This is a genomic window from Micromonospora sp. NBC_01655 (assembly GCF_026339755.1).
GTDB lineage: Bacteria > Actinomycetota > Actinomycetes > Mycobacteriales > Micromonosporaceae > Micromonospora.
In genome coordinates this window covers 2,072,672-2,128,795 of sequence record NZ_JAPEQF010000001.1, presented here as the reverse complement: position 1 = coordinate 2,128,795, position 56,124 = coordinate 2,072,672, and the positions used below count along the sequence as shown (strand labels likewise).

Annotated in this window: 58 protein-coding genes and 1 riboswitch (1 of these 59 running past the window's edge); of the genes, 18 read left to right on the top strand and 40 right to left on the bottom strand. The window is 74.3% G+C overall.

The genetic code is table 11. The features are described 5' to 3' along the window. Nucleotides 1-29: 29 nt before the first annotated feature. The 13 genes from OOK41_RS10200 to OOK41_RS10140 form a co-directional block, all read right to left on the bottom strand. Nucleotides 30-1,163, bottom strand: a complete 1,134-nt coding sequence (locus OOK41_RS10200) for an ABC transporter permease (protein WP_117671514.1) — start codon at nt 1,161-1,163, stop codon at nt 30-32. Beyond that, a complete protein-coding gene (locus OOK41_RS10195) occupies nt 1,160-2,758 on the bottom strand; it encodes a sugar ABC transporter ATP-binding protein (RefSeq protein WP_266264166.1) in 1,599 nt (532 codons plus the stop codon). The genes OOK41_RS10200 and OOK41_RS10195 overlap by 4 nt, the downstream gene beginning before the upstream one ends. Beyond that, nucleotides 2,755-3,933 carry an ROK family protein gene (locus OOK41_RS10190; protein WP_117671542.1) on the bottom strand — a complete coding sequence of 393 codons (1,179 nt, stop codon included), beginning with the start codon at nt 3,931-3,933 and terminating at the stop codon, nt 2,755-2,757. Before OOK41_RS10190 ends, OOK41_RS10195 begins: the two co-directional genes overlap by 4 nt. 255 nt (nt 3,934-4,188) lie before the next feature. Next, nucleotides 4,189-5,331, bottom strand: coding sequence for a YihY/virulence factor BrkB family protein (locus OOK41_RS10185; RefSeq protein ID WP_266264164.1), 1,143 nt, complete (start codon nt 5,329-5,331; stop codon nt 4,189-4,191). 62 nt (nt 5,332-5,393) lie between these two features. Further along, nucleotides 5,394-6,203, bottom strand: a complete 810-nt coding sequence (locus OOK41_RS10180) for an ABC transporter permease (protein ID WP_266264162.1) — start codon at nt 6,201-6,203, stop codon at nt 5,394-5,396. Between the two features lie 11 nt (nt 6,204-6,214). After that, complete coding sequence (locus OOK41_RS10175) at nt 6,215-7,024, bottom strand: ABC transporter permease (RefSeq protein ID WP_266267771.1); 810 nt, start codon at nt 7,022-7,024, stop codon at nt 6,215-6,217. Nucleotides 7,025-7,090: 66 nt separating this feature from the next. Next, nucleotides 7,091-7,678, bottom strand: a complete 588-nt coding sequence (locus OOK41_RS10170; protein WP_266264160.1) for a hypothetical protein — start codon at nt 7,676-7,678, stop codon at nt 7,091-7,093. Between the two features lie 24 nt (nt 7,679-7,702). Then, complete coding sequence (locus OOK41_RS10165) at nt 7,703-8,635, bottom strand: ABC transporter ATP-binding protein (RefSeq protein WP_117671524.1); 933 nt, start codon at nt 8,633-8,635, stop codon at nt 7,703-7,705. 255 nt (nt 8,636-8,890) lie between these two features. Then, entirely contained in the window at nt 8,891-9,427 is a 537-nt protein-coding gene (locus tag OOK41_RS10160) for a hypothetical protein (protein WP_117671526.1), read from the bottom strand. Further along, on the bottom strand, nt 9,427-11,298 hold the full coding sequence (dnaG, locus tag OOK41_RS10155) for a DNA primase (protein WP_266264158.1): 1,872 nt from the start codon (nt 11,296-11,298) through the stop codon (nt 9,427-9,429). Before dnaG ends, OOK41_RS10160 begins: the two co-directional genes overlap by 1 nt. Nucleotides 11,299-11,546: 248 nt before the next feature. Further along, the gene (locus OOK41_RS10150; RefSeq protein WP_117671530.1) at nt 11,547-12,380 is read right to left on the bottom strand and encodes a siderophore-interacting protein; all 834 of its coding nucleotides are present in this window, start codon (nt 12,378-12,380) and stop codon (nt 11,547-11,549) included. 168 nt (nt 12,381-12,548) lie between these two features. Continuing rightward, nucleotides 12,549-13,808: a deoxyguanosinetriphosphate triphosphohydrolase gene (locus tag OOK41_RS10145; RefSeq protein WP_266264156.1), complete on the bottom strand. Its 1,260-nt coding sequence runs from the start codon at nt 13,806-13,808 to the stop codon at nt 12,549-12,551. Between the two features lie 9 nt (nt 13,809-13,817). Continuing rightward, nucleotides 13,818-14,168, bottom strand: coding sequence for a VOC family protein (locus OOK41_RS10140; protein WP_266264154.1), 351 nt, complete (start codon nt 14,166-14,168; stop codon nt 13,818-13,820). Nucleotides 14,169-14,431: 263 nt separating this feature from the next. On the opposite strand from OOK41_RS10140, the gene OOK41_RS10135 reads away from it, so the two are divergent. Beyond that, nucleotides 14,432-14,938: a roadblock/LC7 domain-containing protein gene (locus OOK41_RS10135; protein ID WP_165878222.1), complete on the top strand. Its 507-nt coding sequence runs from the start codon at nt 14,432-14,434 to the stop codon at nt 14,936-14,938. 86 nt (nt 14,939-15,024) lie between these two features. Here OOK41_RS10135 and ppdK read toward each other — a convergent pair whose 3' ends face one another. After that, nucleotides 15,025-17,760, bottom strand: coding sequence for a pyruvate, phosphate dikinase (ppdK, locus tag OOK41_RS10130; protein WP_117671538.1), 2,736 nt, complete (start codon nt 17,758-17,760; stop codon nt 15,025-15,027). Nucleotides 17,761-18,117: 357 nt separating this feature from the next. Between ppdK and OOK41_RS10125 the strand changes: the two genes are divergently transcribed. Next, a complete protein-coding gene (locus tag OOK41_RS10125; protein ID WP_266267770.1) occupies nt 18,118-19,977 on the top strand; it encodes a family 20 glycosylhydrolase in 1,860 nt (619 codons plus the stop codon). A 379-nt stretch (nt 19,978-20,356) separates the two neighbouring features. After that, entirely contained in the window at nt 20,357-21,019 is a 663-nt protein-coding gene (locus OOK41_RS10120; protein ID WP_266264152.1) for a C39 family peptidase, read from the top strand. Between the two features lie 57 nt (nt 21,020-21,076). Here the strand turns inward: OOK41_RS10120 and dusB are convergent, their stop codons facing one another. The 4 genes from dusB to OOK41_RS10100 form a co-directional block, all read right to left on the bottom strand. Next, on the bottom strand, nt 21,077-22,249 hold the full coding sequence (dusB, locus tag OOK41_RS10115) for a tRNA dihydrouridine synthase DusB (RefSeq protein WP_117672481.1): 1,173 nt from the start codon (nt 22,247-22,249) through the stop codon (nt 21,077-21,079). 64 nt (nt 22,250-22,313) lie between these two features. Beyond that, complete coding sequence (locus tag OOK41_RS10110; RefSeq protein WP_266264151.1) at nt 22,314-23,693, bottom strand: glycine--tRNA ligase; 1,380 nt, start codon at nt 23,691-23,693, stop codon at nt 22,314-22,316. Between the two features lie 159 nt (nt 23,694-23,852). Further along, a complete protein-coding gene (locus OOK41_RS10105; RefSeq protein ID WP_117672507.1) occupies nt 23,853-24,326 on the bottom strand; it encodes a hypothetical protein in 474 nt (157 codons plus the stop codon). Nucleotides 24,327-24,434: 108 nt separating this feature from the next. Further along, nucleotides 24,435-24,776: an antibiotic biosynthesis monooxygenase gene (locus OOK41_RS10100; protein WP_266264149.1), complete on the bottom strand. Its 342-nt coding sequence runs from the start codon at nt 24,774-24,776 to the stop codon at nt 24,435-24,437. Nucleotides 24,777-24,802: 26 nt separating this feature from the next. Here OOK41_RS10100 and OOK41_RS10095 point away from each other — a divergent pair, with 26 nt between their 5' ends. The 8 genes from OOK41_RS10095 (at nt 24,803) to OOK41_RS10060 (ending at nt 29,355) form a co-directional block, all read left to right on the top strand. Further along, a complete protein-coding gene (locus OOK41_RS10095) occupies nt 24,803-25,060 on the top strand; it encodes a hypothetical protein (RefSeq protein WP_117672475.1) in 258 nt (85 codons plus the stop codon). 106 nt (nt 25,061-25,166) lie between these two features. Next, nucleotides 25,167-26,132 (top strand): metal ABC transporter substrate-binding protein, encoded by a 966-nt coding sequence (locus tag OOK41_RS10090; RefSeq protein ID WP_266264147.1) that lies wholly within the window; start codon nt 25,167-25,169, stop codon nt 26,130-26,132. Further along, a complete protein-coding gene (locus tag OOK41_RS10085) occupies nt 26,129-26,890 on the top strand; it encodes a metal ABC transporter ATP-binding protein (RefSeq protein WP_117672471.1) in 762 nt (253 codons plus the stop codon). The genes OOK41_RS10090 and OOK41_RS10085 overlap by 4 nt, the downstream gene beginning before the upstream one ends. A gap of 2 nt (nt 26,891-26,892) precedes the next feature. Continuing rightward, nucleotides 26,893-27,759: a metal ABC transporter permease gene (locus OOK41_RS10080; protein WP_266264144.1), complete on the top strand. Its 867-nt coding sequence runs from the start codon at nt 26,893-26,895 to the stop codon at nt 27,757-27,759. 43 nt (nt 27,760-27,802) lie between these two features. Continuing rightward, the gene (locus OOK41_RS10075) at nt 27,803-28,102 is read left to right on the top strand and encodes a helix-turn-helix transcriptional regulator (RefSeq protein ID WP_117672466.1); all 300 of its coding nucleotides are present in this window, start codon (nt 27,803-27,805) and stop codon (nt 28,100-28,102) included. After that, the gene (locus OOK41_RS10070; RefSeq protein WP_117672505.1) at nt 28,096-28,494 is read left to right on the top strand and encodes a Fur family transcriptional regulator; all 399 of its coding nucleotides are present in this window, start codon (nt 28,096-28,098) and stop codon (nt 28,492-28,494) included. The genes OOK41_RS10075 and OOK41_RS10070 overlap by 7 nt, the downstream gene beginning before the upstream one ends. A 78-nt stretch (nt 28,495-28,572) precedes the next feature. After that, nucleotides 28,573-29,178, top strand: coding sequence for a hypothetical protein (locus OOK41_RS10065; RefSeq protein WP_117672503.1), 606 nt, complete (start codon nt 28,573-28,575; stop codon nt 29,176-29,178). Nucleotides 29,179-29,187: 9 nt separating this feature from the next. After that, on the top strand, nt 29,188-29,355 hold the full coding sequence (locus tag OOK41_RS10060; protein WP_165878256.1) for a hypothetical protein: 168 nt from the start codon (nt 29,188-29,190) through the stop codon (nt 29,353-29,355). A gap of 66 nt (nt 29,356-29,421) precedes the next feature. On the opposite strand, the gene OOK41_RS10055 is transcribed toward OOK41_RS10060, so the two are convergent. From OOK41_RS10055 to OOK41_RS10025, 7 genes are all read right to left on the bottom strand, one after another. After that, complete coding sequence (locus OOK41_RS10055; RefSeq protein WP_266267769.1) at nt 29,422-31,344, bottom strand: acyl-CoA dehydrogenase family protein; 1,923 nt, start codon at nt 31,342-31,344, stop codon at nt 29,422-29,424. 347 nt (nt 31,345-31,691) lie between these two features. Further along, nucleotides 31,692-32,195, bottom strand: a complete 504-nt coding sequence (locus OOK41_RS10050; protein WP_117672464.1) for a DUF6328 family protein — start codon at nt 32,193-32,195, stop codon at nt 31,692-31,694. Nucleotides 32,196-32,309: 114 nt separating this feature from the next. Beyond that, on the bottom strand, nt 32,310-33,059 hold the full coding sequence (locus OOK41_RS10045; protein WP_117672462.1) for a sugar isomerase domain-containing protein: 750 nt from the start codon (nt 33,057-33,059) through the stop codon (nt 32,310-32,312). Next, nucleotides 33,056-33,937, bottom strand: a complete 882-nt coding sequence (locus OOK41_RS10040; RefSeq protein WP_266264140.1) for an aminoglycoside N(3)-acetyltransferase — start codon at nt 33,935-33,937, stop codon at nt 33,056-33,058. The genes OOK41_RS10045 and OOK41_RS10040 overlap by 4 nt, the downstream gene beginning before the upstream one ends. Then, on the bottom strand, nt 33,934-34,764 hold the full coding sequence (locus tag OOK41_RS10035; RefSeq protein WP_266264138.1) for an alpha/beta fold hydrolase: 831 nt from the start codon (nt 34,762-34,764) through the stop codon (nt 33,934-33,936). Before OOK41_RS10035 ends, OOK41_RS10040 begins: the two co-directional genes overlap by 4 nt. 29 nt (nt 34,765-34,793) lie before the next feature. Then, nucleotides 34,794-35,546: a TIGR03943 family protein gene (locus OOK41_RS10030; protein ID WP_266264136.1), complete on the bottom strand. Its 753-nt coding sequence runs from the start codon at nt 35,544-35,546 to the stop codon at nt 34,794-34,796. Next, nucleotides 35,543-36,469, bottom strand: coding sequence for a permease (locus OOK41_RS10025; RefSeq protein ID WP_266267768.1), 927 nt, complete (start codon nt 36,467-36,469; stop codon nt 35,543-35,545). Before OOK41_RS10025 ends, OOK41_RS10030 begins: the two co-directional genes overlap by 4 nt. A 310-nt stretch (nt 36,470-36,779) precedes the next feature. Continuing rightward, nucleotides 36,780-36,885: riboswitch (TPP riboswitch) on the top strand. An 80-nt stretch (nt 36,886-36,965) separates the two neighbouring features. Here OOK41_RS10025 and OOK41_RS10020 point away from each other — a divergent pair. The 3 genes from OOK41_RS10020 to OOK41_RS10010 all read left to right on the top strand — a co-directional run bounded on the left by OOK41_RS10020 (nt 36,966) and on the right by OOK41_RS10010 (nt 40,003). Continuing rightward, nucleotides 36,966-37,559 carry an ECF transporter S component gene (locus OOK41_RS10020; protein WP_266264134.1) on the top strand — a complete coding sequence of 198 codons (594 nt, stop codon included), beginning with the start codon at nt 36,966-36,968 and terminating at the stop codon, nt 37,557-37,559. Nucleotides 37,560-37,674: 115 nt separating this feature from the next. Then, nucleotides 37,675-39,105, top strand: a complete 1,431-nt coding sequence (locus OOK41_RS10015; protein ID WP_266264133.1) for an ABC transporter ATP-binding protein — start codon at nt 37,675-37,677, stop codon at nt 39,103-39,105. A gap of 97 nt (nt 39,106-39,202) precedes the next feature. Next, a complete protein-coding gene (locus OOK41_RS10010) occupies nt 39,203-40,003 on the top strand; it encodes an energy-coupling factor transporter transmembrane protein EcfT (RefSeq protein WP_266264132.1) in 801 nt (266 codons plus the stop codon). A gap of 201 nt (nt 40,004-40,204) precedes the next feature. On the opposite strand, the gene OOK41_RS10005 is transcribed toward OOK41_RS10010, so the two are convergent. After that, nucleotides 40,205-40,585: a hypothetical protein gene (locus tag OOK41_RS10005; protein WP_165878255.1), complete on the bottom strand. Its 381-nt coding sequence runs from the start codon at nt 40,583-40,585 to the stop codon at nt 40,205-40,207. Nucleotides 40,586-40,960: 375 nt separating this feature from the next. Between OOK41_RS10005 and OOK41_RS10000 the strand changes: the two genes are divergently transcribed. Then, nucleotides 40,961-41,257, top strand: a complete 297-nt coding sequence (locus tag OOK41_RS10000; protein ID WP_266264130.1) for an MTH1187 family thiamine-binding protein — start codon at nt 40,961-40,963, stop codon at nt 41,255-41,257. A gap of 132 nt (nt 41,258-41,389) precedes the next feature. Further along, entirely contained in the window at nt 41,390-42,832 is a 1,443-nt protein-coding gene (gndA, locus tag OOK41_RS09995; RefSeq protein WP_266264129.1) for an NADP-dependent phosphogluconate dehydrogenase, read from the top strand. 120 nt (nt 42,833-42,952) lie between these two features. Here the strand turns inward: gndA and OOK41_RS09990 are convergent, their stop codons facing one another. The 4 genes from OOK41_RS09990 to recO all read right to left on the bottom strand — a co-directional run bounded on the left by OOK41_RS09990 (nt 42,953) and on the right by recO (nt 45,230). Then, nucleotides 42,953-43,180 (bottom strand): thioredoxin reductase, encoded by a 228-nt coding sequence (locus tag OOK41_RS09990; protein WP_117672444.1) that lies wholly within the window; start codon nt 43,178-43,180, stop codon nt 42,953-42,955. A gap of 170 nt (nt 43,181-43,350) precedes the next feature. Beyond that, complete coding sequence (locus OOK41_RS09985) at nt 43,351-43,536, bottom strand: hypothetical protein (protein WP_266264127.1); 186 nt, start codon at nt 43,534-43,536, stop codon at nt 43,351-43,353. Nucleotides 43,537-43,605: 69 nt separating this feature from the next. Continuing rightward, the gene (locus OOK41_RS09980) at nt 43,606-44,406 is read right to left on the bottom strand and encodes an isoprenyl transferase (RefSeq protein ID WP_266267767.1); all 801 of its coding nucleotides are present in this window, start codon (nt 44,404-44,406) and stop codon (nt 43,606-43,608) included. 8 nt (nt 44,407-44,414) lie between these two features. Then, nucleotides 44,415-45,230, bottom strand: coding sequence for a DNA repair protein RecO (gene recO, locus OOK41_RS09975; RefSeq protein ID WP_117672438.1), 816 nt, complete (start codon nt 45,228-45,230; stop codon nt 44,415-44,417). Nucleotides 45,231-45,329: 99 nt separating this feature from the next. On the opposite strand from recO, the gene OOK41_RS09970 reads away from it, so the two are divergent. Next, nucleotides 45,330-46,172, top strand: coding sequence for a DUF4097 family beta strand repeat-containing protein (locus OOK41_RS09970; RefSeq protein WP_266264125.1), 843 nt, complete (start codon nt 45,330-45,332; stop codon nt 46,170-46,172). Here OOK41_RS09970 and OOK41_RS09965 read toward each other — a convergent pair. The 8 genes from OOK41_RS09965 to OOK41_RS09930 form a co-directional block, all read right to left on the bottom strand. Further along, nucleotides 46,159-47,319, bottom strand: coding sequence for an acyltransferase (locus OOK41_RS09965; protein ID WP_266264123.1), 1,161 nt, complete (start codon nt 47,317-47,319; stop codon nt 46,159-46,161). The two genes, OOK41_RS09970 and OOK41_RS09965, sit on opposite strands and share 14 nt — an antisense overlap. A 289-nt stretch (nt 47,320-47,608) precedes the next feature. Then, complete coding sequence (era, locus tag OOK41_RS09960; protein ID WP_256371563.1) at nt 47,609-48,598, bottom strand: GTPase Era; 990 nt, start codon at nt 48,596-48,598, stop codon at nt 47,609-47,611. Then, entirely contained in the window at nt 48,595-48,981 is a 387-nt protein-coding gene (locus OOK41_RS09955; protein WP_117672432.1) for a cytidine deaminase, read from the bottom strand. The genes era and OOK41_RS09955 overlap by 4 nt, the downstream gene beginning before the upstream one ends. Continuing rightward, nucleotides 48,974-50,368 (bottom strand): hemolysin family protein, encoded by a 1,395-nt coding sequence (locus OOK41_RS09950; RefSeq protein ID WP_117672430.1) that lies wholly within the window; start codon nt 50,366-50,368, stop codon nt 48,974-48,976. The genes OOK41_RS09955 and OOK41_RS09950 overlap by 8 nt, the downstream gene beginning before the upstream one ends. Beyond that, nucleotides 50,368-50,841 carry an rRNA maturation RNase YbeY gene (gene ybeY / locus OOK41_RS09945; RefSeq protein WP_117672428.1) on the bottom strand — a complete coding sequence of 158 codons (474 nt, stop codon included), beginning with the start codon at nt 50,839-50,841 and terminating at the stop codon, nt 50,368-50,370. Before ybeY ends, OOK41_RS09950 begins: the two co-directional genes overlap by 1 nt. A gap of 9 nt (nt 50,842-50,850) precedes the next feature. Next, complete coding sequence (locus OOK41_RS09940; protein ID WP_117672424.1) at nt 50,851-51,915, bottom strand: PhoH family protein; 1,065 nt, start codon at nt 51,913-51,915, stop codon at nt 50,851-50,853. Nucleotides 51,916-52,163: 248 nt separating this feature from the next. Then, the gene (locus OOK41_RS09935; protein WP_266264117.1) at nt 52,164-53,537 is read right to left on the bottom strand and encodes a serine hydrolase; all 1,374 of its coding nucleotides are present in this window, start codon (nt 53,535-53,537) and stop codon (nt 52,164-52,166) included. Nucleotides 53,538-53,547: 10 nt separating this feature from the next. After that, nucleotides 53,548-53,898, bottom strand: a complete 351-nt coding sequence (locus tag OOK41_RS09930; protein ID WP_117672420.1) for a histidine triad nucleotide-binding protein — start codon at nt 53,896-53,898, stop codon at nt 53,548-53,550. Between the two features lie 45 nt (nt 53,899-53,943). Here OOK41_RS09930 and OOK41_RS09925 point away from each other — a divergent pair, with 45 nt between their 5' ends. After that, a complete protein-coding gene (locus OOK41_RS09925) occupies nt 53,944-54,705 on the top strand; it encodes an SDR family oxidoreductase (RefSeq protein ID WP_323136158.1) in 762 nt (253 codons plus the stop codon). Between the two features lie 39 nt (nt 54,706-54,744). Here the strand turns inward: OOK41_RS09925 and OOK41_RS09920 are convergent, their stop codons facing one another. Beyond that, on the bottom strand, nt 54,745-55,479 hold the full coding sequence (locus tag OOK41_RS09920) for a 16S rRNA (uracil(1498)-N(3))-methyltransferase (protein WP_117672416.1): 735 nt from the start codon (nt 55,477-55,479) through the stop codon (nt 54,745-54,747). Nucleotides 55,480-55,536: 57 nt separating this feature from the next. Continuing rightward, on the bottom strand, nt 55,537-56,124 hold the 3' portion of the coding sequence (dnaJ, locus tag OOK41_RS09915; protein WP_207892900.1) for a molecular chaperone DnaJ. The gene runs 555 nt beyond the window's last position; the window shows 588 of its 1,143 coding nt (coding positions 556-1,143); its start codon lies beyond the right edge, outside the window; it ends in the stop codon at nt 55,537-55,539.

Sequence of the window (56,124 nt, the reverse complement as noted above, 5' to 3'; positions counted from 1 at the left end):
GCGGGGTGGAATCCGGTGGTGCCCGTGGATCAGCCGGTGGTGAGCCGGTTGCGGCCCAGGAACTGGGTGAAGCTGCGGAACTGGAACTGCTGGACCAGGACGGCGGCGACGATGATGCCGCCCTTGACCATGTTCTGGGCCTCGGTGGAGAGGCCGTTGATGGCGAACAGGTTGGTGATGGTGGAGAAGATGATCACGCCGAGCAGGGAGCCGACGATCGTGCCCCGCCCGCCGCTGAGCAGCGTCCCGCCGATGATCGCGGCGGCGATCGCGTCCAGTTCGTAGAGGTTCGCCATCGCCGCCTGGGCGGAGGTGGCCTGCGCGGTCAGCATGATCGCGGCGATCCCGCAGCAGAGGCCGGAGAGCGCGTAGAGCAGCACGGTGTGCCGCCGGACGTTGATGCCGGCCAGCCGGGCGGCCTCGGGGTTGCCGCCGACGGCGACGGTGCGCCGGCCGAAGGTGGTCCGGTTGAGCAGCACCCACCCGGCGGCGACCACGGCGGCCAGGATGTAGACCAGCAGCGGGATGCCGAGCAGGCTGGTGCTGGCGATCCCGTTGATGGCGGCGTTGTCCGAGACCTGGGTCTGCTTGCCGGAGATCTGGGCGGCCAGGCCCCGGGCGGCCACCATCATGGCCAGGGTGGCGATGAACGGCACCAGCTTCCCGTACGAGACGAGCAGGCCGTTGACCAGGCCGACGCACATGCCGACGACGAGCGCGGTGAAGATCATGCCGCCCGCGCCGTAGCTCTGGGTGGCGAGGGTGGTGCACCAGACCCCGGCGAGCGCCACGATCGCGCCGACCGACAGGTCGATGCCGCCGCCGATGATCACGAAGGTCATGCCCACGGTGACCACGCCGACCACCGAGGCGAGCTTGAGGATGGTGAGGATGTTGTTCCACACCCAGCTGGAGTCGCCGTACAGGTCGGGTCGGGTGGCGATGCCGATCAGGATCAGCACCACCAGGACCCCGATCAGGCCCAGGTTGCGCCGGGTGCCCTCGCCGCCGTCGCCGCGCCACCAGGAGAGCTGGCCGGTTCCGCCGGAACCGTGGGCGGGGCCCTTGCCGACCGCCCCGGCCACGGCCGGGTCCACCGGCGAGGACTGGGGCGGCAGCGCCTCCGGCCGGTCCGGTGTGGCGGTGGGTGTGCTGTCGCTCATGCGGGTGCGCCTTCCATCAGTGACCCCGCCATGACGAGGTCGAGCACCGTGTTCTCGTCCAGTTCGCCGGCAGGCGCCTCGCGCACCATCCGGCCCTCCCGCATCACCAGCACCCGATCGGCCAGGCCCAGCACCTCGGGCACCTCGCTGGAGACCAGCAGGACCCCGACGCCCCGGGCGGCCAGCGCACGGATCACCTGGTACAGCTCGGCACGGGCGCCGACGTCCACCCCGCGGGTGGGCTCGTCGAGCAGCAGCAGCCGGGTGTCGCCGAGCAGCCAGCGCCCGACCACCACCTTCTGCTGGTTGCCCCCGGACAGGGTGCGCACCGGCCGCCGCACGTCGCGGGGGCGCAGCTCCAGGGAGTCCGCGATCCGGTCCGCCTCGGCCCGCTCCCGCCCGGCGTCGGTGAAGCCGAGGCGGGCGTACCGGCCGAAGGTGGCCAGGGTGACGTTGCGGTAGATCGGCTCGCCGAGCAGCAGCGCCTGGCTCTTGCGCTCCTCGGGGGCCATTCCCATGCCGGCCCGTACCGCCGCGCCGACGCTGCCCGGGCGCAGCGCGCGCCCGCCCATCCGGATCGTCCCGGCGTGCGCGCGGCGCGCCCCGTAGATGGTCTCCAGCAGCTCGGACCGGCCGGAGCCGACCAGCCCGGCGATGCCGACGATCTCACCGGCCCGCACGCCGAGCGAGACGTCGGCGAACTCGCCGGACCGGGTCAGGCCGTCGACCCGGAGCAGCTCCGCGCCGGTGCCGGAGTCGGCCGGGCGGTCCGGGAAGACGTACTCGATGGTGCGGCCGGTCATCCGGGCGACCAGGTCGCGGGTCGGGGTGTCGCGCGCCGGCAGGTTCGCCGCCGTGGTCCGGCCGTCCTTGAGTACGGTGACCCGGTCGCCGATCTCCCGGATCTCCTCCATCCGGTGGGAGATGTAGATGACCGCGATGCCCTGCGCGGTCAGCTCCCGGATGATCCGGAACAGGTTGCCCACCTCGTCGTGGGCCAGCACCGCGCTCGGCTCGTCCATGATGATCAGTCGGGCCTCGTGGGACAGCGCGCGGGCCATGCTGACGATCTGCTTGCCGGCCGCCGGCAGCGCCCGGACCATCCGCCCCGGCGGGATCTCGCCGTGGCCGAGCCGGCCGAGGATCTGCCGGGTCCGGCGGGCCATCTGGCCGCGGCGGACGAAACCCGCCCGGCGCGGTTCGTGGCCGAGGAAGGCGTTCTCCGCGACCGACAGGTCCTCGACCAGGTCGAGCTCCTGGTAGATGGTGGCGATGCCGGCGCGCATGGCGGCCTGCGGGTTGGCGAACTCGGCGGGCTGCCCGCGCCACTCGACCTGGCCGGAGTCGGGGCGGTGCACCCCGGCGAGGACCTTGATCAGGGTGGACTTGCCGGCCCCGTTCTGCCCGAGCAGGCAGTGCACCTCGCCGGCCCGCACCTCCAGCTGCACCCCGTCCAGCGCCCGTACGCCGGGGAAGGTCTTCACCACGTCGGTGAGGCGCAGCACCACCTCGCCGGGGACGGCGTCGGCAGGCGCCTCGACCAGCGGACCGGTGGCGGTGTGCGCCGGGTCGGCGGCGGCCTCGTGCGTGGTCATGACGCCTCCCCGAAGGCCACGTCGCTGGCGAGCACGGCCGCGCCGGCCACCCCGGCTCGCGGGCCCAGCTCGGACAGGACGACCGGCAGGTTGCCGGTCGCCAGCGGCAGCGAACGGCGGTACACCACGCTGCGGATCTCGGCGAGCAGGATGTGGCCGAGCTGGGCCAGCCCTCCACCGATCACGATCATCGACGGGTTGGCGAAGCTGACCAGGCCGGCCAGCACGCCGCCGACCCGCCGGCCGCCGTCGCGGATGAGCTGGATACAGGTCACGTCCCCCTCGACGGCGCCCTCGGCGACGTCCCGGGCGGTGACCACGCCCCGGTTGGCGAGCCGGTCGGCCAGGGCCGGGGACGATCCGCTGCGGGCGGCGGCGTTGGCCTCCCGGGCCAGCGCGGCACCGCTGAACAGCGCCTCCAGGCAGCCGGCGTTGCCGCAGGAGCACATCGGACCGTGTGGGTCGACCTGGATGTGCCCGATGTCGCCGGCGCAGCCGTCGGTGCCCCGGTAGACGTCGCCGCCGAGGAAGATCCCGCACCCTATGCCGGTGCCGATCTTGACGAACAGGAAGTCGTCCACCGAGTGGGCGACCCCGCCGTGCCGCTCGCCGATCGCCATGATGTTGACGTCGTTGTCGACCACCGCCGGGCAGCCGTGCTCGCGGGTCAGCAGCTCGCGGACCGGGAACCGGTCCCAGCCGGGCATGATCGGCGGCGAGACCGGCACCCCGTCGCGGAAGCTCACCGGCCCGGGCACCCCGATGCCGACCGCGTGCAACCGGTCGTAGGCCCCGTCGACCCGCGCCTTGTGCAGCAGCTCGTTGACCCGTTGCAGGGTCACCTTCGGGCCGTTGCGGATGTCCGCCGGTTCCGCGTACGCGGCGACGGTCTCCAGCCGGCCGTTGACCACCTCGAGATCGATCGAGCTGGCCCCGAGGTCGACCGCCGCGAAGCGCAGTTGCGGGTTCAGCTCCACCAGCGTGGACCGGCGCCCGCCCCGGGACGCCGCGAGACCGGCCTCGGCGACGTAGCCGAGGGCGACCAGCCGCTCCAGCTCGGCGAGCAACCGGGGGCGCGGCATCTGCAACCGGTCCCCGAGCTCCGCCCGGGACACCGCCCCCTCGTCGCGGAGCAACCGCAACAGCCGCAGGTGCAGGGGATCCACCGTTCGCACCGGCACTCACCTCCGCCTCGGAGTCATTCACACCAACGAAACGTCGATGTGTTGTGTCCGACACAGTAGGAGGCTTCCGTGTCATCTGTCCAGAGCTTCGGCCAATCCGACGCTAACTTTTGTACGTTCGAACAAAAGCTGATAGTTGATCTAGGAAAGTCGGCAGGTCGACAGCCGCGCCCCGCCGCACGGGGGCGAGACGCGGCTGCGGAGCGTCCAACAGCCGGGCCCGGGGCTCCGACGGGCGGCCCGAGGTCAGCGGCCGGCGGCGGAGTTGCGCCTCTTCCTCAGCTTGCGGTCGTCGCGCAGCTCGACGTACGGCTCGACCTCGGCCGGGTGCCCCGCGGAGATCGCCCGGCTGCGCTCCAGCTCCGCGTCGAACTCCGCGCCCAGCAGGATCGCGATGTTGCTCAGCCACAGCCAGACCAGGAAGATGACCACCCCGGCCAGCGCCCCGTACGTCTTGTTGTACGAACCGAAGTTGCCGACGTAGAGGGCGAACAGCCCGGAGACCAGCAGCCAGATCAGCACGGCCAGCAGGCCGCCGGGGCTGACCCAGCGGAACCCGCCGTGCCGGGCGTTCGGCGACGCCCAGTAGAGGATCGCGATCATCAGGCTGACCAGCACCAGCAGCACCGGCCACTTGGCGACGTTCCACACCGTCACCGCGGTGGAGCCGATCCCGATGGCGCTGCCCGCCTCCTCGGCGAGCCGTCCGGTGAAGACCACGATCACCGCGCTGGCCAGCAGGAGGACGCCGATCACGGCGGTCACCCCGGCCCGGATCGGCAGGGTCTTCCAGATCGGCCGCCCCTCCGGCACGTCGTAGATGCTGTTGGAGGCCCGCATGAACGCGGCGACGTACCCGGAGGCGGACCAGAACGCGGCGAGCAGACCGAGGACGGCGGCGACGCTGGCCAGCCCGCCCGCGTTGGCCGCCTGGTCGATCGCGGCCGAGATGATCTGCCGGATGTTGCCCTCCGGCACCGCCTGGTTGACCGTGTCCCTGACCCCCTCGGTGGCGCTCGGTCCGAGCAGGCCGAGGAGGGAGATGAGCACCAGCACGCCGGGGAAGATCGACAGCACCCCGTAATAGGTCAACGCCGCCGCCCAGTCGGTCAGGCTGTCGTCCTGGAACTCCCGGATTGTCCGCTTCAGCGTCGCCAGCCAGCCGGCGCCCGACAGCTCCGTCGGGCGCTCCGGCCCCTCGCCCGGGCCGACCGGCCGATCCCGAGCCGGGCCACGCCGGTCCCGGTCCGCGTCCCGCCGGTCCCGGTTCCGGCCGGACCCCGGACGATCGGCGTCGATCCTGCTCTCGGCGCCCGGCCGGGCCGCGCCCGCGGTGCGGGCGTCGTCCCCGTCGTGTCCGGCCCGGGCGGAAGTCTCGTCGGAGGCCATCGCCCCTCCTCGTGGTCGCGGTGTCCACTCGGACATGCCCCGGGAGGGTGACCGCTAACCCGCTACCGGTAGAGCAGGCGTTCCATCCGGCGGGCCGCCACCAGCAGCCCCAGCCCGGTCGCCACCAGCAGGTACGCCACGTCGAGCAGCCAGGACCACCCGCCGTCGGCCAGCGCGACGCCCCGGACCAGGTGCACCGAGCGGTAGAGCGGGGTCACCTCCACCAGCCAGCGCAGCGCCGCCGGGTACGTCGTGGCCGGCACGAACGTGCCGGAGAACAGGAAGAGGGCGAACTGCACCGAGGCGAGCAGGTCGAAATCCTGCCAGCTCCGCAGGAACGTGGCCAGCGCCATGCCCAGCGCGCCGAAGGCGAAGCCGACCAGCACCGCCGCCGGGAAGGCGACCAACGCCCGGACCGGGCCGGTCAGGCCCATCGCCACCATCACCAGCAGGAACGCCGCCGAATAGGCGCCGCCCCGAACCATCGCCCAGCCCAGCTCGCCGAGGGCGATCTCGAACGGCCGCACCGGGGTGGCGATCACCCCGTCGTACAGCCGCATGTACTTCATCTTGCCGAAGAGGTTGAAGGAGGTCTCCGCCAGCGCGCCGGTCATCGCCGACGAGGCGAGCATCGCCGGGGCGACGAAGGCCGCGTACGTGACGACCTGGCCGCCGGGGAGGGTGAGGTCGCCGACCAGTGCGCCCACCCCGACGCCGATGGAGAACAGGTAGAGCAGCGGCTCGACGAAGCCGGAGGCGAGCAGCAGCCAGTAGACCGGCTTCAGCGCCGCCACGTTGCGCTCGGTCACCGAGGCCGCGCGGCGGGACGCGGCGGGGACGCCGACCAGCCGGGGCAGGACGAGAGTGAGCACTTCACCCCCTGCTAGACGACGAGCCGACGACGGAACGCGCGGTGCGCCAGCAGCCAGCCGACGACCGCCCAGGCGGCCAGGTAGAGCAGGTGGCCGGCGACCGACCACTGCGGGGCGACGCCCAGGGTGGCCGCCCGGCACAGGTCCACCCCGTGCCAGAGCGGGGTGGCGTAGGCCAGCCAGCGCAGCGCCCCCGGCAGCGACTCGACCGGAAAGAACACCCCGGCGAACAGGGTCATCGGGATCACCGCGAAGCGGAACAGCATGGCCAGCCAACTGTCGCTGTCCACCGCCGCCGCGTACCCGAACAGCGGGGCTGCGACGGCCAGGCCGACCAGCGCGGCCACCGGCGGCACGGCCAGCGCCCACGGCGACCGCAACGCCCCGAACAGCGCGGTCACCAGCAGGAACACCACGGTCGAGGTGACCACCCGGAACAGCACGTACAGCAGGTTGCCGGCCAGGATGTCGCCCACCCGCAGCGGTGTGGCGGCCTGTGCGAAGTAGACCTTGGTCCACTGGAAGCTGCTGTAGACCGGCCAGGTCGAGTCGCCGACCGCCACCTGGAGGGCGGTGGAGGCGATCAGCCCGGGCACGATCCAGTCCAGGTAGCGCACCCCGCCGACGCCCTGGTCGATGTACGCCCCCACGCCGAGGCCGAAGCCGACCATCGTCAGCACCGGCAGCAGGAACGAGGAGAACATCCCGGCCCGCCAGGTGCGCCGGTAGCCCACCAGGAAGTAGCCCAGCGCCGCCAGGGCGGGCGCTCCCGGCAACGGTCGCGCCGCCCGGCCGGGCAGTTCCTGCCGCGCCACGCCCATCCCGTCACCCCCGCCCTCCACGTCCTCGGCCTTCCTACCCCGGGGGTACGACAGGCCGCGGCCACCCTACGACCCACTGCCCGGGGGAGTCGCCCGGTTTCCGCGCTCGCCACCCGCCGGCCCGGCCGGCCGGGGCGCGGTGACCAGCGTCCACACCGCGTACGCCCAGAGCAGCAGCCCGGCGCCGACGCCGACCACCAGGCCCGGCGCCACGGCCGAGGCGAGCCCGGTGACCAGGCCCGCGAGCGCGACCAGGCACATCGCGCCGGCGAGCAGCCACAGCCGGGGGTCGCGCAACAGCGGGGTGAGCGGAAGGAAGTGCCCGCCGACGACAGCGCAGACCAGCACCGGGGCGTACGCCGAACACCCGAGCGCCGCCAGCAGCGCCGCGCCGAGCCCCGCCGCGGCGAACTCGGCCACCACGATGAGCAGGTACCGGCGGTCCGCCGCCCGGTCCCGGACGGCCCCCGCCTCGGGGTGGCTGCGCGCCGCGACCACGGCACCGGCCACCGCCGTGACCAGCGCGGCGACGCTGGCGACCACCAGCAGCGTCCGTAGTGCCGGGCCGGCCGCCGGCACGCTGAACCAGATCGTCGCGAAGACGCCGAGATAGAGGACGGTGAGTCCGGCCTGGCGCCGGGGGACGGTGAGCACGAGGGAATTCGCTCCCGGTAGGGGTCAGTCGACGAGGGTGCGGCCGGTGAGCTGGAGGAAGACGTCCTCCAGGCTGCTGCGCCGCACCAGCACGGTGGCCGGGGTGAGGCCGAGCGCGGCCACCTCGGCGACCGCCGCGTCGCCGTCGGCGACGTAGAGCAGCACGCGGTCGGGCAGCACCTCCACCCGCTCCCCCAGCCCGGCGAGCTTGCCGGCGAACGCCTCCTGCGACTCGGCCGCGAAACGCAGCTCCACCACCTCGCGGGTCGAGTGCCGCTCGATGAGCTCCCGGGGCGAGCCCTCGGCCACGATCCGGCCGCCGTCCATCACCACCAGCCGGTCGCAGAGCTGCTCGGCCTCGTCCATGTAGTGGGTGGTGAGCACCAGCGTCACGCCCTGCTGCTTGAGCCGGAACAGCCGCTCCCAGACCAGGTGCCGAGCCTGCGGGTCGAGCCCGGTGGTGGGCTCGTCGAGCAGCACGATGTCGGGCTCGTTGACCAGCGCCCGGGCGATGGTGAGCCGGCGCTTCATGCCGCCGGAGAGCGGGTCGACCCGGCTGTCGGCCCGCTCGCCGAGCTGGACGAAGTCGAGCAGCTCGGCGGCGCGCTCGCGGGCCACCCGGCGCGGGATGCCGAAGTAGCGGGCGTAGGTGGTCAGGTTCTCCCGGACGGTCAGCTCGGGGTCGAGGTTGTCGAGCTGCGGGCAGACGCCCAGCCGGGCCCGGATCGCCGGCCCGTCGCGGACCGGGTCCATCCCGAGGATGCGCAGCTCACCCCCACTGGGCGGGGAGATGCAGCCGACCATCCGCATGGTCGACGACTTGCCCGCGCCGTTGGGGCCGAGAAACCCGAACGCCTCCCCCGCGCGCACCTCGACGTCGATGCCGTCGACGGCGGTGAAGTCGCCGAACCGCTTCACCAGCCCCCGCGCCCGGATCAGTGGCTCCCCCGTCATCACCGCCCGACCCTACCCACCCCCACCGACACCCCCACCGCCGACTTTCCCACCCACCCCGCCCCGCCCTTGCCTCACCCGCCCCGCCGCGCGGCGCCCCTCCATGATCGTCTGCTGGAAACGGACACGACACGCCGGGCCGGCTCTCCCTGAACGACAGACGATCATGGGGCGGCGCGGCAGCGCGGCGCGGGCACCGCGCCGGGCACGACGCGGGGTGGGGTGGGGTGGGGTGGGGTGGAACGGCGCGGGGCCGGGTTAGAGGTTGGCGGGGGCGGTGGCGGCGCGGGCGGCGGCGACGAGGCGGTCGGTCTCGGCGACCACCGGCTCGTCGTCGGCCGGGGTGCCGGGGTCGTAGCGGACCGTCCAGGCCAGGCCGTCCACGCCGGGCACCCGGCGCGCCGCGACCCGGCCGGCGCCGCCGGGCACCGGGTGCTGCTGGGTGTACGCGACCGAACGGGTCACCCGCGCGCGAACCTGGTGCGGCAGCTCCCCCGGGTCGAGCAGCAGGTACGTCTCGGTCGGGCAGTCGGCCACCACCAGGTAGCCGTCCCGCTCGGCGACCCGCTCGGCGGGCGTGACGGTCAGCTCCCGGCCCGACCAGACGGCCTTGAGGATGTCGTGCCAGCCCAGCCGGTGGCCCCGCCCCGGCAGCCAGAGCCCGAGGTTGCTGGCGACCACCACGCCGTCGCCCTCGCCGTTGCCGACCGCGGCCCAGGCGAGCACCCGCTCGTCGTCGGCCAGCGGCGGGCGGGCCGCCGGGGGCAGCTTCGGCCTGCGGTTGAACAGTCCCATCACAGCCCTCCCGCGGCCTGCTCGCGCAGCGCCCGCGCGTGCTGCTCCAGCGACAGCAGTTCCCCGAACAGCGCGAAGTACTCGTCCTTGTTGCTGACCGGGTTGACCCGCTGGATCTTGGACTTCAGGTCCCTGATCCGGCCGGTCACCGAGCCCCACTGCAACCGCGCGATGGTCACCGAGACGTACCGCGGGTCGGGCTCGCCGTCGATCCGCAGCGGCTCGACGGCCAGCTCGCCGACCAGGGCCTGCGCGGCCAGGTCGGCGCACGCGTCGCGGGCGGCCTCGACCCAGACGGCCCCACCGGTGGCGGTGGCGGCCCCACCGGCCGCCGCGATCGCCTCCCGCACGGCCACGTGCACCGGGTGGCGGTACTCCGACGCCTCGACCGCGTCGAACATCGGGCCGGCCAGCACCGGCTCCTGGAGGGCGAGCTTCAGCGCCTCCCGCTCGACCAGCGACTGCGGGTTGTCCCCGGCGGGCGCGCCTCGGGCGGCGCGGGCCGGGCCGGGGGACGGCTGCCCGGCGGGCTGCCCCGAGGCGGCGGCGAGCACCGCCCGCTGCACCGGCTCGATCTCCATGCCGAGGTCGCCGGCGAGCTTGCGGACGTACTCGGGGCGCTTCTCCCGGTCCTTGAGCTTCGCCACCAGCGGGGCGGCCCGGCGCATCGCCTCGACCCGGCCGTCGACGGTGTCCAGGTCGTACCGGTTGATCACGTGGCGGAGCGCGAAGTCGACCAGCGGCTCGCGGCGGGCCACCAGGTCGCGGACCGCCAGGTCGCCCTTGGCCAGGCGCAGCTCACACGGGTCCATGTTGTCGGGGCTGACCGCGATGAAGGTACGCCCGACGAAGCGCTGGTCGTCCTCGAAGGCGCGCAGCGCGGCCTTCTGGCCGGCGGCGTCCCCGTCGAAGGTGAAGATGACCTCGCCGGCCACGTCGTCGGTGTCCAGCAGCAGCCGGCGCAGCACTCCGATGTGGTCGGAGCCGAACGCGGTCCCGCAGGTGGCCACGGCCGTCGGCACTCCGGCGAGGTGACAGGCCATCACGTCGGTGTAGCCCTCGACGACGACCACCTTGCCCTGCTTGGCGATCTCCCGCTTGGCCTGGTCGATGCCGTAGAGGACGTGCGACTTCTTGTAGATCGGCGTCTCGGGGGTGTTCAGGTACTTCGGGCCGTCGTCGTCGTCGAACAGCTTGCGGGCCCCGAAGCCGAGCACGTCGCCGGTGATCTCCCGGATCGGCCACATCAGCCGGCGGCGGAACCGGTCGATGAGCGTGCCGGAGCGCGACGGCCGGGACAGCCCGGCGCTGACCAGCTCGTCGTGGCTGAAGCCCTGCTGGCGCAGGTGCTTGGTGAGCAGGTCCCAGGCGTCCGGGGCGAAGCCGCAGCCGTACCGCTCGGCGGCGGCCCGGTCGAAGCCGCGCTGCGCCAGGAACTCCCGGGCCGGGCGGGCGCCGGCCGTGCCGAGCTGGGCCCGGTAGAAGTCGACGGCTGCGGCGTGGGCGGCCACCAGGCGCTGCCGCTGCCCCTGCTGGGGGCGGGCGCGCGGGGCGGCCTGGTCGTTCTCGACGTACCGGAGCTGGAGGCCGGCGCGGGCGGCGAGCCGCTCGACGGACTCGACGAAGCTGAGGTGCTCGGCGTCCATCAGGAACTTGATCGCGTCGCCGCCGGCCCCACAGCCGAAGCAGTACCAGACGTTGCGGGCGGGCGAGACGTTGAACGAGGGGCTCTTCTCGTCGTGGAACGGGCAGAGCCCCTTGAGGTTGCCGCCGCCGGCCGACCTGAGGGTCACCGTGTCCGAGATGACCTCCGCGATCGAGGTGCGCTCCCGGACCAGCGCGATGTCCTCGTCCCGGATCCGCCCAGCCATTCGCCACCCCCCTCGGCCCTACATCCTGCCCTGCCGGGGGCGGCGATCCGGCGTCGGGGGGACGGCGTGTGGCGCGTGCCGCCGCCGGCCAGGGACCGGAGGGGGTCGGCCGCCATCGGCCAGGGACCGGAGTGCGTCGGCCGCCATCGGCCATCGGCCGGCGGGGGGCCGCCGCCGGCCCGGGCCGTCCCGCCGGTCCCGCCGCACCCGCCGGGCGGCCGGGTCGGCGGGGCGGCAGCGCGTCCCGCTCAGGCGGCGGCGGTGACCTCCTCCGCCTCCACCTGGCGGTTCCAGTCGGCCTTCGCCGAGCGCCAACCCTCGTCGTCCATCCCGCGCCGCCAGTAGCCGGAGATCGACAGCCGTTCCCGGGGCACGGCGCGCTCGACGCGCAGCAGCCGGCGCAGCTCGCGGACGAACGTCGCCTCGCCGTGCACGAAGGCGTGCACGTCGCCGGGCGGGAAGTCCAGCGCCGTCACGGCCGCCACCAGCGCCTCGCCGACCGGCCGGCCGCCCCGGTGCAGCCAGGTCAGCTCCACCGCGCCCGGGCTGGGCAGCGGCTGCTCGTCGGCGGCGTCGGCGACCTCGACGAAGACCTTCGCCGGGGCGTCGAGCGGCAGCCGCTCCAGGGCGGCGGCGATCGCCGGCAGGGCGCTCTCGTCGCCCACCAGCAGGTGCCAGTCGGCGTCCGGGCTCGGCGCGTACGCCCCGCCGGGGCCGACGAACAGCACCGGGTCGCCGGGGCGCAGCCGGGCCGCCCACGGGCCACCCACCCCCACGTCGCCGTGGTGCACGATGTCGATGGTCAGCTCGCCGGCCACGGGGTCCCAGGCCCGCAGCGTGTATGCCCGCAGCCGGGGCCACTGCTCCGGGGGCAGGTTCCGGCGGATCGCGGCGAGGTCGACCGGCTCCGGGTAGGTCACCCCGGGCGGCGGGAAGACCAGCTTGACGTAGTGGTCGGTGTACTCGCCCACCGGCAGGCCGGTCAGCTCCTCGCCGCCGAGCACCAGCCGGACCAGGTGCGGGGTGGGCCGCTCGGTCCGCAGGACCCGGGCGGTGGTGACCATGTTCGGGCGCTCCGTCATGCTGCTTAGGCTAACCTAAGTACGCCGGACATTCCCACCGCCCGCTCGGGCCCGCCGGCCACCCGGTCGGCCGGTTGCCGCTCGGCCGCCTCGGCAGCTCCGCCGTGCCGCGTCACGTCGGGAGCGCGCCGGGCCGTTCGGCGGGCGGGCGGCAGCGTCCCGGGCGGCTCAGCCGGCGAGCAGCCGCTCGTGCCAGGCCAGCGCGGCCGGGTCGGTGAGCGAGGCGACCTGGTCGATCACCACGCGCAGCCGCGCGGCGTCGTCCGGGGCGGCCCGCCACAGCGGGGCGAAGACCTCGTCGAGCGCCGCCGGCGCCCGGTGGGTCAGGACGGCGACCAGCTCCGCGAGGATCTGCCGCTGCCGCTCGTACCGGCACCGGGACCCGGGCCGGCGCATCACGTAGCGCAGCGCGATCCCCTTGAGCAGCGCGCACTGCGCCCGGACCCGGCGCGGCACCACCAGGTCGGCGGCGTACCGGCGCAGCGGACCGGGGCCGCGGCGCTCCCCGGTGGCGGCCACCACGGTCGAGACGAAGCGGCCGGTCAGCACGCTGGTGGTGGCCTTCAGCGCGGCCTGGGCGCGGTGGCTGCCGTCGTACCCGGCGAGCGGGGCGAGCACCGGGTCGGCGAGCAGTTCGACCAGCACCTCGCCCAGGTCGGCCGGGGACTCCCCCGAGTAGGCGGCGGCCACGTCGGCGCAGAGCGCGGCCCGCTCGTCGGGGTCGGCCAGCAGCGGGCGCAGGGCGACGTACCCGCCGTGGATGCCGTCCTCGACGTCGTGCACCGAGTACGCCACGTCGTCGGCCCAGTCCATCACCTGCGCCTCCAGACAGCGCCGCCCGCCGGCCGGGGCGCCGGCGCGCAGCCAGTCGAAGACCGGCCGGTCGTCGGCGTACACCCCGAACTTGCGCTCGCCCGACCGGCGCGGCCAGGGGTACTTGCCCGTGGCGTCGAGCGACGCCCGGGTCAGGTTGAGCCCGACGGAGCGGCCGTCGGGGCCGAGCACCTTGGCCTCCAGCCGGGTGAGCACCCGCAGCGTCTGCGCGTTGCCCTCGAAGCCGCCGCAGGCCGCGGCGAGCCGGTCCAGTTCCGCCTCCCCGTTGTGCCCGAACGGCGGATGCCCGAGGTCGTGGGCCAGCCCGGCGGTGTCCACCACGTCGGGGTCGCAGCCCAGCCGGGCACCCATCTCCCGGGCGATCTGCGCCACCTCGAGCGAGTGGGTCAGCCGGGTACGCAGGAAGTCGTCGGTGCCGGCGGCGTGCACCTGGGTCTTCGCGGCGAGCCGCCGGAACGCCGCCGAGTGCAGCACCCGGGCCCGGTCCCGCTCGTACGGCGAGCGGCCGTGGCCGGCGTCCTTGGGCGGCTCGGCGACCCAGCGCGCGGCGGCGGCCGGCTCGCCGCCGGGGTCGTTCCGGTGCCGGTCGCTCACCCCGCCCCGCTATCCGCGCTGCCGCAGCACGCAGAACTCGTTGCCCTCCGGGTCGGCCAGCACCGTCCAGTCGACGTCGCCCTGGCCGACGTCGACGTGCCGGGCGCCCATGTCGACCAGCCGCTCGACCTCGGCCTCCTGGTCGGCCGGGCGCAGGTCGATGTGCAGCCGGTTCTTCACCTGCCGGTCGTCGGGGACCGACACGAAGACGAGGCCGGGAAGCCGGTCGGCGGACTGTCGGATCTCCACCTCGTCGGGCTGGTCGGCGACCACCTGGTAGCCCAGGACCTCGGCCCACCAGCGGGCGAGCCGGGCCGGGTCCCGCGCGTCCACGGTCAGACTTTCCCAGGCGCTGGCCATGCGGTCCACCCTCCACCGGCGATACGACACACTCGCGCGCGACACGACGCACCCGCGCGCCCAGGTTACGCCGCAGCGGCCCGCTCGGCTCGCCGGCGACTGCCGGGGGATGAGGCTTCCGCAACAGCCGATCAGTCGAGAGTTGTCGACCGATTGCCGACCGTCACGGGGGTCGCGGCCCGCCATGGCTCCGGGTAGCGTTTCCGGAGCAGAACGTTACCGAAGATCCGCACATCTGAATCGCACGACGGGAAGTGACGCTCGTGGACGCTGACGCGGTGCTGGGAACGGAGTTGCGGGGGCTGCGCCGACGCCGGCCGGAGGTCGCCGGCACGGTGCTCGCCGGCACCGACGGCCTGCTCATCTCCAGCGACCTGCCGACGACCGACGCCACCCACCTGGCGGCCCTGGCCGCGGCCAGCTTCGGCCTCGGCAACCGGGTCGCCGACACGGTGCGGCACGGTGAGTTCCGGGAGTCGGTGGTGCGCACCGCCCGGGGCTGCGTGGTGATCTACCCGGCCGGCCGGCACGCCCTGCTCACCCTGGTCGCCGCGGCCGGCACCGACCTGGACACGCTGCACGCGGAGGCCCGGGAGGTGGCCGGCCGGGCGGGTTCCGTCTTCGACCGGCAGCGCACAGCGGTCGCCCCCGGCCCGGTCCCGACGCCGGATCCGAACGCGCCGCTGGCCATGCGGACCCCGATGGCGACGCTGCCCGGCCGGGCCCCCAACGCGTCCCGCGTCACCGGCTGGCGGCGCCCGCCGATCTGAGCCCGCCGGCCCCGGTGGGGGTGCGTGCGGCTCACCCACCGGGGCCGGCGCCGGCCCGCGTCGCCGACCGGTCGGCGACGCGGTCGTCAGCGGCTGTCGGAGCCGTCGGTCTCCACCACCGCGCGACCGGCCTCCAGCCGGGCCACCGGCACGCGGAACGGCGAGCACGAGACGTAGTCCAGCCCCACCTCGTGGAAGAAGTGGACGGACTCCGGATCGCCGCCGTGCTCGCCGCAGACGCCGAGCTTCAGCTCCGGCCGGGCGGCCCGGCCCTCCTCGGCGGCGATCCGCACCAGCCGGCCCACGCCGTCGCGGTCGATCGACTCGAACGGCGAGATGCCGAAGATGCCCAGTTCCAGGTAGCGCCAGAAGAACGCGCCCTCGACGTCGTCGCGGGAGAAGCCCCAGCCCATCTGGGTCAGGTCGTTGGTGCCGAAGGAGAAGAACTGCGCCGCCTCGGCGATCTGCCCGGCGGTCAGCGCCGCCCGGGGCACCTCGATCATCGTGCCGATCAGCACCTCGACCCCGCTGTCCCCGACCACCTCGGCGATGATCTTCTCGGCCTCGGCGCGTACCGTCTCCAGCTCCTGGACGGCGCCGACCAGCGGGACCATGATCTCCGGACGGGCCGTCCCGCCCTCGCGGGTGACCCGGACCGCGGCCTCCGCGATCGCCCGCACCTGCATGGCGAACAGGCCCGGGATGACCAGGCCGAGCCGAACCCCGCGCAGCCCCAGCATCGGGTTCTCCTCGTGCATCCGCCGGACGGCGGCGAGCAGCGCCTCCTCCTTGGCCACGTCCTCGCCGCGCTCCTGGGCGACGGCCACGTTGACCGCGAGCTGCTCCAGCGGGGGCAGGAACTCGTGCAGCGGCGGGTCGATCAGCCGGACGGTGACCGGCAGCCCGTCCATCTCGCGGAAGATCTCCACGAAGTCGTCGCGCTGCAACGGCAGCAGGGCGGCCAGCGCCTCCTGCCGCTCGGCGTCGGCGCGGGCCAGGATCAGCCGCTCGACCAGCTCCCGCCGGTCGCCGAGGAACATGTGCTCGGTGCGGCACAGCCCGATGCCCTGCGCGCCGAAGCGCCGGGCCCGGGCGGCGTCCGCGCCGGTGTCGGCGTTCGTCCGCACCGCCAGCCGCCGCCGGGCGTCGGCGTGCGTCATGATCCGGTGTACGGCCCGGACCAGCGCGTTGTCGATGTGTTCCGGGTCGAGGCTGCCCTCGAAGTACTGCACCACCTCGGACGGCATGACCGGCACCTCGCCGAGGTACACCTTGCCGGTGGTGCCGTCAATGGAGACGACGTCGCCCTCGGTCACGGTGTGCCCGCCCACGGTGAACCTCTTCGCCGGCACATTGACGTCCAGCTCGTCGGCGCCGGAGACGCAGGTCTTGCCCATCCCCCGGGCCACCACGGCGGCGTGGCTGGTCTTGCCGCCGCGCGAGGTGAGGATGCCCCGGGAGGCGATCATGCCGTTCAGGTCGTCGGGGTTGGTCTCCCGGCGGACCAGGATCACCGCCTCCCCCTCGCCGGCCAGCTCGACCGCCCGGGCGGAGGTGAAGACCACCTTGCCGGACGCCGCGCCCGGTGACGCGCCGATGCCCTTGGCCACCGGCTCGAAGTCGTGGTCGAGCTGGAACCGGGGGAACATGAGCTGGGCGAGCTGCGCGCCGTTGACCCGGTGCAGCGCCTCGTCCAGGTCGATCAGCCCCTCGTCGACGAGCTGCCCGGCGATGACGAACGCCGCGGCGGCGGTGCGCTTGCCGACCCGGGTCTGGAGCATCCACAGCTTGCCGCGCTCGACGGTGAACTCGATGTCGCACAGGTCCCGGTAGTGCCCCTCCAGCCGGGCCATGATGCCGAGCAGCTCGTCGTAGGACTTCTTGTCCAGCCGCTCCAGCTCCTGCAACGGCACCGTGTTGCGGATGCCGGCGACCACGTCCTCGCCCTGGGCGTTGGCCAGGTAGTCGCCGTAGATGCCCTGCGCCCCGCTGGCCGGGTCGCGGGTGAACGCGACGCCGGTGCCGGAGTCCGGGCCGAGGTTGCCGAAGACCATGGCCACCACGTTGACCGCGGTGCCGAGGTCGGCCGGGATGCGCTCCTGGCGGCGGTAGAGCACGGCGCGCTCGGCGTTCCACGACTCGAAGACCGCGCGGATGGCCAGGTCGAGCTGCTCGCGCGGCTCCTGCGGGAACTCCCGCCCGGTGTGCTTGGCGAAGATCTTCTTGTACGCGTCGACCAGCCCGCGCAGGTCGTCCGCGTCCAGGTCGAGGTCGCTGGTCGTGCCCCTGGCGCGCTTGGCGTCGTCGAGGGCACGCTCGAACTCCTCGCCCGGCACCTCGCACACGGTCTTGCCGAACATCTGGATCAGCCGGCGATAGGAGTCCCAGGCGAACCTGTCCGCGCCACCGGAGGCGGCCCGGTCGGCGGAGCCGCCGGCCTGCCGGGCGAGCCCGACGACGCTGCGGTCGTTGAGGCCGACGTTGAGGACGGTCTCCATCATGCCCGGCATGGAGAACTTGGCGCCGGAGCGGACGGAGACCAGCAGCGGGTCGTCGGGGTCGCCGAGCCGCCGGCCCATCCCGCGCTCCAGCGACTCCAGGTGCGCCTCGATCTGACCGGCGAGCCCGTCCGGCTCCCGGCCGGTCGCGAGGTACGCCTTGCACGCCTCGGTGGTGATCGTGAAGCCGGGGGGTACGGGCAGGCCGAGGTTCGTCATCTCGGCCAGGTTGGCCCCCTTGCCGCCGAGAAGTTCCTTGAGGTCCTTGTTGCCCTCGGAGAAGTCGTAGACGTACTTGCGGTCGACCGTCTCTTGCGCTGCCACCAGAGCCTCCCACGCGCGTCGGAATTGACACTTAACGAAGGTTCAGTTCCTCCATACCCCGGGGCCGACCTCCGGTAATCCGGCGTCGCCGCCGATCGGTGGGCGAAGGTTAAGCGAACATCGTGGGGCCTGGGACCGTTCGGTGACAATCGGCACAGTCATCACGACTATCCGTGTCCGTACCGGTTTTTGGGAACGCTTCCACGAGCACGATCACGCAATTTCCCGGACCCCTCGTACTCTTGACGGCGCTGGTTCTGTCGAACCTCACCTTTGCCATATTCCTCGCAAATACACCCGGGAGTCGACGCCGTGCCGCCCATCCCGCCCCGCACCCCCGAGACCGGCCGCGACCCGCTGGCCCCGGCCGATCTCCCCGGTCGCCAGCCGGCCGCCGGCGAGCTGGCCCGGGCCGCCGCCCGGGCCGCCGGCGACCGGCTCGCGCCGCCGGCCCCGGTCCGGCTGGGCGACGTGGTGCCCGCGCCGGAACGGGTCGAGCCCGACCCGGCGGCCGACTTCACGCTCCCGGCCGACGTGGTCGTGCGGGTCCACCCGGACCCGGCCGCCCGGGACGTCGCCGAGCAGCTCGCCACACTGCTCCGCCCCGCCACCGGCTACCCGGTCCCGGTCACCGACACCCTCGCGGACCCGGCCGGCGGCCTGACCCTCACGCTGGCCGGGACCGGGCCCGACATCGCCGGACCTGCCGCCGGGCCCGACATCGCCGGGCCGGGCGCCAGGGCCGACGGAACCGGGCCGGGTACCGGAACCGACGGCGCCGGGCCGGGCGCCAGGGCCGACAGCTCCGGGCCGGGCGTCGCCCCGGCTCCGGTGGCGGACCCGGACCCCGGGCCGGCCGGGACCGAGCCCCTCGGCGCGGAGGGGTACCGGCTCGACGTCCGGTCCGACGGGGTACGACTCACCGCCGCCACCCCGGCCGGCCTGTTCCACGGCGTGCAGACCCTGCGCCAGCTCCTGCCGGCCGCGATCGAGAGCCCCGCCCCGGTGGCCGAGCGCTGGACGCTGCCCGGCGGGACGATCGTCGACCGGCCCCGGTTCCCGTACCGGGGCGCGATGCTCGACGTGGCGCGGCACTTCTTCGCCGTCGCCGACGTGCTGCGCGTGGTCGACCACCTCGCCCGGTACAAGCTGAACCACCTACACCTGCACCTCACCGACGACCAGGGCTGGCGGATCGCCGTCGACGCCCGGCCCCGGCTGGCCACCGTCGGCGGGGCGACCGAGGTCGGCGGCGGCCCCGGCGGCTGCTACACCGCGGCCGACTACCGGCGCGTCGTCCGGTACGCCGCTCGCCAACACGTCACCGTCGTCCCGGAGATCGACCTGCCCGGCCACACCAACGCGGCGCTGACCGCGTACCCGGAGCTGGCGCCCGAGAGGCTCGCTCCGCCGCCGTACACCGGCACCGAGGTCGGCTTCAGCTACCTCGACCCGGCCGACGAGCGTACGTACGCCTTCGTCGCCGACGTGCTCGGCGAGGTCGCCGCCCGCACCCCCGGGCCGTACCTGCACATCGGCGGCGACGAGGTGTTCAAGGTTCCGGCCGACGTGTACGCCCGCTTCGTGGAGCGGGTGCAGGGCATCGTCGCCAGCACCGGCAAGATCGTGGTCGGCTGGCACCAGATCGCCCCGGCCGGGCACGCCGAGGGGCGGATCCTCCAGTGGTGGGGCACGCAGGGCGACGACCCGGTGGCCGCCGAGGCCGTCCGGCGCGGCGCCCGGCTGATCCTCTCCCCCGCCAACCACGCCTACCTCGACATGAAGTACGCCCCGGACACCCCGATCGGACACGACTGGGCCGGACTGATCGACGTGGCCCGCGCGTACGACTGGGACCCGGGGACGCATCTGGACGGCGTGCCGGCCGAGGCGGTGCTGGGCGTGGAGGCCCCGCTCTGGACCGAGTCGGTCACCTCGCTTGCCGAGATCGAGTTCATGCTGTTGCCCCGGCTGCCCGCCGTGGCAGAGCTGGGCTGGTCGCCCCGGCGTACGCACGACTGGCCCGCCTTCCGCGACCGCCTCGCCGGCCACGGGCCGCGCTGGAGCGGCGCGGGCATCGCCTTCCACCGCGCCCCGGAGATCCCCTGGCCGGCGGAACCCCAGGACGCACCTCCCATCCCCACCCAGCCCCACCCGGACACCACGGCCGGAGCCGCCCAGACCGGCACGGACCACGCCCCGACCCCACCGCGTTGATCAAGAGGTTTGCGTCAGGATTCGCCGCCCCCTTGACGTAAACCTCTTGATCACCGGGGCTGGGGGGTCGGTGCTGGGTGGTTTGGGTGGTGTGGGGGGTTTGGTCCTGTGGGCGGGGTCACCGTGGGGGTGGAATCCGGGCCGGGGCGGGGGTGTTGTACATGGTTCACCCGGGCGGATCCCGGCCCGGGCAGGCCCCGGCTCTTCGGCCTTCGTGCCGGTGGAATGCGGGGCCCGGCGGGATCGTTGCATCCCCCTGGACGACCCGAGCAGGCCCCCCGGCCGCCGGGTTGGTCCCCCGAATCTCTTTCTCTCGCGGCAGTCGCCCCTCTTCGGGGTTGTGTTGTCGTGTGTCCCCCGAGCAGAGGAGCACGCCATCATGGGTACCGATCTGATCCGTAGGACCGCGCTGACCGCTGGTGTTCTCGCCGCCGCCGCTGGTGGTATCGCCGCCCCCGCCGTCGCCGCGCACGCGGCCCCGGCGGTGAAGGCTCCCGCCGTGCAGGTGCAGGCCGATGGTAAGGCTGGCGGGGAGCGGCAGCTCGACGTGCGTTACGAGGCGCAGCCCAACTTCTTCTACTGCGGTCCCGCCGCCGCCCGTAACGCCCTGTCGGTGCAGGGCAAGGCCATCAGCGTCGACGCCATGGCCAGGGAGATGGGCACCACCGAGAACGGCACCGACTCCATCAACGACATCACTCCCGTCCTGAACAAGGAGACCGGCAAGAACGACGCCTACCGCAGCGTCGAACTGCCCACCGGCAAGGCCGACACCAAGCAGACCGACACCCTGCGCGCCGACGTCGTGCGCACCGTCGACCAGGGCCGCGCCGTCGTGGCGAACATCGCCGGCACCACCAGCGACACCACCGGCACCACCCACTCCTTCGAGGGCGGCCACTACATCAGCGTCGTCGGCTACCACGACAACGGCAGGATCGTCACCATCGCCGACTCCGCCAACCCCGACCAGGCCAGCTACCAGATCACCATCGACAACCTCGCCGACTGGATCGCCACCCGCGGCTACGCCACCTCCTGACCCCACACACGACAAAGGGCCGGCCCCACCGGGGCCGGCCCTTTGCGGCGGCGTGGGTCAGCCGCCGGAGTCGGCCAGCTCCGCGCCCTCGGGCACGGTGTCGTCGTCCCGGCTGGCCAGCCAGCCCTCCGGGAGGTGGACCTTGCCCGGGGAGTTCGTCCGGCCGCGCGGCTGGCCGAGCGTCGCCACCGGGAACGGCTCCGCCGGGTCGAGCTTGCCGAGCAGGTCGTCGAGCTGGGCCAGGCTGTCGATCATGGCGAGGGAGCGGCGCAGCTCGCTGCCGACCGGGAAGCCCTTGAGGTACCAGGCGACGTGCTTGCGGAAGTCGGTGCAGCCGTCCCGCTCGCCCCTGGCCGGGTTCCGCGCCCCCGCCACGAACTGGTCGACCAGCAGCTCGGCATGCCGGCGCATGGTCGCCGCCACCTCGCCCAGGGTGGGCAGCCGCCGCTCCGGCCGCCCGTCGAACGCGGCCTCCAGGTCGGCGAAGAGCCACGGCCGGCCCAGGCAGCCACGCCCGATCACCACCCCGTCGACCCCGGTGTGGGCGACCATCCGCAACGCGTCCTCGGCCTCCCAGATGTCGCCGTTGCCGAGCACCGGCACGTCGAGGGCCTGCTTGAGGGTGGCGATCGCGTCCCAGTCGGCGGTGCCCGAGTAGCGCTGCGCGGCCGTGCGCCCGTGCAGGGCGACCGCCGCGACACCGGCGTCCTGGGCGGCGAGCCCCGCCTCGACGTACGTCAGGTGGTCGTCGTCGATGCCCTTGCGCATCTTCACGGTGACCGGCACCCCGGCGGGCGACGCGGCGTCCACCGCGGCCCGCACCAGCCGGGCGAAGAGCCGGCGCCGCCACGGCAGGGCCGACCCGCCGCCCCTGCGGGTGACCTTGGGGACCGGGCAGCCGAAGTTCAGGTCGATGTGATCGGCGAGGTTCTTCTCCACCACGATCCGCACGGCGGCGGCGGTGATCTCCGGATCGGTGCCGTAGAGCTGGAGGCTGCGCGGCTGCTCGTCGTCGCCGAAGGCGATCATGCGCAGGGTCTTCGGGTTCCGCTCGACCAGCGCGACGGTGGTGATCATCTCGCAGACGTAGATGCCGCCGCCCTGCTCCCGGCAGAGCCGGCGGAACCCGACGTTGGTGATCCCGGCCATCGGCGCGAGCACCACCGGCGGCCACACCTGGTACCGCCCGAGGGTCAACGGACGCGGCGCGGGCACGGTCGGGGCGGTCACCGGACAAGTGTACGGGGCCCCGACCGGCACGTTCCCGCACCGGCCGGGGCCCCGTCGACGGCGCTCAGCAGCCGGGGAGGCGGTCGATCAGGTAGCGCTCGACCTGGTCCAGCGAGATCCGCTCCTGGGCCATGGTGTCCCGGTTGCGCACGGTCACCGCGTTGTCGTCGAGGGTGTCGAAGTCGACCGTCACGCAGAACGGGGTACCGATCTCGTCCTGGCGGCGGTACCGGCGGCCGATGGCCTGCGAGTCGTCGAACTCGACCACCCAGCGCTTGCGCAGGTCGGCGGCGAGGCCCTTGGCCTTCGGGGAGAGCGCCTCGTTGCGGGACAGCGGGAGGACCGCCACCTTGACCGGGGCCAGCCGCGGGTCGAAGCGCATGACGGTGCGCTTGTCCACCCCGCCCTTGGTGTTCGGGGCCTCGTCCTCGTCGTACGCCTCCAGCAGGAACGCCAGCACCGCGCGGGTCAGGCCGGCGGCCGGCTCGATCACGTACGGCATCCAGCGCTCGCTCTTGCCCTGGTCGAAGTACGACAGGTCGACGCCGGAGTGCTTGCTGTGCGTGGACAGGTCGAAGTCGGTGCGGTTGGCGATGCCCTCCAGCTCGGCGAACTCGCTGCCGCCGAACCGGAACCGGTACTCGATGTCGACGGTGCGCTTCGAGTAGTGGGAGAGCTTCTCCTTGGGGTGCTCGTAGAAGCGCAGGTTCTCCTCGGACAGCCCGAGGTCGAGGTACCAGTTCCAGCGCTCGGCGAGCCAGTACTCGTGCCACTGCTCGTCGGAGCCCGGCTCGACGAAGAACTCCATCTCCATCTGCTCGAACTCGCGGGTGCGGAAGATGAAGTTGCCCGGGGTGATCTCGTTGCGGAACGACTTGCCGGTCTGCGCGATGCCGAACGGCGGCTTCTTGCGGGCGACCGTCTCCACGTTCTTGTAGTTGACGAAGATGCCCTGGGCGGTCTCCGGGCGCAGGTAGTGCATGCCCTCGTCGCTCTCCACCGGGCCGAGGTAGGTCTTCATCAGGCCGTTGAACATCTTCGGCTCGGTGAAGGTGCCCTTGTTGCCGCAGTTCGGGCAGTTCAGCTCCGACAGCGAGGCCAGCGGCCTGCCGTGCTTCTCGGCGTACGCCTCCTCCAGGTGGTCGGCGCGGAACCGCTTGTGGCAGGACTGGCACTCCGTCAGCGGGTCGACGAACTCGGCGATGTGGCCGCTGGCCTCCCAGACCTTGCGGGCCAGGATGACCGCGGAGTCCAGGCCGACGACGTCGTCGCGCTGCTGGACCATGGTCTTCCACCACTGCCGGCGGACGTTCTCCTTCAGCTCCACGCCGAGCGGACCGTAGTCCCACGCCGACCGGGTGCCCCCGTAGATCTCACTGGAGGGGAAGACGAAGCCCCGGCGCTTGGCGAGGCTGACGACGGCGTCGATACGGTCGGCTGGCATGTTTCCTCCTACGCCGGCTGGCGGTCGGCGGGGGCGAGATGTGGATGGATCGGTCGGTTCGGGACAACGGTACGACCGTCCGGGCCCCGAGCCCAGCAGAATACCGGGGGCGGGGCCAGCCGCCCCCGCGAGCCTCCGCCCGGCCGCCGGGGCGGGTGGTCAGCTCACCCCGCAGACCTCCATGGCCCCGGTCTGCCCGTCGGCGGCGAGGGTGACCTCCTGGTCGCCCCGGTTGCCGCCGCTGAAGGTGACGGAGACCGGCACGGTCAGGGTGGTGGGGTCCACCTCGCCCACCCGGTACGAGTCGATCTGCGGCTCGGCGGCGACCCGGCGCTCGAACTCCGCCCGGGACTCCCGGCGCTGCGCGTCGTCGCAGAGCGCGTCGTACGACTTGCCGTACTTCCGCTCGACCAGCCCCTGGTAGTAGTCGTCGGTCACCGCGCGGCCCTGCTCCCGCACCGCCTGCACGTTGCTGATCACCAGGCCGACCACGGCCGCCCCGCCCCCGCCGCAGCAGAGCAGCACGGCCAGCGCCCCGGCCCCGAGGCCGAGCCAGAGCCGGGCGCTGCGCCCCTCGGTCGGCGGCGCGGCGAACGGCGGGGCCACCCCGGGGCCCGCCGGGGGCTCGGGCACGCCCGGCTCCGGGTGCGTCGGCGGGCCGCCGGGCCCGGGCGCCACGGGGTACGGGGGTGGACCGGCCGGTCCGGGTGCGGTCATAGGTGCAGGGTAGTGCCCGCCGGCTCAGCGGTACGGAGCAGCGGCCCGATCACTGGGGTTCACCTCGACCGTCCCGCCCGGGGCGGCTGTGGCCAGCGCCTCGTACGCGGACGGCTCGTCGAGCGACTCGGCCAGCAGCGGTGTGGCGTGCACCTTGACGTCGAACCCGCCCAGCGCCCGCCGGTAGGCGCCGACGGACTCCCACTCGGTGACCAGGCACCAGTGGCGTGGGTCGTCCAACGCCCGGAGCAGTTCCCCGCGCAGGTAGCCGGGGCGGGCGGCGAGCGCGGCCAGGGCGGCGTGCGCGCGTTCGGTGAAGGCGGGAGCGACGTCCTCGTCGACCACGAACCGGTTGGTGACCAGCACCGGGTCCTCCTCGTAGAGTCTGTGGGATGCAGCGTACGCAGCGCCCCCTGCTGGGTCGGTTGGCCCGGGCGAACCCGACGACGGTCTTCCTGGTCACGCTGGCGCTGGTGCTGGTGGCGCTGTTCACCCCGGGCGTGGCCGGCGGGGTGCTGCTGCTGGCGCTCGCCGCCGCCCTGGTCGCGCTGCTGCTGACCACCTGGGCGGTGCAGGCGCCGGCGACCCGGGTGATCCGGCTGGTGATGCTCACCCTGCTGATCACCGCGGCGCTGACGAAGCTGCTCTGATCCGCCCCACGCAGGGACCCATCCGAACGGGGTAATAGCAGACACGTCGCTCGCATGCAAGCATGCGTTTTTGACAATCAATTTCGTTATCGCGGAGAGTTGGGGCATGACGCTCCGCCCCACCGTACGTGCCCTGGCCACCGCGACCGCCCTGGTGGCTCTCGGCGCCGTCACCGCCTGCGCCGCGGACGGCACCGGCGCCGACCCGCAGCGGGTCGACGTGGCCGCCGCCTTCTACCCGCTCCAGTTCGTGGCCGAGCGGATCGGCGGCGACGCGGTCCGGGTGACGAACCTGACCAAGCCCGGCACCGAGCCGCACGACCTGGAACTGACCCCACGCCAGGTCGGCGAGGTGAACCAGGCCGAGCTGATCGTCTACCTCAAGGGCTTCCAGCCCGCGGTGGACGAGGCGGTCGACCAGAACGGCGGCGACCGGGCCTTCGACGTCGCCGGGGTGCAGCCGCTGCTGGCCGCGAGCGCCGGCGGGCACGACCACGAGGGCGAGGAGGCCGGGCACGAGGGCGAGGACGCCGGGCACGCCGAGGAGGAGGGCGCCAGGGATCCGCACCTGTGGCTCGACCCGACCCGGCTGGCCACCGTCGGCGACCGGCTGGCCGAGCGGCTCGGCCGGGCCGACCCGGACCGCGCCGCCGACTACACCGCCCGGGCGGGCGCGCTGCGCGCCGAGCTGGAGAGGCTGGACGCCGAGTTCGCCGCCGGGCTGAGGACCTGCCAGCGCCGCGAGATCGTGGTGAGCCACACCGCGTTCGGCTACCTGACCGAGCGCTACCAGCTCGACCAGGTCGGCATCACCGGGCTGGCCCCGGACAACGAACCCTCCCCGCAGCGCCTCGCCGAGGTCGCCCGGGAGGCCCGGGAGCACCGGGCCACCACGATCTTCTTCGAGACCCTGGTCAGCCCGAAGGTCGCCGAGACCATCGCCCGCGAGGTGGGGGCGAAGACCGCGGTGCTCGACCCGCTGGAGGGACTGTCCGCCGGCCACGACGGCGACTACCTTTCGGTGATGCGCACCAACCTGGCGACCCTGCGGACGGCGTTGAGCTGCTCGTGAGCACGCCTGTCATCACCGTCACCCACGCAGCGGTCGGCTACGACGGCCGCCCGGTGCTGCGCGACGTCTCGCTGACCGTCACCGCCGGCGAGGTGGTCGCCGTGCTCGGCGCCAACGGCTCCGGCAAGTCCACCCTGATCCGCGCGGTGCTCGGGCTGGTCCCGCTGCACGCCGGGTCGGTCTCGCTCTTCGGCGCCCCGCTGGGCCGGTTCCGGCAGTGGCAGCGGATCGGGTACGTCCCGCAGCGCCTCGGCGCCGGCGGCGGCGTCCCGGCCACCGTCCGCGAGGTGGTCGCCTCGGGCCGGCTGGCCCGCCGGGGCGTGCTGCGCCCGCCGGGCCGGGCCGACCGGGCGGCGGTCGACGCCGCGTTGGCCGCCGTCGGGCTGGCCGACCGGGCCGGCGACCCGGTGGCCACCCTCTCCGGCGGGCAACAGCAGCGAACCCTGATCGCCCGGGCCCTGGCCGGCGAGCCGGAGCTGCTGGTCCTCGACGAGCCGACCGCCGGGGTCGACGCCGCCAGCCAGGAGGCGTTCGCCGGGGCGCTGCGCGACTTCGTCGACGGCGGCGGGACGGTGCTGCTGGTCGCCCACGAGCTGGGGCCGCTGCGACCGCTGATCAGCCGGGCGGTGGTGGTGCACCACGGCGGGATCGCGCACGACGGCGCGGTCCCCGAGCCGGCCGGCCACCACGCCGAGCCCGACCACGACCACGTGCACCCGCACGGACCCGACGAGCCCGTAGGGCTGTGGAGCAGTTGAGCATGGAGCTTTTCCAGTACCCGTACATGCAGCGCGCCCTGATCGGCGCGCTGGTCATCGGCCTGGCCGCCCCGGCGCTCGGCATCTACCTGGTGCAGCGCCGGCTGGCCCTGATCGGCGACGGGGTCGGGCACGTGGCGCTCACCGGCGTCGGCGCCGGCCTGCTGCTCAACCGCTCGCCGGTGCTGGTGGCGGTGGTGGTGGCGACGCTCGGCGCGGTCGCCGTCGAGCTGGTCCGGGCGCGCGGGCGCACCTCGGGCGACCTCGCGCTGGCGCTGCTGTTCTACGGGGGAATCGCGGGCGGCGTAACGCTGGTCGGGCTCTCCGACGCCACCAGCGCGAACCTCAACGCGTACCTGTTCGGGTCGCTGACCACCATCTCGCCGCAGGACCTGACCACCATCCTGGTGCTCGGCGCGGCGCTCCTGGTGACCATGCTGGCGCTGCGCCCGGCGCTGTTCGCGGTCTGCCACGACGAGGAGTACGCCCGGGTCGCCGGGCTGCCCGTGCGGGCGCTGAACATGCTGCTCGCGGTCGGCACCGCGGTCACCGTGACGATCGCCATGCGGGCCGTCGGGGTGCTGCTGATCAGCGCCCTGATGGTGGTCCCGGTGGCCACCGCCCAGCAGGTCACCCGGGGCTTCCGGGGAACGATGACCGCGGCGATGGCGCTCGGGCTGTTCGCCGCCGGTTCCGGGGTCTGGGTGGCCGCCAACGCCGACACCGCCCCCGGCGCGTCCGTGGTGCTGCTGGCGATCGCCTTGTTCCTCGTCGTCGCGGTCGCCAGCGCCGGCTGGCGGGCGGTGCGCCGACGCCGGACGACGGCCGGCCCGCCGGTCGCCGAGCCGCCCGAGGTGGTGCTGCGTTGATCCTGCGCTCCGGCACGCCGGTGGTATTGGTTACCGTTACGAGGTGACCGACGGATCAGGGTACGAGGCGTACGAGGACGCCGGTGAGCTGCTGCGCGCCCTCGCGGCCCCGATCCGGCTGGCGATCGTGAGCGAACTGGCGCAGGGTGAACGGTGCGTACACGAGCTGGTGGAGAAGCTCGGGGCGGCGCAGCCGCTGGTCTCGCAGCACCTGCGGGTGCTGCGGGGAGCCGGCGTGGTCCGCGGCTCCCGGCGCGGCCGGGAGATCGCGTACGCGCTGGTCGACGAGCACGTCGCGCACATCGTGGCCGACGCGGTCAGCCACGCCGGGGAGGCATCGTGACCGAGGGGACCGTCGTCCGGAACACCCGGCAGCGCTCGGCGGTGAGCGCGCTACTCGCCGAGCTGGAGGGATTCCACAGCGCGCAGGACCTGCACGCCATGCTCCGCGGGCGCGGCGAGCGGGTGGGGCTGACCACCGTCTACCGCACCCTCCAGGGGCTCGCCGACGCGGGCGAGATCGACGTGATGCGCCCGCCCGGCGGGGAGCACCTCTACCGGCGGTGCAGCGAGGGCCACCACCACCACCTGGTCTGCCGGGCCTGCGGGCGCACCGTCGAGGTGGCCGGGCCGACCGTGGAGGCCTGGGCGGAGCGGGTCGCGGCGCAGCACGGGTACGCCGACGTCAGCCACACCCTGGAGATCTTCGGCACCTGCCCGGCCTGCGCCGGCTGACCCCGGCCGGGTCGCGTCCGCGCCGGGCGGGAAATCCGACCCGTGCCGGGCGGGGCGGACCGTGGCACGCTGTCCGGCGTGAAGATCTACGCCGATCGCATCCCGACCGCCGTCCGCCAGTTCCTGACCGACCTGCTCGTCGTCGTCTGGGTGTACGCCGCGATCCGCTTCGCGTTCTGGGTGCACGACCTGGTGCAGAAGCTCGCCGTACCCGGGCAGAAGCTGGAGGGGGCCGGCGGCAGCCTCGCCGACAACCTCGCCGACGCCGGCGGCAAGGTACGCCGGGTGCCGCTGGTCGGCGACGAGCTGACCGCCCCGTTCACGAAGGCCGCCGACGCCGCCCGGGCGATGGCCGAGGCGGGCCGGGACCAGCAGGAGCTGGTCGGCCAGCTCGCCCTGGCGCTCACCATCGCGGTGCTGGTGTTCCCGCTCGGCCTGGTGCTGTTCGGCTGGCTGCCGCTGCGGCTGCGCTGGATGCGCCGGGCCGCCTCGGCCAAGGCGCTGGCCGCCGTACCGGCCGGGCGGGACCTGCTGGCCCTGCGGGCGCTGGCCGGTCAGCCGATCGGCAAGCTGACCCGGATCGCCCCGGACGTGGCCGAGGCGTGGCGGCGCGGCGACGACGCCACGGTCGACGCGCTCGCCGCGCTGGAGCTGCGCCGACTCGGGCTCCGGGGTGGCCGATAGGGTGGTCCGGTGCTCTACTTCCTGATCGTCGTCGCCGTGCTGCTGCTGGCCTACGCCGCCGTGCTGGTCAGCTTCGTCCGCCGAGGCCGCAAGATCCCGCCGGCGGCGTACCTGGTGCTGGCGGCGCTCAACGGGCTGATCCTGGCCGCCGTGCTGGCCTGGGCCATCGCCCGCTGAGCCCGCGCCCGGCCCGGGTCGGCGAGGAGCGCGGGGCCCCCGCCCCACGACAGGGGCCCCTGGTCGTCACTCGGGGCGGGGGACACGACGGCGGACGTCCCGGGCGGTCGACGGGCCGGGGGTCCACCGGGCCACCCAGGGCAGGTCGGCGGGCGGGGTGAGCACCCCGTCCTCCAGGGCGGCGTACCGGCCGGCGAGGATCCGCTTCGCCGCCGCCACGTCGACGGAGTCGGTGTTCGCCCACAGGCCGGTGAACAGGGCGTCGACCCGCAGCCGGGCCTGGCGGCAGAACAGGTCGGCCAGCTCGACGTTCTCCGGTCGGGTGTCCTTCTCGGCGTACGCCCGGACGCAGACCGCGGACATCGCGAACAGTTCCGCGCCGATGTCCACAATCCGGCCGAGGAACGCCTGCTTACGCTCCATCTTCCCCTGCCAGCGGGACATCGCGTAGAACGTCGACCGGGCCAGCTTGCGGCTGTACCGCTCGACCTGGCGCAGGTGGCCGGCGAGCGGGCCGAACTCGGCGTACGCCCGCGGCGACTGGCCCCGGCCGACGGCGAGGGTGGGCAGCCACTTCGCGTAGAAGGCCCCGGCCCGGGCACCGGCCTTCGCCTTGCGGCCGAGCCCGGCGTCGGGGTCGATGATGTCCCCGGCGACGGAGAGGTGGGCGTCGACCGCCTCGCGGGCGATGAGCAGGTGCATGATCTCGGTGGAGCCCTCGAAGATCCGGTTGATCCGCAGGTCCCGCAGCATCTGCTCGACCGCGGCCGGGCGCTCGCCCCGGGCGGCCAGGGAGTCGGCCGTCTCGTAGCCGCGCCCGCCGCGGATCTGGATCAGCTCGTCGCCGATCTTCCAGGCCATCTCGCTGGCGTACAGCTTGACCAGGGCCGCCTCGATCCGGATGTCGTTGCGGTCGTCGTCGGCGAGCAGGCAGCACAGGTCCAGCATGGCCTCCATGCCGTACGTGGTGGCGGCGACGAACGCGAGCTTCTGCGCGACGGCCTCGTGCTCGCCCACGGGCCGGCCCCACTGGACCCGGTCGGCGGCCCAGTCCCGGGCCACGTTCAGCGACCACTTGCCGGCGCCGACGCACATCGCCGGCAGCGAGAGCCGCCCGGTGTTCAGCGTGGTCAGGGCGATCTTCAGCCCCTTGCCCTCGCCGCCGATGACGTCGGAGTTCGGCACGAACACGTCGTGGAACCGGGTGAGGCTGTTCTCCAGGCCGCGCAGGCCGGTGAACTCGTTGCGCCGCTCCACCGTGATGCCCTCGGCGTCGCCGTCGACGACGAAGGCGGTGATCCCGCCGCGCCGCCCCTCGGCGGCCGGCACCCGGGCCATCACCACCAGCAGGGTGGCCACGGTACCGTTGGTGGCCCACAGCTTCACCCCGTTGAGCCGGTACCCGGTGCCGTCGGCGGTCGGCTCGGCCGTGGTGCCCAGCCGCGCCGGGTCGGAGCCGACGTCCGGCTCGGTGAGCAGGAACGCCGACACCTCGCCGGCGGCGAGCCGGGGCAGGAAGCGCTGCTTCTGCTCGTCGGTGCCGAACATCTTCAGCGGCTGCGGGACGCCGATCGACTGGTGTGCCGACAGCAGCGCCCCGATCGCCGGGCTGACCGAGCCGGCCAGCATCAACGCCCGGCAGTAGTGCAGGTTGCTCAGCCCGAGCCCGCCGTGGGACCGGTCGATCTTCATGCCGAACGCGCCGAGCCGGGCCAGCCCCTGGAACACCTCGTCGGGGATGCGGGCGTCGCGCTCGATCGCCGCCCCGTCCACCTCGGCCTCCAGGTACGCCCGCAGCCGGCCGAGGAACTCCCCGGCCCGGGCGTCCTCGGCCGGGTCGGTACGCGGCCAGGGGTTGATCAGGTCGAGCCGGAACCGGCCGAGGAACAACTCCTTGCCGAAGCTGGGCCGGTCCCAGGCGGACTCGCGGGCCGCCTCGGCGACCTGCCGGGCCTCCTTCTCGGACACCTGACCGGCCTCCGTCGGCAGCGCCCCCGCGCCCCCGGCGGCGTCGACCGCCGCGGCGTCGGCGGTGGCCTCGGCGGCATCGGCGGTGGCGGCGGTGGCCTCGGTGGCGTCGGCGGTGGCGGGCCCCGGGACGGCCGGGGCCGGATCGTCGATCGGCGCGACCCGGCCGGTGGGGCCGCCCGCGGCGGCTCCCCCCGGCGGGTCGGGCGCGGGTCGGCTGTTCTGCGTCGTGGTCACGGCTGCCCCCTCGAACCTCGGTCCGGATGCGTCGACGCGCTCGACAAGAGCGACGCTACCCCTGGTTGTTACCCAGGGGTAGCGTCGCGTGCACCTCGGATTTCGGCCGGCGTCACCGCTGGTCGGCGGGGTCAGCCGGCAGTGAGCGGCTGCGGGTCGTCATCGTCGTCGTCGATGTCGTCGTCCCCCCAGTTCCGGCGGGCGAACGGCAGGACCACCCAGAAGGTCAGGAACCAGACCGCCGTGATCGCGGTGAGCACGAAGGCGATGCCCCGGTCCAGCACGAAGTCGGTGATCAGCAGAACCGCGCTGACCATCGAGACGAGCATGAAAGCGAGCCCGCCGCTGGCCATCCGGTGGGCGAACCGGACCAGCTCCGGCTTGCGCCCCTGCCGGAACAGCGCCCGGTGGAAGGCGACCGGGGAGATGATCATCGCGGTGGCGCCGGCCGCCGACAGCAACGCGACGATGTAGACGTCCTTCTGGAACTCGCTGGTACGCGTGAAACCGTTGCTGAACGGCAGGGTCAGCAGGAAGGCGAACAGGATCTGCACGCCGGTCTGCGCGACCCGCAACTCCTGGAGCAGGTCGGCGAAGTTGCGCTGCCAGCGCTGCTTCTCGGTTTCCTTCGACACGCGCTACCTCCGGGACGACGGTACTGCCGGCGGGGTCCACCCCGCCGGCAGCATCGCCTTTGCCCCGTCGGGCGGACGGCGAAACCGCCTCACGACCCGGTCCGCCAGGCGCGGTCAGGACCCCCGACGGATACGGCCGGCGTACCGGGCCTCCAGGGCGTTGTTGTGCTCGTCGCCGCCGGCGATGTTGGCCGACAGGTAGACCGGGGGCCGCTCCCCCGCCGCGAGCAGCCGGGCCACCACCTCGACCGTGAGCTGCTGCGCCAGCAGGGCGGCGGTGATGGAGGAGACCGCGCCGACCGCGCCCCCGCCGGGCAGCGGCAGGGTCGCGTCGCCGTACGGGGCGCCGTTGTCCAGCACCACGTCGGCGAAGTCGGCCAGCTTCCGGCCGGACGAGTGGCGGGACGTCATCCGCGCCGAGTGCAGCGCCGAGGTGATCGCGACGAGGCCGTGACCGCGCTCCTTCACCAGGGCGGCGAATTCCACGATGGCCCCGTTGACGCCGGAGTTGGAGGCGACCACGAAGACATCCGCCGGGCGGACCGGGGCCAGCTCGTACAGGCGGTGGGCCACCGAGGGGTCCCGCTCCAGCAGCGGGCCCAGGACGTCGGCCGGGGCCCCGCCGTACAGCACGAGGTCGCGCAGCGCGATCCGGTTGGTCGGCACCAGGCCGCCAGCCCGGCCGGCGATCTCCATGGCGAGGGCCTCGGAGTGGCCGGTGCCGAACGCGTGAACCACCCCGTCGGCGCGCAGCGCGTCGGCGACCAGGTCGGCCGCCCGACCCACCGCCTCCCGCTGGCCGGACGACACCCGGCCGATCGTCTCCGTCACCACCGCCAGATAGTCCTCGGCGCTCACCGTCATGCTTCCTCCGTCCGTCGGTTGCGGGCCAGCCAGTCCACCGCGAAGTCGACCGCCGCCCGCTGGCGCATCGACCTGCCCGTCCCGTCGCCGACCGGGCCGATCCGGACCACGCCGGTGGCCTCCAGATCCGCCCCGAGCCGGGGGAAGTCGGCCGAGTCGATCGCCACGTCCTCCCACCATGCCCAGTCCTGGCCGCCGCCGGGGGTACGCACCGCCGCGCCCACCCGTTCCCTCGGCGGGGCGGCCTGCCGGTACTCCGCCAGATGCAGCGACGTGTTGCAGCCGTGGTCGACGCCGAGTAGCAGCACGTCGGCGTCCAGGTCGTACAGCCGGCCCAGCGGCGAGCCGGGGCCGAGCATGTCGGCCAGCGGGTGCCCGGCCACGATCTCCTCGGCGGCGGGCCCGAGCGCGGCGAACGAGACGTGCGGGTGGTCGCTGCGCCGGGCCCCCGGCCAGCCCCGGACCGTCTCGGCCAGCGCCCCCATGAACCGGCTCGGGGTGACCGCCGGGTCGAAGCCGGGGGTCTCGGCCCGGATCACCGGCCACCAGTGCATTGGCACCGGCGGGTTGCTCCACCCGGCCGGGTCGCTGTTCTCCGGCGTGTGCGTCGGCACCACCAGCGTGCCCTCGGGGCCGAGCACGTCACGCAGGGCGAGGGCCACCGTCTGCGGGCCGCCGCAGACGAACCCGAGCGCCCGCAGCCCGGCGTGCACCAGCACGATGCCGCCGGGGCGTACCCCCAGCTCGTGCACCTGCGCGGCGAGCGACGCGCGGGTGTGCGGCCGGGCCGCCGCGCCGCCGCCCGGCGCGCCCGAGGTGGCCGACGGACCCGGGGCCACCGGCCGGCCCGGGGCGGGCGGGGGCGGGGCGGGGGTCATCGCCCGGCGCCCGTACGGGCCAGGATCGCCTCGGCGAGCGGGCCGGGCGCCTCGTCGGGGATCCAGTGCGAGACGCCGGGCAGCACGACGGGGCGGTAGTCCCCGGTGACGTGGGCGGCGCACGCCTCGGCGGCGGTCCGGCCGATCGCGATGTCCCGGTTGCTCCACACGAACGTGGTCGGCACCGGCACCGGCCCGACCGCCGCGAGATCGGCTCGGGACATCGCCCGGTACCAGTTCAGCGCGGCGCTCAGCGCGCCCGGCTCGCGCATCGGGTCGGCGTACCGGGCCACCCGGGCGGCGTCGCCGACCCCGCCGAGCAGCCTGCGCAGGGCGGCGGCCCGCAACGCCAGCAGCACCCTCTCCGCCGTGCCCGGCTTGCGGAACAGGGCGATGTACGACGAGCGGGCCTTCTGCCCGGCGTCCGTGGCCAGAGCGTGCGCCATGGCGGCGGGGTGCGGGACGGACACGGCGGTGAGGCTGCGCACCCGGTCGGGGCGGCCCGCGGCCAGACCCCAGGCCACGATCGCGCCCCAGTCGTGCCCCACCACGTGCGCCGCGTCGACGCCCAGCGCGTCGAGCAGGGCCGCCGCGTCGGCGACCAGTTCGGGGAGCCGGTAGGCCTCGACCGCCCCGGGCCGGGCGAGCGGCGAGTACCCCCGCTGGTCCGGCGCGTACGTGCGCAGCCCGGCTGCGTGCAGCGCCGGCACCACCCCGTCCCACTCGCCGCCGTGCTGCGGGAACCCGTGCAGCAGCAGCACCGGTTCGCCGTCGGTTGGCCCGCCGGTGCGGGCCTCGAACGTCAGCCCTCGCGCCTCCACCTGCATGATCGGCAGCCTACCCAGCGGGGCCGGGCTCACTCGTACTGGTTTCGCGGGGCGGGCACCTCCCGCCAGGACTCCACGGCCAGGTACGGGATCTCGGCGTCGTTGACCGGGTCCCGGCCGACCCTGACGCTGTACCGGCCGGTGGCCTCGACCCAGGTGTCGTTCGGCAGGCCGAGGGGCACGTCGCCGGTCAGGCCCAGCTTGACCGGGCGGCCGTCGGCGGCGCAGCAGGACAGCACCATCCGGGCCAGCAACGGCTGCCCGTCGGGGCCGGCGACGATGAACCCGGTGAGCCGGACCCGGCGGTCGCCGATCGAGGTGCCCCGGTCGAACAGCGCCCGGGAGGCGTAGTCGAGCACCGTGACCGGGGCCGGGTCGCCGGGCGGAAGCGGCGGGTAGTCGGACGGCTGCGCTTCGGCGGCGAGCGCCGTGCCGGCCTGTTCCGCCGCGTACGAGCCGAGGGCCGGCGGGGCGACCAGCAGCAGGCCGAACACCGGCAGCAGGAGCAGCCAGCCGACCCGCGGCTCGTGGTGCCCGGCCCCGTCGCCGGGTTCGTGGCCGTGCTCCCCAGGCCCGTCGCCGGGCTCGTGCTCCCCGGTGGCGGGCGGGCGTAGCTCGTACCACAGTGTCGTCACGGCGGTGGCCACCAGCACCAGCCCGGCGGCGATCAGGAACGGGCGCAGCCCCTCCTTGACGTAGCGCAGGTAGAGGTCGGTGACGCTGGCCCGGACCACCGCCCCGCCGAGCAGCAGCAGGACGACCGCCTGCGCCTGCCGGTTCACAACAGCACCGCCCCGGCGAGGGTGGCCACCCCGACGGCGACGACGAAGGTCGCCGGGGCGAACCGGAACGCGAACCGGCGGCCGAGGACACCGGCCTGCATGGAGATCAGCTTGAGGTCGACCATCGGCCCGACCACCAGGAAGACCAGCCGGGAGGTGAGGGAGAACTGCGACAGCGACGCCGCGACGAAGGCGTCCGCCTCCGAGCAGATGGACAGCAGCACGGCGAGCACGGCCAGGGCGAGCACCGACAGCACCGGGTCGTCGGCGAGGGTCTGCAACCAGCGCTCCGGCACGAGCACGTTGATGGTCGCGGCGGCCATCGCGCCGACGACCAGGAACCCCCCGGCGTGCACGACGTCGTGCCGCACGGCGGCCCAGAAGGCCATCCCCCGCCCGACGCCGTCCAGCTCCGGCCGGCGCGGTAGCCGGAGCCAGTCGGCGCGACCGAGCCGCAGCCAGAGCCACCCCATGATCATGGCGACGGCCAGGCTGGCGAGCGCCCGGGCGAGCACCATCCCGGGGTTGCCCGGGAAGGCGACCGCGGTGGCGGTGAGCACGACCGGGTTGACCGCCGGGGCGGCGAGCAGGAAGGCCAGGGCCGCCGCCGGGGTGACGCCGCGCCGGATCAGGGAGCCGGCGATCGGCACGGAGCCGCACTCGCAGCCCGGCAGCACCACGCCGGCGACGCTGGCCACCGGCACCGCCAGGGCCGGGTGCCGGGGCAGCGCCCGGGCCCAGAACGCGCGCGGGACGAAGACCGCGATCGCCGCCGACAGCAGCACCCCGAAGACCAGGAAGGGCACGGCCTGCACCAGCACCGAGACGAACACGGTGGTCCAGGTCTGCACCCGGGGCGCGGCCAGCGCGTTGGCCAGCGGCTCGCGGAACACCACCACCAGCACCAGCACCGCGGCCAGCACCTCGACCGAGCCGACCGGGCGGCGCCGCCCGCCCGCCGCCTCCCCCGCCGGTACGTCCGGCGCGGCAACGCCGACCGGCCCCGCCGCCGGGGCCCGCCCGTCGACGCCGGCGGGTGGCGGGGAACGGTCGGTCGGTGACGTCACGGCTCGCCCCCTGGATGGTCGACGGTTCGGCGGCGCGACACTATCGCGCCCAGCGGGTCGGGTCGATGAAGTACGGCGAGATGACGGTTTCCGCGTCGGGGGTGAGCTGCGGTTAGATCACTTTGCCCGGCGATCTTCCGAGGTGTTAGCGTCGGCGAGACAACTTCACATCCGACAGGGGAGCGCACAGCGCTGAGAGTGCGGGCACCGCCCGCAGACCCTCGAACCTGATCTGGGTAATGCCAGCGCAGGGAGTTCGGTCGACCTCCAGCCGCGCCGCCGTCCGGTCCCACCAGGGCACCGGGCGCGGCGTGCGTCTTCTCCTGGTTCGCTCAGGACTGGGAGCCATCACATGAACCACACCGACAGCCACCGCTGGCGCACGATCGACATCGTGGTCGCCTCGGTGATCGCGGTCGCCTTCGGCGTCATCTTCTGGGCCTGGGGCCTGGTCTGGAGCGCCACCGAGGGGGCGTTCGGGTTCTTCCCGCCCGCGCAGACCCTGCTCTACGGGGTCTGGCTGATGCCGGCCGTGCTCGGCGGCCTGGTGATCCGCAAGCCGGGCGCGGCCCTGTACTGCGAGACCGTCGCCGCCGTCCTGTCCGCCCTGCTGGGCAGCCAGTGGGCCGGCACGGTGATCCCGCAGGGCATGGTCCAGGGCATCGGCGCGGAGTTGGCCTTCGCCGCGTTCCGGTACCGCTCGTTCCGGCTGCCGACCGCGCTGCTCGCCGGGGCGCTCACCGGCCTCAGCGCCGCCCTGTTCGACTTCCTCGTCTGGAACGCCGAGTACGACCTGACCAGCTACCGCATCCCGTACGCCCTGCTCACCATCGTCAGCGCCACGGTGATCTCCGGCGCCGGCGCCTGGGTCCTCACCCGCGCCCTGGCCGGCACGGGCGTCCTGGACCGCTTCCCGGCCGCCCGCGACTACCGCGCCCCCGTCTGACCGCGTTGGTCAAGAGGTTTGCGTCAGCCGAACCCGGTTCTCCGGACGCAGACCTCTTGATCACCCAGGCTGGTGGCGGGGTGGGGTTGGGTGGGAGGGGGTTTGGGTGGGTGGGGTGGGTGGGGTCTTGGTGCGGGGGTTCGGGTGGCGGCATGCCGGGCGGCGGGCCTGGGCGGTGCGCGGGGTGGACCTGCGCGTGGAGCGCGGCGAGCGGGTGTTACTGCTCGGGCCGTCGGGGGCGGGCAAGAGCACGCTGCTGGCCGCGCTGGCCGGGCTCCTGCCCGAGGACTCGGGCGAGCAGGAGGGCACCGTAGAGGTCGACGGGGTGGATCCCCGCAAGGACCGGGAGCGGGTCGGCATCGTCTTCCAGGACCCGGACACCCAACTCGTCATGGCCCGCTGCGGCGACGACGTGGCGTTCGGGCTGGAGAACCGGGGCGTACCGGCCGACCAGATCTGGCCCCGGGTGGACGAGGCGCTGCGCCGGGTCGGCTTCCCGTACGGCCGGGACCGGCCGACCGCCGCCCTCTCCGGCGGGGAGCAGCAGCGGCTCGCCCTTGCCGGGACGCTCGCCCTGCGGCCGGGGCTGCTGCTGCTCGACGAGCCGACCGCGAACCTCGACCCGGCCGGGGCGGCGCTGGTCCGCCGCGCGGTGGCCGACGCGCTGGACGGCGACACCACGCTGATCCTGGTCGAGCACCGGGTCGCCGAGGCGCTGCCGCTGGTCGACCGGGTGGTGGTGCTGGAGCCCGGCGGCGGGGTACGCGCCGACGGGCCGCCGGAGGCGGTCTTCGCCGCCCACGGCGACGCGCTCGCCGCCGAGGGGGTCTGGGTGCCCGGCCGGACCGTACCGCCCCGGCATGCCGGCGCGGCGCCGGGCAGCCTGCTGCTCAGCGCCGACCGGGTCGCCCTGCCGCCCCGCCTCGCCCCGATCGACCTCGCGGTACGCGCTGGCGAGGCGCTGGCCGTGCTCGGCCCCAACGGCGCCGGCAAGTCCACCCTGGCACTGCTGCTGGGCGGCCTGCTCCGGCCCGGGTCCGGCCGGGTGACGGCGACCGGGGAACTGGCCGGCAGGGACGCCCGGACTCCCCCGTACCGGTGGCGGGCGCCCGCGCTGGCGAGCCGGATCGGGTCGGTCTTCCAGGACCCGGAGCACCAGTTCGTCACCGGCACGGTCTTCGACGAGCTGGCCCTCGGCCCGCGCCGCACCGGCCGGCCGGAGACCGCCGTCCGGGCCACCGTGGACGCGCTGCTGGAGCGGCTGCGCCTGGCGGCGCTGGCCCGCGCGAACCCGTACACCCTCTCGGGTGGGGAGGCGCGGCGGCTGAGCGTGGCGACCGCCCTGGCCACCGCGCCCCGGCTGCTGATCTGCGACGAGCCCACCTTCGGTCAGGACCGGCGGACCTGGCTGGAGCTGGTCGACCTCTTCGCCGAGCTGCGCGACGCCGGGCACGGCGTCGTCACGGTCACCCACGACCCGGACTTCGTCGCGGCCCTGGCCGACCGGCGGATCACCGTGACCCGCGAGCCGGCGCCGGCGACGTGACCGACACGAACCACGAAGCGACGGACAGCGCCACCGGTACGGACCACCAACCGCCGGGCGACGTGACCGGCGCGGCCGGCGAGGTGGTGGAGGCCACGTGATCAGTATCGAACCGGTGGCGGCGCCCGGCGCGCCGCTGGCCCGGCGCAATCCGGTGGCGAAGGTCGCGGCGGCGTTGGTCTTCTCGTTCACCCTGCTCGCCACCCTCGACCCGGTCGCCCCGGCGATCGCCCTCGGCATCGAGCTGGCCGTGCTGCCGTTGTTCGGCATCCGGTACCGGGTGCTCGCCCGGCGGGCCGCGCCGTTGCTGCTCAGCGCGGTCGGCATCGTGGTCGCCCTGGTCCTGTTCGCGGCCGACCGTTCCGGCCGGGTGCTGGTCGACGCGGGGCCGGTGCTGGTCACCACCGGGGTGCTGCTGACCGCGCTCGGGCTGGCGCTGCGCATGCTGGCCGTGGCGCTGCCCGGCGTGATCGTCTTCGCCACCACCGACCCGACCGACCTGGCCGACGCGCTGATCCAGAACGCGAAGGCACCGGCCCGGTTCGCGATCGGCGCGCTGGCGGCGTTCCGGCTGGTGCCGTTGCTGGGCCAGGAGTGGCAGATGATCAGCATGGCGCGGCGGGCACGCGGGGTCGACGCCGGGCGCAACCCCCTGGCCCGGATGCGACTGTTCGTCTCGACCGCGTTCGCGCTGCTGGTGGGGGCGATCCGGCGGGGCACCCGGCTGGCCGTGGCGATGGACGCCCGGGGGTTCGACGCGGGCACCCCGCGCACCGTCGCCCGTCGGCAGCGGTTCACCGCCGCCGACGGCGCGCTGATCGTCGGCGCGGCGGTGCTGGCCGGGGCGGCGCTGGCGGTCAGCGTCGCACTGGGCGCGTTCCGTCCCCTGATCGGCTGACCAGCCGGCCCGAACGTGCCGGGACGGAACCTGGCCAGCCCTGATCGGGGCCCGATCGGCCCGGCCCGCCCGGACTCCCACCGGCCCTGGCCAGCCCGGACCGGGCCGCGCGGATCGAAGATCGACTCCGGGTGCGGCATGTCGGCGTCTCCGAGTGCTGGGAGACCCCGATGTGCCGCACCTGGAGTCGATCGTGGCCGGTCAGCTACGGCGGAAGGCGTAGCGGCGGGCCTGGCCGGCGCGCTGGGTGCGGCCGGCGGGGAACCGGTCCTTGCCGGCCGGCGGACCGGCCTTCGGCGCGGGCGGTGCCTCCACCACCGGCGGGACCAGGGACGACGCCTCCGCCACCAGCGGAACCAGGGACGACGCCTCCGCCACCGGCGGGACCGGGAGGGCCTCCCCCGTCGGCGGCACCGGCGACGGCGTTCCCGCCACCGGCGGGACCGACAGGGCCGGCGGGCCGGCGGCGGCGATGGCCCTGGCCCGGATGGCGCTGCCGTCGTGGTCGGGCGGGTTCACGTCCACCTGGAAGGGTCGCGGGGACGGCTTACGGGGCTTGCGGGAACTGCGCTTGGCAGGCATACACGGCCTCCTGACTGCGGGCGTCGGCTCGTCCGCGAGCTGCGGGGCGCCGACGACATGGCGGCTTGCGGGGCGCCAACGACGTGGCGGCTTGCGGGGCGACGGCCCACGACGGGTCGCGGTACGCCGACCATGCGGCGCGCGCTGCCGTCGGGCGACGGCGGGGCGGACGGGAACGGGGAGTGCCCGGGCGGGCCGACCACGACAGGAGCCGTACGGGAACGGCGGCGTGGGGAATGCGGACGCCCGGAGCACCCGGACCCGCGGCGATGGCGGCGGGCCGGCTTCGGCAAAGTGGGGCGTCAGTTACGCATGTACGTGACGATAGCCGCCCGTCCCACCCGCCGCACCCGAATTACTGGCACGATCGTCGACATGCTGATCGCGTTCTCCGTCACCCCGCTCGGCGTCGGCGAGTCCGGCGGCGACCTGGTCGCCGAGGCGGTCCGGGTGGTTCGGGAGTCCGGGCTGCCGAACCGCACCGACGCCATGTTCACCACTGTGGAGGGCGAGTGGGACGAGGTGATGGCGGTGGTCAAGCGAGCGGTCGACGTGGTGGCCGCGCAGGCGCCCCGGGTGAGCGTGGTGCTCAAGGCGGACGTGCGCCCGGGCGTGACCGACGCGCTCACGGCGAAGGTCGCGCACGTCGAGGCCAGGCTCGCCGAGGGCTGACCCGCCCGGTCGCGGCCGTCGCCGGCCCGGCCGCCACCACATCGTGACACCGCGTCCGCCGCCTGGCCCCGCCGCCCGCCGGGCGCGATACGGTCGCAGCACCACAGGCGACGCGAGAGGTGGCGGGTACGGATGACGCAGCAGGCGACGGCGCAGATCGGTGTGACCGGGCTGGCGGTGATGGGCCGCAACCTGGCCCGGAACCTGGCCCGTAACGGGTTCCCGGTGGCGGTGCACAACCGCTCTCCGGAGCGTACCCGCAGCCTGGTCGCCGAGCACGGCGACGAGGGCACTTTCGTGCCGTCGGAGTCCCTCGCGGACTTCGTGGCCTCGCTGGAGCGCCCCCGAGCGGTGATCGTGATGGTGAAGGCGGGCGCCCCCACCGACGCGGTGATCGACGAGCTGGTCCCGCTGCTGGAGGAGGGCGACATCGTCGTCGACTGCGGCAACGCCCACTTCGCTGACACCCGGCGGCGGGAGGAGGCGCTGCGCGGGCACGGGCTGCACTTCTCCGGCACCGGCGTGTCCGGCGGCGAGGAGGGCGCGCTGCGCGGGCCGAGCATCATGCCCGGCGGCTCCGCCGAGTCGTACGCGAAGCTCGGCCCGATGTTCGAGAAGATCGCCGCCCAGGTGGACGGCACCCCGTGCTGCCGGCACATCGGCCCGGACGGCGCCGGCCACTTCGTGAAGATGGTGCACAACGGCATCGAGTACGCCGACATGCAGCTCATCGCGGAGGCGTACGACCTGTTGCGGGCCGGGCTGTCGGCGAGCCCGGCGGAGATCGCGGACATCTTCCGGGAGTGGAACACCGGCGAGCTGGAGTCCTTCCTCATCGAGATCACCGCCGAGGTGCTGGGGCACACCGACGCGGCGACCGGGCGGGCGTTCGTCGACGTCGTGCTGGACCAGGCCGAGCAGAAGGGCACCGGCCGCTGGACGGTGCAGAGCGCGCTGGACCTGGGCATCCCGATCACCGGCATCGCCGAGGCCACCTTCGCCCGGTCGCTGTCCGGGCACGCCGACCAGCGCGAGGCCGCCCGCCGGGCGTTCGGCGACGCCGGGGAGAAGTGGCAGGTCGAGGACCGGGACGCCTTCGTCGAGGACGTGCGGCGCGCGCTGCTGGCCAGCAAGATCGTCGCGTACGCGCAGGGCTTCGACCACATCCGCGCCGGCAGCGCGGAGTACGACTGGGACATCGACCTGGGCGGCACCGCGACGATCTGGCGGGGCGGCTGCATCATCCGGGCCCGCTTCCTGGACCGGATCAAGGAGGCGTACGACGCCCAGCCGGAGCTGCCGTCGCTGCTGGTGGCGCCGTGGTTCGCCGAGGCGGTCAGCGCCGGCGTGCCGAGCTGGCGGCGGGTGGTGATCGACGCGACCCGGGCCGGCGTGCCGACTCCGGCGTTCTCCTCGTCGCTGGCGTACTTCGACGGGCTGCGCGCGGAGCGACTGCCCGCCGCGCTGATCCAGGGGCTGCGGGACAACTTCGGCGCGCACACCTACCAGCGGGTGGACCGGGCGGGATCGTTCCACACGCTGTGGGCGGGCGACCGCTCCGAAGTGGAGGCGTGACGCGCGCCGCGCTGACGGCCAGCACGACCGGGCCGGCCGGGGTGCTCGCCCCGGCCGGCCCGGTCGACCCACGCCGGGCGGCGGCCCCGCCTCAGCACCTCGCCGGTGCCGGCTGGCTCCTCAGGGCCACCGGGCGGCGTCGGGTGGCGTCGGGGCCCAGGCCGGGGCCGGGTCGCCGGTGGCCAGCTCGGCGATCTCGCCGGACCGGACGCCCGGGGTGTGCCCCTGCTCGGCGCAGTACCGCTCGGCGACTCCGGCGCACAGGTCGGCGACCTGTTCCCGGCGCGACGCCTCCACCAGGTCCGCCGCGGCCAGCGCGGCTGTCATCTCGTACCGGAGATCCCGCATTTCCCACCCCCGTGGCGGGCGCGTCCGCCACGGCGCGCCCGGGGCCGATCCTATGCCCGGCCCAGCGCCGCGATCCCGGGAAACGCGTCAGCGCCGCCCCTGGGGGACGCCAGCCCCGGCGCAGGTACGCGTCGGCCCCGCCCCGCCCCGGGGCGGGGCCGACGGACGGCTCACCAGAACCGGCGGCGCTTCGCCTTCTGCGGGCGCAGCAGGTCGGCGCCCCTGCTGAGCACCCGACTCACGCCGGTCGGGCCACGTCGGGCCTCCAGCGTGTGGCTGAGCCGGCGCGCGCCGGCCGCGGCCAGCGGCACGGCGACCGCCATGACCGCCCACTGGGCTATCCGCTTCTGAATCATGTGGGTTCACCTCCGCGTCGTCGCTGCTGAGAAGGTGATACCCAGCCGGCCACGCCGGTAAGCCTGGGCTCAGGTCGACGGGGCGACCGGATTCGGCAGCGCCCCGCCGAAGCGCCGGTCCCGCTGGGCGTACAGCTCGCAGGCGTACCAGAGGTGGCGGCGGTCGAAGTCCGGCCAGAGGGTGTCGAGGAACACCAGCTCCGCGTACGCGGTCTGCCAGAGCAGGAAGTTGGAGATCCGCTCCTCGCCGGACGGCCGGAGGAAGAGGTCCACCTCCGGGATCTCCGGGTGGTAGAGGTACTTCGCGATCAACTTCTCGTTGACCTTGCCCGGGTCGAGCCGGCCGGCCGCCACGTCGCGGGCGATCGCGGCGGCGGCGTCGGCGATCTCCGCCTGCCCGCCGTAGTTGACGCAGAACTGGAGGGTCAGCGTCGAGTTCCCCCGGGACATCTCCTCGGCGGTCTGCAACTCGGAGATGACGCTCTTCCAGAGTCGCCCGGCCCGGCCGGACCAGACCACCCGGACGCCGAGGTCGACGAGCTGGTCGCGGCGGCGACGGATGACGTCCCGGTTGAAGCCCATCAGGAACCGGACCTCGTCGGGCGAGCGCCGCCAGTTCTCCGTGGAGAACGCGTACGCCGAGAGGTAGGGCACGCCCAGCTCGATCGCGCCCTCGATGGTGTCGAAGAGGCTGAACTCCCCCGCCTCGTGGCCCTTGGTGCGGGGCAGCCCGCGGTCCTTGGCCCACCGGCCGTTGCCGTCCATCACCACGGCGACGTGCCGGGGCACCGCCTCGGGGGGCAGCGCCGGGGGCCGGGCGCCCGACGGGTGCGGAGTCGGCGGCACCGGCGCGCGCCGGCCGGCCCTCATCGATCGGATCACTCGGTTCTCTCCCTGCTCACGTCCTGCGCCCCCGGGCCGGCGACCGGGGCGCCCCGGTCGACCAGCGGCAGCGAGCGTAGCGCGCGCTCCAGGTGCCACTGCAGGTGCGCGGCGACCAGGCCGCTGCACTCCCGGCGTACGCCGGTCCCGGTGGCGTCGGCGAGCACCCAGTCGCCGGTGGTGAGCGCGGACATCAGGTCGACGGTGGCCGGTGCGGGGTGGGCCGCGCCGGGGGGCCGGCAGTCGGGGCAGACCGCGCCGCCCGCCGGCACGGAGAACGCCCGGTGCCGCCCCGGGGTGCCGCAGACCGCGCACGCCGTCAGGGCGGGGGCCCACCCCGCGAGGGTCATCCCGCGCAGCAGGTAGGCGTCGAGCACCAGCGTGGTGGCGTGGTCGCCCCGGGCGAGGGACTTCAGCGCGCCGAGGGTGAGCTGGAACAGCCGCAGCGAGGGCTCCCGCTCGACGGGGGTGAGCCGCTCGGCCGTCTCGGCGATCGCGCTGGCCGCCGTGTAGCGCGGGTAGTCGCCGAGGAACCGCTTGCCGAACAGGTCGATCCCCTCGACCTGGCTGACGGTGTGCAGCGAGCTGCCGGTGTTGCCCTTGGGATCGCCGGCGAGCTGCACGTCGACGTGGCCGAACGGCTCCAACCGGGCACCGAACTTGCTGGTGGTGCGGCGGACCCCCCGGGCCACCGCGCGGAGCCGGCCGTGCCGACGGGTGAGCAGGGTGATGATCCGGTCGGACTCGCCGAGCTTCTGCACGCGCAGCACGACCGCGTCGTCGCGGTAGAGCTGTCGGCGGTACCCGGTCATCCGGTCATTCTCCTCGGGGTACGAAATCAGGGTCGGTTCGGGGTAGCCGGCACGCGATCCCGGATGCGCGCCGGGCCGGCCCGGCCGTAGCGTGCCGGCATGGCTCCGCATCCCACCGCCGCGCCCGCCCGGGCCGCCACGCCGCGCCGCGCCACCGTCGCCGCCCGGCGGCCGGCGGGCCGCTCCGCCGTCGCCGCCGGCGCCGCCGCCCTGATCCTCGTCGCCGGATGCGACACGTTGTCGATGCGGCGGCTCGACTTCGACACCACCGAGACCGCCACCGTGGCCCGGGTCGTCCTGCGCCCCGGGGCGGGCGACGTGACGGTACGCGGAACCGGCCCGACCGGGCAGATACGCGTCAAGCGGGTGCTGCGCTACCACGGCGAACAGCCCGACACCCGGTACGAGCTGAACGGCGACGAGCTGGTGCTGGACACCGACTGCGGCCCCCGCTGCTCGGTGTCGTACGACGTGACCGTGCCCCCGGGGACGGCGGTGCGCGGCGAGGGCGGCTCGGGCAACATCGACCTGACCCAGGTCGGCGCGGTGGAGCTGCGGCTCGGCTCGGGCAACGTGGACGTGAGCGGGGCCACCGGCGCGGTGCGCGCCGAGACCGGTTCCGGCGACGTGGAGGTGACCGACGTGTCCGGTCCGGCCACCCTGCGCGCCGGGTCCGGCAACATCACGGGACGGGGCCTCGGCGGTCAGGTCGACGCCGAGACCGGCTCGGGCAACGTCGACGTGGAGCTGTCCGTCCCGGCCTCGGCCCGGGCACACGCCGCCAGCGGGGACGTGGACCTCGTCGTGCCCGCCGGCCGGTACCGGGTGCGGTCGAACGTCGGCTCGGGCGATGCCGACCTCGGCATCACCGACGACCCGACCGCGTCGCTGCTGGTCGACGTCAGCGTCGGCAGCGGGAACGTGACGGTCAGCGCGCGCTGAGCTTGAGGGTGTGCTCCTCGGCTGCCCGGGGCGCCGGCGCCACCGCCCGCCCCGCCGGCGCGGGGCTGACCGGAACCACGGAACCACCGACCGGGGCGGCGATCCCGGGGCGGGCCGCCGCACCGCCGGAGCGGCTCGCCCCGCGGATCCGGCCGCCGGGGATCAGCTCCGGGGGGCGGCGCGCGGCGACGTCCTCCACCCAGCCGACCAGCACGGTGACCACGCCGACCAGCGCGAAGACCAACACCACCCGGATCGCCAGCCCGACCGGGTCCTGGTGGGACCAGCCGACGACGTCGACCAGCGGGGTGAGCGCCACCACGAACGGCATGTGCCAGAGGTAGACGGTCAGCGCCCGCCGGTTCAGCACGGTCACCGCGCGGCCGAGCAGCTCGCTGCGGTCCACCCAGGCCGCCGACGCCGGGGCCCGGCCGATCGCCACCAGGATGAACGCCGCCGACCAGAGCGCGTTGCCCAGCGGAATGTCGTTCAGGTCGTACCCCCGGGGGCCCGGGTGGGTGACGATCCACGCCGCCCCGGCGGCGCCGAGGGTGAGCGCGGTGGGGATCAACACCCGGTTGGCCGTGCGGCGCAGCAGGCCGTCGTGGTGGGCGAAGCCGAGCAGCCAGGCCCCGAAGTACAGGCCGAACTCCCGCAGCACCGTCGGCGCGTTCGGCAGCATGCCCGCCTCGATGGCGGCCAGCAGGGCGTACGGGGCGAGCAGGGTGGGCCACGGGGCACGCCGGAACAGCCAGAGCGCGAGGGGCGAGGCGAACACGAACCAGAGGTAGTCGCGCAGGTACCAGATCACGCTGAGTGCCAGCGCCCCCCAGTAGTTGGCCGGCGGGTCGGCGACCGGGAACGCCCAGAGCAGCACCCTCGGCGTCAGCGGCAGCCCGGTGAGCAGCATGGCGGGCACGAAGACCGCGGCCACCACCCACAGCGACGGCAGCAGCCGGCGCAGCCGCCGGCCCACCGCCGGCACCCCGGACCTGTCCAGCGACGCCGCCATGAGCGATCCGGCCAGCGCGAACATCACCGACATGGCCGGGAAGATCAGCGTCAGCGTGGCCCAGCCGGTCACGTGGTAGACGACGACTCGGACGATCGCCAGGAAGCGCAGCAGGTCCAGGTATCGATTCCGCATCAGCCTGCTTCAATGTCAGGGGGCAGGGCGCAAACGCTTCCTACCCTCCGACCGAACGCCGGCAAACGCCCACCATCGCGGGCTTAAAGTGAAATAAGCCATACCCGGGCCTGACCCGGGACCGCCGCGCCGGGGGTGGAGCAGCGGGAGGGCGCGTGCGAGTCCGAGAAGTGGATGACCCGACCGAAGTCGATCCGGGTCATGTCCATCCGCTGCCGGACCGCGCGAAGCGCGTGACCCCCCAGCTCCGCCCCGCACGCCGGCGAGGCGGCGCGCGGGGCGGCCCGGGTCAGAAGCCGAGCTTGCGAAGCTGGTTGGGGTCGCGCTGCCACTCCTTGGCCACCCGGACGTGCAGGTCCAGGTAGACCCGGGTGCCGAGCAGCTCCTCGATCTGCCGGCGGGCGGTGATGCCGACCTGCTTGAGCCGGCTGGCCTGGTGACCGAGCACGATCGCCTTCTGGCTGGACCGCTCGACGTAGACGTCGGCGTAGATCTTCATGAGCTGACCCTCGGGGATCATCTCCTCCACCACCACGGCGATGGAGTGCGGCAGCTCGTCGCGGACCCCTTCCAGGGCCGCCTCCCGGATCATCTCGGCGATCAGCACCTGCTCCGGGTCCTCGGTGAGCATGTCGTCCGGGTAGAGCTGCGGCGACTCGGGCAGGTAGCCGGTCATCACGTCGACCAGGGTGTCGACCTGGTGACCGGAGACCGCGCTGACCGGCACCACCTCGGCGAACTCGCCCAGCTTGCTGACCGCGAGAAGCTGCTCGGCCAGTTGCCGCTTGTCCACCAGATCGGTCTTGGTCACCACGGCCATCACGGTGGCCTTCAGCTCGGCCAGCTCGCCGGTGATGAACCGGTCCCCCCGGCCGACCGGCTCGTTCGCCGGGATGCACAGGCCGATCACGTCGACCTCGCTCCAGGTGGCGCGGACCAGGTCGTTCAGGCGCTCGCCGAGCAGCGTCCGGGGGCGGTGCAGGCCCGGGGTGTCGACCAGGACGAGCTGCGACTCCGGCCGGTGCAGCACGGCCCGGATGATGTGCCGGGTGGTCTGCGGCTTGTTCGAGGTGATCGCGATCTTCGTGCCGATGATGGCGTTGGTCAGCGTCGACTTGCCGGCGTTCGGCCGGCCCACGAAGCAGGCGAACCCGGCCCGGTACGGGCTGGCCCCCGGCTCACCGCCGCCGGACGCGCGGCCACCGGCCGCAGCGCCCCCGCCGTCGCGACCGGCTGCGGGACGACCGTCGCGACGACCGGCTGCGGGACGGCCGGTCACTCGACCACCGTGCCGAGGACGGTGCCGTCCGGGGCGGCCACGTGGACCGGCGCGTCGGCGGCCAGGTCGCGGACGGCGGCGTGCCCCGCCCCGTCCAGGGTCGACGCCTCGGTCACCACCACGGCGGCCTCCAGCCGGGTGGCTCCGGCCGCCACGGCGCAGGCCACCGCGAGCTGGAGCGCGGTGAGGGTCAGCGAGGGCAGCGAGACGCTCGCCGCCGCGTACGTGCGGCCGTCCTGGTCGCGTACCGCCGCTCCCTCCACGGCGCCCACCCGGCCCCGCGCCCCCCGGGCCAGGACGACCAGCTTGCCGTCCTCGGTGGTCAGCTCGACCGGCGCGGTCGGGGTGGGCAGGGCGGCGGGCGCGGCGGGTGACTCAGGCATCGGCGGGTTGCCTCTCCTCGGATCGGTTCTGGTTGCCCCGGTGTTCGGCGGGCTCGCCGCGCCCGGGGGTGGTGTCGGGCTGGCCGGTCGGCTCGACCCGGCTGACCAGCACGGTGTCTATCCGGTTGCGCCGGCCGGTGGTGCCCTCGGCGTGCAGCCGGAGCCCGGCCACCTCGGCCTCCGCGCCGGGGATCGGAACCCGGCCCAGGGCCTGGGCGAGCAGGCCGCCGACCGTCTCGACCTCGTCGGCGGGCAGCTCGACGTCGAACAGCTCGCCGAGGGTCTCGACCGGCAGCCGGGCGGTGACCCGCACCGAACCGTCCTCCAGCCGCTCGACCGGCGGGCGCTCGACATCGTACTCGTCGGTGATCTCCCCGACGATCTCCTCAAGGATGTCCTCGATGGTGACCAGGCCGCCGGTGCCGCCGTACTCGTCGACGACGATGACCAGGTGGTTGCGGGCCGCCTGCATCTCCGACAGCAGGTCGTCGACCGGCTTGGACTCCGGGACGAAGGTCGCCGGGCGCATCAGCTCGGCCACCGGCAGCCGGGCCGCGGCGGGATCGCCGCCCCGGGTCCGCCGGATCAGGTCCTTGAGGTAGAGCACGCCCAGCACGTCGTCGACGCTCTCCCCGATCACCGGGATGCGGGAGAAGCCGGAACGCAGGAACAGCGTCAGCGCCTGGGAGAGGGTCTTGCGCTCCTCTATCCACACCATCTCGGTGCGCGGCACCATCACCTCGCGGGCAATGGTGTCGCCGAGCGCGAAGACCGAGTGGATCATCTGCCGCTCGCCGTGCTCCACGACGCCGCGCTGCTCGGCCAGGTCGACCAGCTCGCGCAGCTCCACCTGGGTGGCGAACGGCCCCTCCCGGAAGCCGCGCCCCGGGGTGACCGCGTTGCCGATCAGGATCAGCAGCGAGGCGAGCGGGTTGAGCGCCCGCCCGAGCCAGCGCACCAGCGGGGCGACCGCCCGGCCGACCGCGTAAGCGTGCTGCCGGCCCAGGGTACGCGGGCCGACGCCGACCACCACGAAGCTGATCACGGTCATCGCGCCGGCGGTGACCAGGGCCGCCCGCCAGCCGGCGCCGAACGTGTCGACCGCCACCAGCGCGACCAGCGTGGTGGCGGTCAGCTCGGCCAGCAGCCGGAGCAGCAGCAGCAGGTTGAGGTGGCGGACCACGTCGCCGGCGACCGCCTGGAGGGTCCGGGCGCCCCGGGCGCCGTCGCGGGCCAGCTCGGCCGCCCGGGCCGGGGAGACGGCGGCGAGCGCCGCCTCGGTCATCGCGATCAGGCCGGCGAGCACCACCAGCCCGGCCGCGAAGACGAGCAGTTGCAGGTCGGGCAGGCCGGCGGGGGCGCCGGCCGCCAATATCGGGGTGGGCATCACCGGGAGCGGGTCGACCGCCAGCCGGCCAGCAGCCGGGCCTGGAGCTCGAACATCTCCCGCTCCTCCTCCGGCTCGGCGTGGTCGTATCCGAGCAGGTGCAGGACCCCGTGCACGGTGAGCAGGTGCAGCTCGTCCGCCGCCGCGTGGCCGGCGGTCGCGGCCTGCTTGGCCGCCACCTCCGGGCAGAGCACGATGTCGCCGAGCAGGGCCGGCTCGCCGCCGGACGCGCTGGCCTCGCCCGGCCCGTGGTCGACGCTGCCCTCGTCCATGGGGAAGGCGAGCACGTCGGTCGGGCCGTCGCCGCCCATCCAGCGGTGGTTCAGCTCGGTCATGTAGTCGATGTCGACCAGCAGCACGGACAGCTCGGCGAGGGGGTTGACCCCCATCTCGTCGAGGGCGTACCGGGCGACGGCGAGCACGGCGTCGGTGTCGACCTCGGCACCGGACTCGTTGGCGATCTCGATGGACAACTGGGTTCCCTAGGTCTGTCGGCGCCGGCCGGCCCGACCGCCCTGGGCGGTCCGCCCCGGCACGGCGTGCACGCCCTGCGCCTGCTGGTTCTCCCGCTCGGCGTCCCAGCGGGCGTACGCGTCGACGATCTCCCCGACCAGCCGGTGACGCACCACGTCGGAGCTGGAGAGCTGCGCGAAGTGCACGTCCTCGACGTTCTCCAGGATCTCCCGGACCACCCGCAGGCCGCTGCTCGTCCCGCCGGGAAGGTCCACCTGGGTGACGTCGCCGGTGACCACGATCTTGGAACCGAAGCCGAGCCGGGTGAGGAACATCTTCATCTGCTCGGGCGTGGTGTTCTGGGCCTCGTCGAGGATGATGAACGCGTCGTTGAGGGTACGCCCCCGCATGTACGCCAGCGGCGCGACCTCGATGGTCCCGGCCGCCATCAGCTTCGGGATCGTCTCCGGGTCGAGCATGTCGTGCAGCGCGTCGTAGAGCGGGCGCAGGTAGGGGTCGATCTTCTCGTTCAGCGTGCCGGGCAGGAAGCCGAGCCGCTCCCCCGCCTCGACCGCCGGCCGGGTGAGGATGATCCGGTTCACCTGCTTGGCCTGGAGCGCCTGGACGGCCTTGGCCATGGCCAGGTACGTCTTGCCGGTGCCCGCCGGGCCGATGCCGAAGACGATGGTGTGCGCGTCGATGGCGTCGACGTAGCGCTTCTGCCCGAGGGTCTTGGGGCGGATGGTGCGCCCGCGCCGGGAGAGGATGTTGAGCGTCAGGACCTCGGCGGGCCGCTCGGCGCCGCCCTGTTCGAGCATGCCGACGGTACGCCGCACGGCGTCAGTGGTCAGGGTCTCGCCTTTCTCGATCAGTTCGAGCAGCTCGCCGAACAAGCGCTCGGCGAGGGCGTTGTCCGCGGGGGCACCGGTGATGGTGATCTCGTTGCCGCGGACGTGCACGTCGCTGGTGACCGAGCGTTCGACGAGTCGCAGGATCTCGTCGCCCGCGCCCAGCAGGTTGACCATGATTTTGGAGTCCGGAATGGTGATCCTGGTCTGCACCCGGGGCGGGCCGGGAGGTGGGGTGCCGGTCATAGGTCGGGCCGAGGGGCCCTGCGCCACCTGCTCTCGATCTCGGCGCCGAAACCTGCTGGCCCGGCGGTCGGACGTTACCTCCATCGTATCGTTTCCCGCTCGGCGGCACCTCGCCCATTTTGCCGGGCCACCGGGCCTGCCGCCGCCTCGCCGGTAGCCGGGGCCGGGAGCGCCCGCGGCCACGTCGTCCGGGCGGGCGAACGGACCGGCCGGCCGCCGCCCCGGGCCGGCCGGCGGCGCCCGGTGGCTCAGCGCCGGAAGTCGTACCGGTCGAAGGTCTGCTGGGCCCGGGTCAACCGGTACGTGGCCCAGTGCAGCCCGACCACCGTCCCGTCCGCGTCCCGGGTGAGCCGGAGCAGCTCGCCGACCTCCCGCCCGGAGACGGTGCGGAACACGTCCGGCCGGTCCGGCAGCGGGGCGAAGACCGCCGGGGGCTTCCCGGCCGGATCGTCCGCGCCCCGGGCCCGCAGGGTCCCGTCGTGCCAGCCGAAGACGTACTCGAAGCCCTCGCCCCACCAGCGGCCCAGCATCCCGCGCAGGTGCGCCGGAGCGGGCTCCCCCGGCCGCCACGGCTCGACGTCGGCCGGGTCGTGCTCGGCGGACGCCGCCAGCAGCCGGTGCGGCAGGTCCATCACCTGCACCCCGGTCCCGGACGAGCCGAGCACCGCCGCGCCCATCGCCCCGGCGGTGCCGTCGCCGCCGCGCCGGCCGTAGACGGCGGCCAGGAACCCGGGCATCGCCCCGTCGTGCCCGACGTGCACCACCCGCTCGCCCTGCGGCACGAGGATCAGCCCCAGCCCGAAGCCCGCACCCCAGGACGTCTCGTCGGTGACGGTCAGCGGCCAGCGCATCTCGTCCAGGGTGGCCGGGGCGAGCACCGCGCCGGCCGGGTCCAGCGCCGCCGGGTCGGCCAGGAACGCCGCCCACCGGGCCATGTCCGAGGCGGTGCTCCAGAGCTGGGCGGCCGGGCCGACCGCGCCGAAGTCGGTCGGCGGCTCCGGGTGCGCCTCGTCGGAGTACGCGTCGACCAGGAACCCGGTCGCCGCCGCCGGGCCCGGCCGGTCGGTGGTGGCGGCCAGCCCGAGCGGGGCGAGCACCCGCTCGGCGAGCACCTCCGCCCAGGTGCCGCCGCGCAGCCGCGCGACGAGCTGGCCGAGCAGCGCCATGCCGAGGTTGGAGTAGTGGAAGCGGCGGGCCGGCGGCAGCACCCGCTCGGCCCGGGCCAGGTCGGCCAGCAGCGCGTCCACGTCGGGGGCGGCCAGGGTGTCCCAGACGTCGCCGTGCGGCTCCCGTTGCAGGCCGGAGGTGTGCGACAGCAGCCGGCGCACGGTCAGCTCGCCGTGCGTCGGGACGTCGAGGTGCCGGCCCACCGGGTCGTCCAGGTCGAGCAGGCCCGCGTCGCGGCACTGGAGGACCAGCACGGCGGTGAAGGTCTTGGTGACCGAGCCGATCCGGAACAGCGTCTCCGGGCCGAGGACCCCGTCGTTGCCGGTGCCGCCGACCGCGCACGTCCACAGCGGGCGGTCGGCCCGGTGCAGGGCGGCCGACACGGCCGGCACCCGCCCGTCGGCCTGGACCCGCCGCACCATCCGCTCCAGGCGGCCGTCGATGGAGAAGACCATGGTCGTCCCCCTACCGGCAGAGCATCGGGCCGAGCGGCGCGCCGCCGAGCACATGCGCGTGGACGTGGAAGACCTCCTGGCCCCCGTACGCCCCGGTGTTGAACATCAGCCGGTAACCGTCGCCGAGCAGCCCCTCGTCCTCGGCCACCACGGCCGCCGCGGCCAGCAGCTCCCCGGCCAGCGCCGGGTCGCCCTGGCCCAGGGTGGCCACGTCGGCGTAGTGCTCCTTGGGGATGACCAGCACGTGCACCGGGGCCTTCGGGGAGATGTCCCGGAACGCCAGGGTGGTGTCGGTCTCCCGGACGATGGTGGCCGGGATCTCCCCGGCGACGATGCGGCAGAACAGGCAGTCGGATCCCATCGGGGCATGGTAAGGCGTGCCGACCGGCTCGGGCATGATGGCGCCGTGACTTCACGGGCGGTACTGGTGACGGGGGCCTCGCGCGGTATCGGGCGCGCGGTGGCGGCGAGGTTCGCGGCGAGCGGGGACCGGGTGGCGATCCACCACCGGGACTCGGCGGAGCTGGCCGAGCGGCTGCGCGCCGAACTGCCGGGCGACGGCCATGTCGTGGTCCGCGCGGACCTGACCGACCCCGAGGCGGTACGGGCCATGGTCGACGACGCGGCGGCCCGCCTCGGCGGGCTGGACGTGCTGGTCAACAACGCCGGCGTGTACGGCGAGCGGGACGCCCCGCACCCGGTCTTCGGCGCGTCCTACGCCGACTGGCAGCGGCGCTGGCGGCAGGTGCTGGAGACCAACCTGACCGGGGCGGCCAACGTGACCTGGTGCGCCGCCCAGCACATGCGCGAGCGGGGTGGGCGGATCGTGAACGTCTCCTCCCGGGGCGCGTTCCGGGGCGAGCCGGACCAGCCGGCGTACGGGGCGAGCAAGGCGGGGCTGAACGCGCTCGGCCAGTCCCTCGCGGTGGCCCTCGCCCCGTACGGCATCGCGGTGGCCACGGTGGCCCCCGGGTTCGTGGAGACCGACATGACCACGGAGCACCTGGCCGGCGAGCGGGGCGCGGCGATCCGCGCCCAGAGCCCGTTCAACCGGGTGGCCCGCCCCGACGAGATCGCCGCCGCCGTCCACTGGCTGGCCAGCCCCGAGTCGGAGTGGACCTCCGGCACGGTGGTCGACCTCAACGGCGCCTCATACCTCCGCACCTGACCCCCACCCCAACTGCAAGATCGGCGAATGGGGTGGGGGTTACCAGCGGGGGAGGCGGGTGGAGAGGACCGAGAGGGCGGCCACGCCGGCCGTGGAGGTGCGCAGGACCGACGGGCCCAGGCGGACGGGGCGGGCGCCGGCGGCGGTGAAGGCGGTCAGCTCGGGCTCGGCGATGCCGCCCTCCGGGCCGACGACCAGCACGATCTCGCCCGCGTCGGGCAGCTCCACGGTGGTCAGCCGGTCGTCTGCCTCCTCGTGCAGGACGAACGCGGCGGCGGCCCCGGCGATCCGCCGGGCCACCGTGGCGGTGGACTCGTCCGGGGACCCGGCCAGCACCGGCAGCCACGCCCGACGGGCCTGCTTCGCTGCCTCCCGGGCGGTGGCCGCCCACTTCTCCCGCGCCCGTACGCCCCGGTCGCCGCGCCACTGCACCACCGAGCGGGACGCCGCCCAGGGGACGATCTCGTCCACCCCGACCTCGGTCATCGCCTGCACGGCCAGCTCGCCCCGGTCGCCCTTGGCGATGCCCTGCACCACCACGAGCCGGGGCACGGACGCGTCGACGTACCCCCGGGAGGTGACGGCGAGTTCCAGGCTGCCCCGGCCGACGGCGGTGACCACGGCGGACGCGGTGCCGCCCCGGCCGTCGGCGAGCAGCAGCTCCTCGCCCACCCGCAGCCGCTGCACGGTGGCGGCGTGGTGCCCCTCGGGGCCGTCCAGGGTGAGCTGGTCGGCGGTGGGCAGCGACTCGACCAGGAACAGCGGCGCGGACACGACGATCAGGCTAGCCGCCCCGGCGGGGAACCGGGGCGGCGAGGCCGGAAGACGGGGTCAGGGGTGCCCGTTGAACGCGTCGCGCATCCGGGAGAAGAAGCCGCCCTGCTTGGACAGCTCGGCGACCTCCTCGCCCCGGGTCTTGGCGAAGTCGCGCAGCATCTTCTCCTGGTCGGCGTCGAGCTTGGTCGGGGTCCGCACGTCGAGGTGGACGTAGAGGTCGCCGCGACCGGTGCCGCGCAGGTGCGGCACGCCCCGGGCGCGCAGCCGCAGGGTGCTGCCCGGCTGGGTGCCGGCCTTGACGTCGACCGTCTCCTCGCTGTCCAGCGTCTTGATGGTCAGCCGGGTGCCGAGCGCGGCGGCGGTCATCGGGACGGTCACCCGGCAGTGCAGGTCGTCGCTCTTGCGGGAGTAGACGTCGTGCGGTCGCTCGTGGATCTCCACGTACAGATCGCCGGCGGTGCCGCCGCCGGGACCGACCTCGCCCTGCTGAGCCAGCCGGATGCGCATGCCGTCCTCGACCCCGGCCGGGATCTTGACGGTCAGCGAGCGGCGGGTGCGCACCCGCCCGTCGCCGGCGCAGGTCGGGCAGGGGTGCGGGATCGTGGTGCCGTAGCCCTGGCAGACCGTGCACGGCCGGGCGGA

Bases quoted from the DNA above. Each gene is read 5' to 3' on its own strand.
- OOK41_RS10200 (WP_117671514.1), bottom strand. From the start codon at position 1,163: ATGAGCGACAGCACACCCACCGCCACACCGGACCGGCCGGAGGCGCTG.
- OOK41_RS10195 (WP_266264166.1), bottom strand. From the start codon at position 2,758: ATGACCACGCACGAGGCCGCCGCCGACCCGGCGCACACCGCCACCGGT.
- OOK41_RS10185 (WP_266264164.1), bottom strand. From the start codon at position 5,331: ATGGCCTCCGACGAGACTTCCGCCCGGGCCGGACACGACGGGGACGAC.
- OOK41_RS10175 (WP_266267771.1), bottom strand. From the start codon at position 7,024: ATGGGCGTGGCGCGGCAGGAACTGCCCGGCCGGGCGGCGCGACCGTTG.
- OOK41_RS10160 (WP_117671526.1), bottom strand. From the start codon at position 9,427: ATGGGACTGTTCAACCGCAGGCCGAAGCTGCCCCCGGCGGCCCGCCCG.
- dnaG (WP_266264158.1), bottom strand. From the start codon at position 11,298: ATGGCTGGGCGGATCCGGGACGAGGACATCGCGCTGGTCCGGGAGCGC.
- OOK41_RS10150 (WP_117671530.1), bottom strand. From the start codon at position 12,380: ATGACGGAGCGCCCGAACATGGTCACCACCGCCCGGGTCCTGCGGACC.
- OOK41_RS10140 (WP_266264154.1), bottom strand. From the start codon at position 14,168: ATGGCCAGCGCCTGGGAAAGTCTGACCGTGGACGCGCGGGACCCGGCC.
- OOK41_RS10120 (WP_266264152.1), top strand. From the start codon at position 20,357: ATGGGTACCGATCTGATCCGTAGGACCGCGCTGACCGCTGGTGTTCTC.
- OOK41_RS10110 (WP_266264151.1), bottom strand. From the start codon at position 23,693: ATGCCAGCCGACCGTATCGACGCCGTCGTCAGCCTCGCCAAGCGCCGG.
- OOK41_RS10095 (WP_117672475.1), top strand. From the start codon at position 24,803: ATGCAGCGTACGCAGCGCCCCCTGCTGGGTCGGTTGGCCCGGGCGAAC.
- OOK41_RS10090 (WP_266264147.1), top strand. From the start codon at position 25,167: ATGACGCTCCGCCCCACCGTACGTGCCCTGGCCACCGCGACCGCCCTG.
- OOK41_RS10080 (WP_266264144.1), top strand. From the start codon at position 26,893: ATGGAGCTTTTCCAGTACCCGTACATGCAGCGCGCCCTGATCGGCGCG.
- OOK41_RS10045 (WP_117672462.1), bottom strand. From the start codon at position 33,059: ATGACGGTGAGCGCCGAGGACTATCTGGCGGTGGTGACGGAGACGATC.
- OOK41_RS10040 (WP_266264140.1), bottom strand. From the start codon at position 33,937: ATGACCCCCGCCCCGCCCCCGCCCGCCCCGGGCCGGCCGGTGGCCCCG.
- OOK41_RS10035 (WP_266264138.1), bottom strand. From the start codon at position 34,764: ATGCAGGTGGAGGCGCGAGGGCTGACGTTCGAGGCCCGCACCGGCGGG.
- OOK41_RS10020 (WP_266264134.1), top strand. From the start codon at position 36,966: ATGAACCACACCGACAGCCACCGCTGGCGCACGATCGACATCGTGGTC.
- OOK41_RS10005 (WP_165878255.1), bottom strand. From the start codon at position 40,585: ATGCCTGCCAAGCGCAGTTCCCGCAAGCCCCGTAAGCCGTCCCCGCGA.
- OOK41_RS10000 (WP_266264130.1), top strand. From the start codon at position 40,961: ATGCTGATCGCGTTCTCCGTCACCCCGCTCGGCGTCGGCGAGTCCGGC.
- gndA (WP_266264129.1), top strand. From the start codon at position 41,390: ATGACGCAGCAGGCGACGGCGCAGATCGGTGTGACCGGGCTGGCGGTG.
- OOK41_RS09990 (WP_117672444.1), bottom strand. From the start codon at position 43,180: ATGCGGGATCTCCGGTACGAGATGACAGCCGCGCTGGCCGCGGCGGAC.
- OOK41_RS09985 (WP_266264127.1), bottom strand. From the start codon at position 43,536: ATGATTCAGAAGCGGATAGCCCAGTGGGCGGTCATGGCGGTCGCCGTG.
- OOK41_RS09980 (WP_266267767.1), bottom strand. From the start codon at position 44,406: ATGAGGGCCGGCCGGCGCGCGCCGGTGCCGCCGACTCCGCACCCGTCG.
- recO (WP_117672438.1), bottom strand. From the start codon at position 45,230: ATGACCGGGTACCGCCGACAGCTCTACCGCGACGACGCGGTCGTGCTG.
- OOK41_RS09970 (WP_266264125.1), top strand. From the start codon at position 45,330: ATGGCTCCGCATCCCACCGCCGCGCCCGCCCGGGCCGCCACGCCGCGC.
- OOK41_RS09965 (WP_266264123.1), bottom strand. From the start codon at position 47,319: ATGCGGAATCGATACCTGGACCTGCTGCGCTTCCTGGCGATCGTCCGA.
- OOK41_RS09955 (WP_117672432.1), bottom strand. From the start codon at position 48,981: ATGCCTGAGTCACCCGCCGCGCCCGCCGCCCTGCCCACCCCGACCGCG.
- OOK41_RS09950 (WP_117672430.1), bottom strand. From the start codon at position 50,368: ATGCCCACCCCGATATTGGCGGCCGGCGCCCCCGCCGGCCTGCCCGAC.
- OOK41_RS09940 (WP_117672424.1), bottom strand. From the start codon at position 51,915: ATGACCGGCACCCCACCTCCCGGCCCGCCCCGGGTGCAGACCAGGATC.
- OOK41_RS09935 (WP_266264117.1), bottom strand. From the start codon at position 53,537: ATGGTCTTCTCCATCGACGGCCGCCTGGAGCGGATGGTGCGGCGGGTC.
- OOK41_RS09930 (WP_117672420.1), bottom strand. From the start codon at position 53,898: ATGGGATCCGACTGCCTGTTCTGCCGCATCGTCGCCGGGGAGATCCCG.